Origin of the sequence: Aquimarina acroporae (assembly GCF_023195925.1) — a bacterium.
Classification (GTDB): Bacteria; Bacteroidota; Bacteroidia; order Flavobacteriales; family Flavobacteriaceae; genus Aquimarina; species Aquimarina acroporae.
Genome location: NZ_JALPRE010000013.1, coordinates 115,344 through 173,014 on the forward strand (window position 1 = coordinate 115,344; position 57,671 = coordinate 173,014).

At 35.7% G+C, this 57,671-nt stretch carries 36 protein-coding genes and 1 tRNA gene (2 of these 37 cut by a window edge); 19 read left to right on the top strand and 18 right to left on the bottom strand.

The annotated features are described in order from the left end of the window. Positions 1-363 carry the 3' portion of a hypothetical protein gene (locus tag M0D21_RS18935; RefSeq protein ID WP_248332390.1) on the top strand. Its footprint begins 114 nt before the window's first position, so 363 of the gene's 477 nt are visible here — the last part of the coding sequence; its start codon lies beyond the left edge, outside the window; it ends in the stop codon at positions 361-363. A 331-nt stretch (positions 364-694) separates the two neighbouring features. Then, the gene (locus M0D21_RS18940) at positions 695-5,308 is read left to right on the top strand and encodes a T9SS type A sorting domain-containing protein (protein WP_248332392.1); all 4,614 of its coding nucleotides are present in this window, start codon (positions 695-697) and stop codon (positions 5,306-5,308) included. A gap of 74 nt (positions 5,309-5,382) precedes the next feature. Here the strand turns inward: M0D21_RS18940 and M0D21_RS18945 are convergent, their stop codons facing one another. From M0D21_RS18945 to M0D21_RS18965, 5 genes are all read right to left on the bottom strand, one after another. Further along, positions 5,383-7,005 carry a S41 family peptidase gene (locus tag M0D21_RS18945; RefSeq protein WP_248332394.1) on the bottom strand — a complete coding sequence of 541 codons (1,623 nt, stop codon included), beginning with the start codon at positions 7,003-7,005 and terminating at the stop codon, positions 5,383-5,385. A gap of 37 nt (positions 7,006-7,042) precedes the next feature. Continuing rightward, the gene (gene rnpA / locus M0D21_RS18950; protein WP_248332396.1) at positions 7,043-7,420 is read right to left on the bottom strand and encodes a ribonuclease P protein component; all 378 of its coding nucleotides are present in this window, start codon (positions 7,418-7,420) and stop codon (positions 7,043-7,045) included. A 113-nt stretch (positions 7,421-7,533) separates the two neighbouring features. Continuing rightward, on the bottom strand, positions 7,534-9,363 hold the full coding sequence (locus M0D21_RS18955) for a M1 family metallopeptidase (RefSeq protein ID WP_248332398.1): 1,830 nt from the start codon (positions 9,361-9,363) through the stop codon (positions 7,534-7,536). Positions 9,364-9,374: 11 nt separating this feature from the next. After that, positions 9,375-11,054, bottom strand: a complete 1,680-nt coding sequence (locus tag M0D21_RS18960) for a S8 family peptidase (RefSeq protein ID WP_248332400.1) — start codon at positions 11,052-11,054, stop codon at positions 9,375-9,377. An 11-nt stretch (positions 11,055-11,065) separates the two neighbouring features. Then, complete coding sequence (locus tag M0D21_RS18965) at positions 11,066-11,926, bottom strand: MBL fold metallo-hydrolase (RefSeq protein WP_248332402.1); 861 nt, start codon at positions 11,924-11,926, stop codon at positions 11,066-11,068. 261 nt (positions 11,927-12,187) lie between these two features. On the opposite strand from M0D21_RS18965, the gene M0D21_RS18970 reads away from it, so the two are divergent. Both M0D21_RS18970 and M0D21_RS18975 read left to right on the top strand, forming a co-directional pair. Further along, on the top strand, positions 12,188-14,023 hold the full coding sequence (locus tag M0D21_RS18970; RefSeq protein ID WP_248332404.1) for a cation:proton antiporter: 1,836 nt from the start codon (positions 12,188-12,190) through the stop codon (positions 14,021-14,023). Between the two features lie 116 nt (positions 14,024-14,139). Continuing rightward, positions 14,140-14,394, top strand: coding sequence for a hypothetical protein (locus tag M0D21_RS18975; protein WP_248332406.1), 255 nt, complete (start codon positions 14,140-14,142; stop codon positions 14,392-14,394). Between the two features lie 34 nt (positions 14,395-14,428). Here the strand turns inward: M0D21_RS18975 and M0D21_RS18980 are convergent, their stop codons facing one another. Both M0D21_RS18980 and M0D21_RS18985 read right to left on the bottom strand, forming a co-directional pair. Beyond that, a complete protein-coding gene (locus tag M0D21_RS18980; protein WP_248332407.1) occupies positions 14,429-14,899 on the bottom strand; it encodes a hypothetical protein in 471 nt (156 codons plus the stop codon). Between the two features lie 97 nt (positions 14,900-14,996). Continuing rightward, positions 14,997-16,046, bottom strand: a complete 1,050-nt coding sequence (locus tag M0D21_RS18985; protein ID WP_248332408.1) for an endonuclease/exonuclease/phosphatase family protein — start codon at positions 16,044-16,046, stop codon at positions 14,997-14,999. A 142-nt stretch (positions 16,047-16,188) separates the two neighbouring features. On the opposite strand from M0D21_RS18985, the gene M0D21_RS18990 reads away from it, so the two are divergent. Together M0D21_RS18990 and M0D21_RS18995 are read left to right on the top strand one after the other, a co-directional pair. Continuing rightward, the gene (locus M0D21_RS18990; RefSeq protein WP_248332409.1) at positions 16,189-19,071 is read left to right on the top strand and encodes a TonB-dependent receptor; all 2,883 of its coding nucleotides are present in this window, start codon (positions 16,189-16,191) and stop codon (positions 19,069-19,071) included. Beyond that, entirely contained in the window at positions 19,007-20,488 is a 1,482-nt protein-coding gene (locus M0D21_RS18995; RefSeq protein ID WP_248332410.1) for a DUF5689 domain-containing protein, read from the top strand. The genes M0D21_RS18990 and M0D21_RS18995 overlap by 65 nt, the downstream gene beginning before the upstream one ends. A 58-nt stretch (positions 20,489-20,546) precedes the next feature. On the opposite strand, the gene M0D21_RS19000 is transcribed toward M0D21_RS18995, so the two are convergent. The 4 genes from M0D21_RS19000 to M0D21_RS19015 form a co-directional block, all read right to left on the bottom strand. Further along, positions 20,547-20,993 carry a GNAT family N-acetyltransferase gene (locus tag M0D21_RS19000; protein ID WP_248332412.1) on the bottom strand — a complete coding sequence of 149 codons (447 nt, stop codon included), beginning with the start codon at positions 20,991-20,993 and terminating at the stop codon, positions 20,547-20,549. Between the two features lie 24 nt (positions 20,994-21,017). Next, positions 21,018-21,449, bottom strand: coding sequence for a ribose 5-phosphate isomerase B (rpiB, locus tag M0D21_RS19005; protein ID WP_248332414.1), 432 nt, complete (start codon positions 21,447-21,449; stop codon positions 21,018-21,020). A gap of 566 nt (positions 21,450-22,015) precedes the next feature. After that, entirely contained in the window at positions 22,016-22,255 is a 240-nt protein-coding gene (locus M0D21_RS19010) for a DUF2007 domain-containing protein (RefSeq protein ID WP_248332416.1), read from the bottom strand. 80 nt (positions 22,256-22,335) lie between these two features. Further along, positions 22,336-22,515, bottom strand: a complete 180-nt coding sequence (locus M0D21_RS19015) for a hypothetical protein (RefSeq protein ID WP_248332418.1) — start codon at positions 22,513-22,515, stop codon at positions 22,336-22,338. A 237-nt stretch (positions 22,516-22,752) separates the two neighbouring features. Here M0D21_RS19015 and rnr point away from each other — a divergent pair, with 237 nt between their 5' ends. The 3 genes from rnr (at position 22,753) to M0D21_RS19030 (ending at position 26,434) form a co-directional block, all read left to right on the top strand. Next, positions 22,753-24,951 carry a ribonuclease R gene (gene rnr, locus M0D21_RS19020; protein ID WP_248332420.1) on the top strand — a complete coding sequence of 733 codons (2,199 nt, stop codon included), beginning with the start codon at positions 22,753-22,755 and terminating at the stop codon, positions 24,949-24,951. 70 nt (positions 24,952-25,021) lie between these two features. Then, the gene (locus tag M0D21_RS19025) at positions 25,022-25,696 is read left to right on the top strand and encodes a head GIN domain-containing protein (protein ID WP_248332422.1); all 675 of its coding nucleotides are present in this window, start codon (positions 25,022-25,024) and stop codon (positions 25,694-25,696) included. A 39-nt stretch (positions 25,697-25,735) separates the two neighbouring features. Beyond that, positions 25,736-26,434 (top strand): LysE family translocator, encoded by a 699-nt coding sequence (locus M0D21_RS19030; protein ID WP_248332424.1) that lies wholly within the window; start codon positions 25,736-25,738, stop codon positions 26,432-26,434. A gap of 38 nt (positions 26,435-26,472) precedes the next feature. On the opposite strand, the gene M0D21_RS19035 is transcribed toward M0D21_RS19030, so the two are convergent. Then, a tRNA-Cys gene (locus M0D21_RS19035) sits at positions 26,473-26,543 on the bottom strand. Positions 26,544-26,637: 94 nt separating this feature from the next. Continuing rightward, positions 26,638-26,994 carry a dihydroneopterin aldolase gene (folB, locus tag M0D21_RS19040; protein ID WP_248332427.1) on the bottom strand — a complete coding sequence of 119 codons (357 nt, stop codon included), beginning with the start codon at positions 26,992-26,994 and terminating at the stop codon, positions 26,638-26,640. 165 nt (positions 26,995-27,159) lie between these two features. Between folB and M0D21_RS19045 the strand changes: the two genes are divergently transcribed. Beyond that, entirely contained in the window at positions 27,160-29,202 is a 2,043-nt protein-coding gene (locus tag M0D21_RS19045) for a glutamine--tRNA ligase/YqeY domain fusion protein (protein WP_248332429.1), read from the top strand. 60 nt (positions 29,203-29,262) lie between these two features. Here M0D21_RS19045 and M0D21_RS19050 read toward each other — a convergent pair whose 3' ends face one another. From M0D21_RS19050 to M0D21_RS19070, 5 genes are all read right to left on the bottom strand, one after another. Further along, complete coding sequence (locus tag M0D21_RS19050; protein ID WP_248332431.1) at positions 29,263-29,772, bottom strand: hypothetical protein; 510 nt, start codon at positions 29,770-29,772, stop codon at positions 29,263-29,265. Between the two features lie 278 nt (positions 29,773-30,050). Further along, positions 30,051-31,001, bottom strand: a complete 951-nt coding sequence (locus tag M0D21_RS19055) for an SPFH domain-containing protein (protein WP_248332433.1) — start codon at positions 30,999-31,001, stop codon at positions 30,051-30,053. Between the two features lie 68 nt (positions 31,002-31,069). Next, entirely contained in the window at positions 31,070-31,237 is a 168-nt protein-coding gene (locus tag M0D21_RS19060) for a hypothetical protein (protein ID WP_248332435.1), read from the bottom strand. A gap of 129 nt (positions 31,238-31,366) precedes the next feature. After that, the gene (gene gltX, locus M0D21_RS19065; protein WP_248332437.1) at positions 31,367-32,878 is read right to left on the bottom strand and encodes a glutamate--tRNA ligase; all 1,512 of its coding nucleotides are present in this window, start codon (positions 32,876-32,878) and stop codon (positions 31,367-31,369) included. An 88-nt stretch (positions 32,879-32,966) separates the two neighbouring features. Then, positions 32,967-34,013: an alkane 1-monooxygenase gene (locus tag M0D21_RS19070; protein ID WP_248332439.1), complete on the bottom strand. Its 1,047-nt coding sequence runs from the start codon at positions 34,011-34,013 to the stop codon at positions 32,967-32,969. A gap of 158 nt (positions 34,014-34,171) precedes the next feature. On the opposite strand from M0D21_RS19070, the gene M0D21_RS19075 reads away from it, so the two are divergent. The 9 genes from M0D21_RS19075 to M0D21_RS19120 all read left to right on the top strand — a co-directional run. Continuing rightward, on the top strand, positions 34,172-37,489 hold the full coding sequence (locus M0D21_RS19075) for a DUF4175 family protein (RefSeq protein ID WP_248332440.1): 3,318 nt from the start codon (positions 34,172-34,174) through the stop codon (positions 37,487-37,489). After that, positions 37,482-37,907 carry an rRNA maturation RNase YbeY gene (ybeY, locus tag M0D21_RS19080; protein WP_248332441.1) on the top strand — a complete coding sequence of 142 codons (426 nt, stop codon included), beginning with the start codon at positions 37,482-37,484 and terminating at the stop codon, positions 37,905-37,907. Before M0D21_RS19075 ends, ybeY begins: the two co-directional genes overlap by 8 nt. Before the next feature lie 82 nt (positions 37,908-37,989). After that, positions 37,990-39,861, top strand: coding sequence for a tRNA uridine-5-carboxymethylaminomethyl(34) synthesis enzyme MnmG (mnmG, locus tag M0D21_RS19085; RefSeq protein WP_248332444.1), 1,872 nt, complete (start codon positions 37,990-37,992; stop codon positions 39,859-39,861). Then, the gene (locus tag M0D21_RS19090; protein WP_248332446.1) at positions 39,858-40,340 is read left to right on the top strand and encodes a hypothetical protein; all 483 of its coding nucleotides are present in this window, start codon (positions 39,858-39,860) and stop codon (positions 40,338-40,340) included. Before mnmG ends, M0D21_RS19090 begins: the two co-directional genes overlap by 4 nt. Positions 40,341-40,571: 231 nt before the next feature. After that, positions 40,572-41,420, top strand: coding sequence for a class I SAM-dependent methyltransferase (locus tag M0D21_RS19095; protein WP_248332448.1), 849 nt, complete (start codon positions 40,572-40,574; stop codon positions 41,418-41,420). A gap of 230 nt (positions 41,421-41,650) precedes the next feature. Next, positions 41,651-42,184, top strand: a complete 534-nt coding sequence (locus M0D21_RS19100; protein WP_248332450.1) for an OmpH family outer membrane protein — start codon at positions 41,651-41,653, stop codon at positions 42,182-42,184. Between the two features lie 567 nt (positions 42,185-42,751). Beyond that, on the top strand, positions 42,752-44,803 hold the full coding sequence (locus M0D21_RS19105) for a T9SS type B sorting domain-containing protein (protein WP_248332452.1): 2,052 nt from the start codon (positions 42,752-42,754) through the stop codon (positions 44,801-44,803). A gap of 4 nt (positions 44,804-44,807) precedes the next feature. Further along, a complete protein-coding gene (locus M0D21_RS19110) occupies positions 44,808-48,632 on the top strand; it encodes a PorP/SprF family type IX secretion system membrane protein (RefSeq protein WP_248332454.1) in 3,825 nt (1,274 codons plus the stop codon). A gap of 101 nt (positions 48,633-48,733) precedes the next feature. Further along, on the top strand, positions 48,734-57,671 hold the 5' portion of the coding sequence (locus tag M0D21_RS19120) for a T9SS type B sorting domain-containing protein (protein ID WP_317250690.1). It continues 6,140 nt past the right edge of the window; the window shows 8,938 of its 15,078 coding nt (coding positions 1-8,938); its start codon is at positions 48,734-48,736; the stop codon falls past the right edge of the window.

The window sequence follows — 57,671 nt, forward strand, 5'->3', positions numbered from 1 at the left end:
GAAAAAGTAGAACTTGTAGAAACACCAGATGACAAAAACTTTGTTGCAATTGGTCTGGCACCGGGTATTTATGGTAATTCTAATGTAGACGCTTGGGATAGTGAAACCTACAGTTATATCTTAACTCAGGCAGAACTCAATGCAGTTCCTAGCCATTTAAGGAGGTTTAGGGTAAAATTTGACAAGTGGGTTGGAGCCTGGGCAAACCAAGCCACTTATAACAACCAACCTAGCACAGTAACTGCAAAATTTCCTTCTGGTAACACAAGTGTATCTTTATACAGGATTGGCTTTCAGATGTACAACAAAAACACAGGGCAAAATTATGCACAAGTCTGGAAAATGGTTCAGGTGAATAATTAAAATGATTCAGTTTTAAGAGGGAGTAGCCCGATCCAAAATAATTTGGATTGGGCTATTTTAATAGCTATCAAGTAGATATACATAAAATTATTCATCTAAAAAAGAAGCAATCACCCCATATTTGGTGAGGTAATAATACCTTTTTTAAAAGGAAACCATAAAAAGTATCGTATTTTTTCTATAAACAACTAATTACCAAAACATTGATAAATAAAGGCTCACAAAGCACATTGTTAATTTGTTAATATTTTTTTAACCTAAGTAGGGTGATGGAATCGCTATAATCCCATACCTTGCGCTACGCAAAAAATCACACAAACAATTAGTTGTCATGAAATTAAAATTACTTTTAATTCCATTCTTCATATCATGTTTTATGGGGATTCAGAATGGAATATCACAATCTGTGTTTATTAATGAATTGCATTATGATAATGCAAGTAGCGATGTAGATGAAGCTATCGAAATCGCAGGAGCTGCAGGAACCAACCTAACGGGATGGAGCTTGGTATTGTACAACGGTTCGAATAGTTCTGCATACAATACAATTGCACTTACCGGAACAATTACCGATCAGCAAAATGGGTTTGGAACCGTAATCGAAGTTCTTCCTTCAAACGGATTACAAAATGGAGCTCCAGATGGTCTTGCGTTGGTAGATAATACCAATACTGTTGTTCAGTTTTTGAGTTATGAAGGAGTAATTACAGCCGCCGATGGTCCTGCTGCAGGTTTAACAAGTACCGATATAGGAGTTTCTGAATCGAGTAGCACGCCTGTAGGAGCTTCACTTCAACTTTCTGGAAACGGAACTACCGCTGCAGATTTTGTTTGGGAAGTTACCACAGCAAATACCTATGGAGCTGTAAACACTAATCAAGTATTTGGAACACCAGTAGTAATTCCTGTAATTAACGAATTTGTTTTTAATCACACCGGATCAGATACTGATGAATATACTGAGGTGCTCGCTGCACCAGGAACAGACCTAAGTGAATATTGGATATTAGAAATTGAAGGTGATAGCAATGCCGCTGGTACTATTGACGAAGTGATTCAATTAGGAACTACCGATGTAAACGGATATTTTACTACTCCTTTTGGAAGCAACACCTATGAAAACGGTACGGTCGCTTTACTTTTGGTGAAAAACTTTACAGGAACTGTAGGAGAAGATTTAGACACCAATGATGATGGTGTTTTTGACACTACTCCATGGGAAGAAATTATAGATGATATAGGTGTAAATGATGGTGGAGCCAGTGATGTTAACTATGCTTCTGTAACTCTGGCTCAATCTTTTGATGGCAGTACGTTTACTGTTGGTGGAGCGTCAAGATTTCCAAACGGTACCGATACTGATACCGATACAGATTGGACCAGAAATGATTTTGATGGTAGCGGATTACCTAGTTTTCCTGGAGTAGCAGCTGAACCAGGAGAGGCTGTGAATACGCCAAACCGCGAAAATGTAGTAATAGAAGATGGTGGTGGAGAAGATCCTGTAATTGTGATCAATGAGATCGATGCAGATACCGATGGTTCTGATGTGTTAGAATTCGTAGAACTATATGATGGCGGAGTAGGAAACACTTCTTTAGACGGTTTGATTGTGGTATTCTACAACGGATCGAACAACCAAAGTTATGCAACTTATGATCTTACTGGTTTTGCAACCAATGCCAATGGGTACTTTGTTTTGGGTAACACAGATGTTGCTAATGTAAGTATCACTTTCCCAGGAAACGGTTTACAAAACGGAGCTGATGCAGTAGCACTTTATCAAACAGACGCAGCAAGTTTTCCTAATGGAACTTTAGTTACTACAGATAATTTGATAGACGCTATTGTGTATGATACCAATGATAGTGATGACGCAGAATTATTAGTGCTCCTTAATGCTGGAGAGCCGCAGGTAAACGAAGATGATAAAGGAGATAAGAACTTTCACTCTTTACAGCGTTTCCCTAATGGCTCTGGAGGTTTAAGAAACACTACTAGCTATACACAAGCCATAGCGACTCCGGGAACTGCAAATACTAATGCTACCGAAGTTGTAAACTTAATAATTAATGAAATTGATGCCGATACCCAGGGTTCTGATGTTTTAGAATTCGTAGAGCTATACGACGGAGGAGCTGGAAACACACCTCTAGATGGATTTGTATTGGTAAATTATAACGGAAGTAATAACACTAGTTATAATGCTTTTGACCTTGATGGATTCACTACCAATGCAGAAGGATATTTTGTAATTGGTAATGCTGATGTTGCTAACGTGAACTTAGTAGTTCCAGGAAATAGTTTCCAGAACGGTGCTGATGCGGTAGTTCTTTATTTTGGAGATGCAAGCAGCTTCCCCAACGGAACAGCAGTAGTTACTGAAAATATTATTGATGCAGTAGTATATGATACCAATGATTCTGACGATGCAGAATTATTAGTACTATTAAACCCTGGTCAACCTCAACTTAACGAAGATGTTAACGGAAGTAAAGACGGAGAGTCGCTTCAACGATCACCAAATGGTCAGGGAGGAGCTCGTAATACAGATTCTTATGTAGCAAAAGCTCCAACCCCGGGTACAGATAACGACGGTGTTATTGTAACCCCTGGGGAACCAATTTCTATTGCAGAAGCAAGAGCTAGTTCAGAAGGAACTCCTGTAACTATTGCAGGTGTACTAACAGTAACCGATAGTTTCAACGGTCCTGCATTTATTCAAGATGCAACTGGTGGTATAGCTGTTTTTGATGAGCAAGTTCAAGCCAATGCAGCATTAAAAGTAGGAGACTCGATTACCGTAACCGGAGTTAGAGCAGCCTTTAATGATCAAGTACAAATAAGTGGTGTAGTAGAGGTTGTGAATAACGGGCTTCCACAAAACCCAATCATAGCCCAAGATATTACTTTGGCAGAACTAGCAAATCACCCAGGAGAATTGGTGCGTGTGGTAGACACTTCGTTCCCTAACCCAGGAGATCTACTGTTTGGAAATTCTAACTTCACTTTAACCGACGCAAGCGGAACAGGTGAGTTAAGAATCGATAATGACGTAGAAGCTATCGTGGGTAAAGTACAACCTGTTACCTGCCCTGAAATTACAGGAGTTGTAGGACGTTTTAGAGAGTTCTTCCAGTTATTACCAAGACAAGAATCAGATATCCCATGTGCGGTAGAATTTATTCCTCCTGGAGATACAGTAGGATTCCCAAAAGAAGATACTTTTGATGTTGTAGCATGGAATATAGAGTGGTTTGGAGACGAAAACAACTCTCCTGTAGGTCAAAACCCAATGTCTGATGCCATTCAAAGAGATAGTACGGCAACTGTTCTTCAAAGATTAAATGCAGATGTGTATGCAGTAGAGGAAATAGCAGACGATGCTTTATTTGCTGAGTTGGTAGCACAATTACCAGGTTATGATTATATCCTTTCAGACGCTACTTCTAACCCTGGAGGAACCCCTCCATTCCAGAAAGTTGGATTTATTTATAACACCGAAACCGTTTCTGTGGTTAATACACGACCAATGTTTACCTCTATTCACCCATTGTATAATGGTGGTGACGACTCTGGTATTGCAGATTACCCAAATGAAACATCACGTTTCTTTGCAAGTGGTAGACTTCCGTTCTTGATGACAGCCGATGTTACTATAAACGGAGTAACAGAACGTATCGATCTTATTGCTTTACATGCAAGAGCTAATAGTGGTAATGACGCTCAAGGTAGATATGACATGCGTAAGTATGATGTTGAGGTATTAAAAGACTCTCTCGATGTTAATTTTGCAAACAACAAAGTAATCTTATTAGGAGATTACAATGATGATGTAGATGAAACTGTAGCCGATATTCCTTCAACTATATCAAGTTTCCAAGAGTATGTAGATGATAATGAAAACTATACCATCGTTTCTTCTGCGTTAAGCGAAGCCGGATTGCGTTCTTTTGTATTCAGAGAAAATATGATCGATCATATTGCGATCACCAATGAGCTTGATGAGGCGTATATCGAGAACTCGGTTACGGTACACTATGAAGTTTATGATAGCGATTATGCTTTTACCACTTCAGATCACTTCCCGGTTTCGGCGAGATTTTTATTAGAGCCTGAATTTGTAGATAACGAATGTGCCGGAGCTGCTGTAGTATCTTTTGAACAAGGACGAAGAAGAGATGGTAGAAGAGTATCTAGATATAGAAGTAGACCTTCAAAAGCCCTTGGAAACCCAAGAGAAAGAAGGTTCTTTAACTTTGTAAGTTTAGGATTTGGAGGTTCGATCACTATAGAGTTGAATAATGAAATTTTTGACAATAAAGACAGCAACGAATTTGCAGTATTCGAATCTACGGGGTTCTTCGACAACGTTCCTTGTCAATATTTCCCAGAATCTGCAGAGGTATTTGCTTCTCAGGATGGAGTAGAGTTCTTTTCATTAGGAACAACTTGCCAGGATGGAGAGTTCGACTTAGCAGCTGGAAACCTTCGTTCTGCAAAATATATAAGAGTAGTAGATATTAGCGATAAAAACATCTTCCCTTGGTTTGCAGATGGCTATGATCTTGATGCTATTGTTTGTTTAGAAAACGGGAAAAGCTTAATTAACAAGCAGAACATTTTGTTGGCGGAAGCTCCAACAGCGCTTGAAAGTGAATTACTTGAAGAAGAGTTTGGTCTTGAAGAAATACAAATGTCTGTTGCACCAAACCCAGTAAAAGATCAATTATTTGTAGAGTTTAATACCTTCATAGAAAGTGATATCGATGTTGTTATCACCAATGTAACGGGACAAACGGTATTTACGCAAACGATTCGTCTTAACGCTGGACAATCTAAGCTGGCAGTGGATATGGCCCGTTATCCTAAAGGGTTCTACGTTGTAAATGTAAAAGACACCAAAGGTAGTTTTACTACGGTACAAAAGATTGTTAAACAATAACCATCAATTTTGTTTAAATGTAAAAGGCCGGATGTTGATCATCCGGCCTTTTTTTATAATTAAATACTTTGATATTACTTCAGTATCTCGTCGTATTTGTTTTTGTTATTTAAGATCTCTTTACTTTTTTCAATTTCTGGATTGTGAGTTACATAATAGTTATATAATCCTTCTCTATAGAAATAACGCTTTATAATTTCGTCGGTAAGTAAGTTAACTATCTCCTTTTTGTGGGTGTCTAATGCCTTTTCTTTTGATGCTTTGATCGAAGCTAATAAAGTATTATACCCTGACTCAATGTCTTTGTCCAGTTTTTCTCTATGTGCAATTTGAAGCGCTTTTTCGAAAGACCTTTCGGTTTCAGTCTCAAAGCTAAAATCGCTTTCTTTTACGAACTTTTTAAAGTCTTCATAGTCCTTATCGGTAAATTTAAAGTCCTGCGCCTTTTGCAATTGGTGAGAGTAATAGTATTTGGTACCGTAGCTAAAAATGGCATCAGATTTTAATAATGCTGTAGTAATCTTGCTAAACTTTGAAGTTTCTAATTCTATGTCTGGTTGTATACCTCCTCCATCATATACCGTTCTTCCATTTTTTGTTTTAAAAGCTTTAAAATCTTTTTCATCGATTCTCACCGCATTATTGTCTTTATCTCTATTCCAGTAATCTAAGGCTTGAATACATCTTCCGCTTGGCGTATAATATCTCGAAATAGTGATTTTCAATTGTGTTCCGTAGGTTAGTTTTTTAGGTCTTTGTACCAATCCTTTACCAAAACTTCTGGCACCAATAACCACTCCTCTATCCAAATCCTGAATACTACCAGCTACAATCTCACTAGCCGATGCACTTCGACCATTTACCAAAACCACCAATGGTATTTCGATATCAACCGGGTTCTTTTTGGTGGTGTATTCTTTATTATATTTTTTCACTACAGACTTTGTAGTTGTAATTAATTCACCTTTGGGAACAAAAATATTGGTTACGTTTATAGCCTCACTCAATAAGCCTCCAGGGTTTCCTCTTAGGTCTAATATAATTTTGTCGGCTCCCTTTGCTTTTAGGTCTTCTAACGCGCTAATTGTTTCGGAAGAGGCTTTGCTATTAAATTTTGACAATACAATATATCCGGTGTTGTCGTCTAACAGTGTGTAAAAAGGTACAGCATCTACTTCTATTTCTTCCCTGGTTAGTACCGTGTTCTTTGTTTGCCCCTGTCGTTTGTAAACAATATCCACAGAAGTGCCACTAGCTCCTTTTAAAAGCTCTCCTGCGTCTTCTTTAAAATCTGCTACTTTAACGTCTCCTATCTGTATAATTTCATCTCCTGCTTTAAGACCAGCTTTATCGGCAGGATAATCCTTATATGGCTCGATAATGATAATTTTATCATTTATGGTTTTTACCGAAGCACCAATTCCTGTGTATTCTCCTGCATTTCGAATTTTGGAAGCCTCTACATCTTGTTCATTCCAATATTTGGTATACGGGTCCAAATCATCGAGCATTGCCTTTATTGCCGTATCCATTAATTCTGCCGGATTGGTTTCATCAACATAATTCATGTTTAATTCTTTAAACATGGTAGTAAAAATTTCGATTTGCTTTGCAATCTCAAAAAAATCAGACTTAAAGCTTACTGTCGATAATAAAATAACAACAGCAATTGCAGGATAGATGATTCTCTTTTTCACTGGTTTTAAAATTTTAGTTTAGTATCCTTAAGATATACTATTCTGATACTAATTCTCGTTCCACAAATTTCTGTAATATCCCTTTTATTTTTGATTCAATAATCCTGTACTCTGTCATTTCTTTGCCAGAATATAAGAACATAAAAGTGAATTGATGAGTAGTGTTGCGTACAATATACTTATTTTTTCGATAACATTCACGCATCAAGCGCTTTATACGATTACGATCTACTGCGCTCTTAAAATGGCGTTTACTTACTGATACACTAACTTTTACAGGTACCTCATCATTAAAACTAGTTTTTCTATACACCAACCTAACCGGGTATTTGGCTATAGATTTCCCTTCAGAAAATAAAAGTTCTATTTCTGTCTTACTTTTTAGTCGTTCATTTTTACCTAATGTGGCCTTCATATTTCCTGTTCCTGGGGTAAAAGTAAGGATAAGATTTTATACACCGTTCATTATAAAAAAACCGGCTTTAACCAATATTAAAGCCGGAGGTACTATATTGTAAAAAATACTTCTTAATTCGAATACGTATTATTTGTAGGATTAATATCTGCCATAGTTCTGGTGATATCTATCTTAATAGATTTAATCTGAGACATTGGTTTGGTAATCTCAACATCGTATGTAGGGTGGGTCCAAGGCCAATCTAGCAATTGCGTTCTTTGTATAGAAGGAATAGGATTGTCTTTTTCACCTCTCATCATTCGAATTGGTATGTAAAAAGACTCTATATTACCATCGCTATACTCAACATATAGGTCTACAGGCATCGGTATTTGACCAATGCGCTCCAAAGTAATTTTTGTTTTATTATTCTCTTCCGTCACTTCTTTAATTCCGTAGTCTATCGTATTTGTAGTTTGCGTCCATTCATTTAGATACCAATCTAATTGAACTCCAGAAACCCTTTCGGCTACTCTTTTAAAATCATTTGGAGTAGGGTGTTTAAACTTCCAGTCTTGGTAATATTTTTTTAGTGTTTTGGCAAGGTTGTCTTCTCCTATAACATATCCTAATTGAGAGAGAAAAACGGCTCCTTTTGAATATGCAGATGCTCCATAGGCAGAGTTATGTCCAAAACGGTCGGCCTGTGTAGTTTGTGGCTGCTCTATTCCTGATAGTGCTAATTGAATATACCCTTGATACACTCCTTTTAATGAATTTGGGTTGTTTTGTTTCATAACCTCATTCATTGCTAATGTTGAAATGTAAGTAGTAAACCCTTCATCCATCCATTCGTGTTTTGCCTCATTGGTTGCTAAGATGTGCTGAAACCAGGAATGTGCCATTTCGTGTGCGGTTACCCCCACTAAACTTCCAAAACTGCGTTCTCCGGTAATAAGGGTACACATTGCATATTCCATTCCGCCATCTCCTCCTTGTAAAACCGAATATTGATCATAGGGGTACTTGCCTATATGCTTACTAAAATACTGCATCAATTCTACCGTTTTAGGCTGTAAGTCTTTCCAATTATCAATAATGTCAGGATTATTCTTATACAAGAAATGAAGGGTTGGCCCATCTGGAACTTTTACAGTATCATGAATGTATTCAGGGTCTGCAGCCCAAGCAAAATCATGTACATTAGGCGCTTTAAAATGCCAGGATAGTTTTTTTCCTTTGCTTTTTACTTTGGTTCCTTTTGTTTCATATCCATGACCTACCTCATCAGGATTTTGTAGATATCCTGAACCTCCAACTACATAATCCTTGTCGATGTTTATGGTAACATCAAAATCTCCCCACACTCCATGAAACTCTCGAGCAATGTAAGGGTCGGCATGCCATCCTTCAAAGTCATATTCTGCCATTTTTGGGAACCACTGGGTCATCGATAGTGCAACTCCTTCTTTATTATTTCTTCCGGAGCGACGAATCTGCTTCGGAACCTGCCCTTTAAATTCCATAGAAAAAGTAACCTTTTCTCCTGGAACAATAGGCTTATCCAGTTCTACTTCTAACACCGTTCCTGCCAGATCATACGTTACCGGTTTTCCATTTTGGAATAAGGAAGAAACTTTGATAAATCCAACTTCAGAAGGAGTTAGTTTACTAATTCTATCTTGTACTCTAGGATCTGGATCTGGTAGATTACGGGAACGTACGTCCATCTCACTACCCGGTTGAAATGCATTAAAATAAAGGTGATAATACACTCTGGTTAACGTATCGGGAGAATTATTGGTATAGATTAGTTCTTGTGTTCCATCATACTGGAAATTCTCCACATCCATATCCACATTCATAGTGTATTCTGCTCTTTGCTGCCAATACGAAGTATTGTTTTGTGCACATACCGCACAAGCAACAAAAGAAAAAACTAAGGCAATTTTTTTATACATGACGTAAAAAATTATTTAGACATTTTGTCTGCCATTATTAAAGCGTTGTACATGTTTACCATCTTACCAGATTTTGAAACATCGCTAAAAGGCGCAACACTAGTAGGCTCTCCACCAAGAACCACCGATGTTTTTGTGTTTATCCCACTATCCATAAGAATCTGTTTTACTTGAGATGCTTTTAGTTTTGGATAGTAAGACCTTATCATTGCAGCAACTCCTGCAACTGCCGGAGCAGCCATTGAAGTTCCTTGTAAATATTCATACTCGTTATTTGGTGTTGTAGACCAAATTTTTACTCCTGGAGCAAATACATCTACATTGCTCTTTCCGTAATTTGAAAAATCTGCGATCAAATTTGATCCATATTCATAATTTAAAGCACCAATAGTAATAAAATTATCTGCTATTTCGGCACCTGTTCCAGTTTGATCATTAGGATATGCTGTTTTTTGATCTAGGTCTAAGCCTTCGTTTCCTGCTGCGTTCACAATAAGAACATCTTTAGAAGCTGCATATTTAATAGCCTCCCATACCCATTCTGGGTGCGTACTGTAGTATTTACCAAAGCTTGTATTAATCACTTTGGCACCGTTGTCTGCAGCATAACGAATAGCCAGGGCAATATCTTTATCGTATTCATCTCCATCAGGAACCGCTCTAATTGCCATAATCTTTACATTTTGAGCAACTCCGTTCATTCCTTTACCATTGTTTCTTTCGGCAGCAATTATTCCCGCTACGTGGGTACCATGCCTAATTCCTTTTTTATCAGGATTTGGACCCATTACCTTGTTATTTCCGTAGTTTCTATCATTAAAATCATCAACATTATCTCCTACTACCGAACGGCCGTCAAAATCGGGATTTAGGTTAAAGTTTAACTGATTGGTAAAGTGCTCTACTCCCTCAGTAAGGTTTTTGATAAAATCAGGAATGGTATCCCCTGGATCTAAAAACCCAAACATCTGAGAAAGAAACGCCACATGTTGTTGCATTTCTGGAGTTTTTGCTTCTACCTGTAACAATTCCTGACCTGTATAATCTTCTTTTCCGATAGCCTCAGAAATTGCTTTGTGAGATATCTTAGATTGCTGCAATATTTGTTCATATTGCATTTTATTTTGAGCCGCTTCTTGATATTCTTTTTCAAATTCTGCTTTGGCTTCAATGTATTTTTGATATTCTTCTTTATCTCCTGCTGCTACTGAAGCTAAGTTCTTCCCTTCGTATTTTGGTTTTAATTTTTTGATAATTCTTACATATTCCAGGTTTTCGTCATTAGACTCTCCTAAAAAATTCCATCCATAGATATCATCAACATACCCATTGTTATCGTCATCTTTTCCATTTCCTTTAATCTCCTTGGTATTTACCCACACCACCCCATCAAGATCTTCGTGTTCTATATCTACCCCACTGTCGATAACACCAACGATCACTGTTTGTCCTTTTCTGGACTTAATAAGTTCACTATACGCTTTTTTTACACTCATTCCAGGAACAGTGTCTGAAACCAGATCCAAAGAATTCCAATTTTTAAGCGCTGTATCTTCTAATTGAACATTTTTAAGAGGTATATTATCAATATTCTCAATTGGAGTAGAAACTATTACTGGCGCTCCACAGCTTGCTAGAATCATTGAAGAAGCAGCAATTGAAAATATGGTTTTACTTGAGGAAAACTTCATTTTGACTTTTTTTAATTAAATATATCATTACATGTAAAAACTTCCTTCAGGCGAACACCTTTTTCGGTATGTTTTACGGTTATTATTTCATTATGTGCATCGTGTTCCAGAAAAAGATACCAACCGTTATCGGCTGCTTGTTCCAGGAACAACTTCTTTTCATCCAATGTTAACAAAGGTCTGGTATCATACCCCATTACATATGGTAATGGTAGGTGACCTACAGTTGGCAATAAATCTGCCATAAAAACAATAGTCTTTCCTTTGTATTCAATATGAGGAATCATTTGCTTTTCTGTATGACCATTTACAAATAGTACGCCAAAACCTAATTCGGTATTTTTTTGAAATGCATCTTCGGTTCTGGAAATTAGGTTTAAATGACCACTTTCCTGAATGGGTAAAATATTTTCTTTTAAAAACGATGCTTTTTCTCTTGCGTTAGGATGTACGGCCCAGTCCCAGTGCTCTTTGTTACTCCAAACCTTTGCGTTTTTAAAAGCTAGTTCATATCCTGTTCTGTCTGCGTTCCACTTAACCACTCCTCCACAATGATCAAAATGAAGGTGGGTAATAAAAATATCTGTGATATCATCTCTGTGGAAACCTTTTTCTTTTAAGGATTTGTCTAAACTATCGTCACCCCAAAGAGAGTAGTAGCTAAAAAATTTCTCAGATTGCTTATCTCCCATTCCTGCGTCTATCAGAGTAAGTCTATCACCATCTTCTACAAGCAAACATCTGGCAGCTATATCGATTAAATTATTTTGGTCTGCAGGATTGGTTTTGTTCCATAAAACTTTTGGTACGACTCCAAACATTGCGCCGCCATCTAGTTTAAAATTTCCTGCTTTTATAGGGTGTAGCTTCATATTCTATAAAAATCTTTGCAAAATAGAAAAAATTGGCTAGGATAAGGATTTAATTTTTGGACTTTTAACAATATTTCTATTATTTATCCTAAATATTGGCGAACCTTTCAGATTTGATTAACCTTATTGCTACAAAGAAGTTAAATATGAACACAAAAAAGTGAAGAATCTTGTTTTTTTACCTTTAAACTAGCAGTAGTTTATCCTATGTTTAAAAAAATTACGATCTTTCTCTTGAAATAAATTGATCAACCAACAGAAATGTTAGAACTAGCAGGAATAATAATTCTGGGAATCCTCGCACAGTGGGTAGCCTGGAAATTCAAAATCCCGGCAATTTTGCCTTTAATTCTTATCGGTCTTTTGGTAGGGCCTATAGCCACATTATATACCAACGACGGAACGAAACTTATACAACCTATATGGAATGGAACAGAAGGACTTTTTCCCGGAGAGAGCTTATTCTATTTTGTGTCTCTGGCCATAAGTATTATTCTGTTTGAAGGTGGATTAACGCTGCGTAGAAGTGAAATTTTTAATGTCGGTCCTGTTATTATTAAATTAATTACTGTTGCAGTAGTAGTCACTTTTTTCGGAGCTGGATTGGCAGCACATTTTATTTTTGATCTTAGCTGGCCAATTTCTTTTTTGTTTTCTTCGTTAATTATAGTTACCGGACCAACGGTAATCACACCCATACTCAGAAATATTCCTCTTAAAAAAGATATTTCTGCCGTTCTAAAATGGGAAGGTATTCTTATCGATCCTGTAGGAGCACTTGTTGCCGTTTTGGTTTTTGAATTTATTAGAGCCGGGGCAAGTGAAGAGTTTACAGTAACCGCATTAATCGAATTTGCTAAAATTGTAATTTTTGGGTGCACATTCGGATTTACCTTTGCACATGGGCTTGCTTTTTCTCTAAAGAGAAAAATCGTACCCCATTATTTATTAAATGTAGTTACCCTCGCAGCTGTTTTAGGGGTGTTTGTGTTGTCTGATGTTTTTGCCCACGAATCTGGCTTACTTTCTGTTGTGGTGATGGGAATGGTACTTGGAAACATAAATTTACCTAATCTTGACGAAATTTTGTATTTCAAGGAATCGCTAAGTGTTTTGCTTATTTCAATATTATTTATTCTACTTGCGGCAAACATTAATATTGAAGATCTAATCCTTATTTACAATTGGAAAGCGGTTTTACTTTTTGCCTGTGTCGTATTTATTGTACGACCACTGGGCGTATTTCTTAGTTCTTCAAAATCTGGACTTAAAACCAATGAAAAGCTGTTTATAAGCTGGGTGGGACCAAGAGGAATTGTAGCTGCAGGTATTGCTTCTTTATTTGGTTTAAAATTATATAAAGTAGGAGTGCCTGGTGCCGAATATATTACACCGTTGGTATTTATGATCGTTCTGGGTACCGTATTACTAAATGCCACAACGGCAAGATATGTAGCAAAACTAGTTGGCGTATTTCTTAAAAAATCTGAAGGAATCCTTATCATAGGAGCATCAAAAATTTCAAGACTTATCGCTGTATATATTAAAGAAAATAACCAACATGTAGTACTTGTCGATAGCAACAGAGAAAACATAAATAAGGCCAAAGATTTAGGTTTAGACGCTATTGAAGGAAACATATATGGAGAACAACTTAAAGATAATGTAGAGCTAAGCGATGTAGGATATCTAATGGCACTAACAGCCAATAGTGATATAAATAAATATGCTATAAATAAGTTTAGAGATCAGTTTGGAGAAAATGGTTCGTTCAGATTAATTACCACCGATGAAATGAATGATCCCGAAAACAACCCGCAAGAAGGTTTATTTTCTCACACCGATGACTACTACAACCTCATCGCTATGGCAGAGAAATATCCTGGAATACAGGAAATAAAAATTAAAAACAAAGATCACTACAATACTGTCATTAATATCACCAAAGCAGATAAAGAAATTATTCCTCTCTTTATTAAAAGTCCGGATAAGAGCATAAGAATAATATCGTCGCATAGTGCAGAAGTTTCAGAAATCGAAGATGATAGTTTCCTGGCTTATATCGGCAAACCTATTGATGTAGAGGAAATAAAATAAAATCGACAAAAAACACTTTTACACGACAAAACACGTGTTTTTGTCTTAATTTTTTGTTAATAACAGAATATCTTCTATATTTGGGGCTGTTGATTTTTAATTAAACCCCCCAAATCATGAAAAAACTTATGTCATTGGCATTGTTTGCCTTAGCTCTTGGATTTACTTCTTGCGGAAGTGATGACGATCTTCCAGCAAATTGTAGAGAATGTAATGTTTTCTCTATAAATGTTACAATTTGTGACAATGGAGACGGAACGGTTACAAGTACTGGAGCAGGACAAACTGAAACTACAGATATACCAGATGGTGTTACTTTTGATGAATATGTAGACACTTTATGTTCTGGCACGATAACTATCGGTTTATAATCTAACTAACTGAATCGAAACGAAAAGAGGTCCCTCAAAGGCCTCTTTTTTTGTTATGTGTTATTCCTGTTCTAAAACCACTATACGCTAAGAATAATAACAGTAGTATTTGAAAGATCAATAGCATACAAAACAACACATGCATTGCGTCTCCTACAGGATCGTTTGCTTCAGAAATATGGTTCTCTCCTTTTCCAAATAGTGAAATTATACACATTACATAAATACATACTATACTAAGTGCTATATTGGATAATATTGCTATACTATTGATAGTGATATTCTCGTATTTAAAAACAATCATTCGAATTGTATACACCAAAAAGAATAATAGAACTGCAAACAGTACAAAGAAATTAATAGATGATATCACAAAATAAGTGTCATGAATATTGATGTCTAAAGTTGCATTGGCATCTAAACTATCAAGTCCCAGGAAGTAAAAATTTATTATGGTCACCATTGCTATAGTAGTGAAAAACCAAATAATCTCTTTTGTTTTCAAACTTTATGTTTTAAATAAATTAACATGCTCAATATCCTTGGGTTAAAATACGAAAAGTGAGTTTCAAAAAATGAAACTCACTTTCTTTATAACTCTTTTAGACTCTTTTTTCTTTAATTACATAAAGATATACGGGAAAATGATCGCTATAACCTCCTGTATATACTCCTTTGCTAAAACTCCTGAATGGATATCCTTTATATTTCCCAGTCGGAGTGGTTAATAGGCTTTCATTAAAAATTCCTGCTTTATAATATCGATAACTTGAAAAATCTTTTTTAATAAGCTCCTTAGAAACAATAATCTGGTCAAAAATTGTCCACCCATCATCCCATGCATGTGAACCACCTCCTTTTTTTGCCATTTTACTCATTGGGTTATAAAGTTCTTTTAATTTTACTTTTGCCTGCTTGTCTTTGGCACCTAGAATTTTCTTTAAACTTATATTATTTGGTTCGTCATTGAAATCTCCCATATTAATGATTTTTGCATACGGGTTAATCTCAAATAAAGAATCTACGATCTTTTTATTTAGTCTGGCGGCCTTTTCCCTTTTGTAAGCACTCCTAGATACCCCTCCTCTTCTTGAAGGCCAATGGTTTACTAGGATATGAAATAAATCTCCGTCAAGGTATCCACTCACCACCAATTGATCTCTAGTATATACTCTTTTAGAAGTTTTATGATCGTAAATTATCAATTCATAGGATTTTTGATGTGTCGGAATAAATAGTGCTTTCTGATATAACAAAGCTACATCTATGCCTCTTCTGTCTGGAGAATCAAAATGAATTATCCCATAATTTTTGGACTGTAAAACTGGTTCATTTATCAAATCTTCTAAGACTTGTCGGTTTTCAATTTCAGCAAGCCCAATAATCGCAGGGGTATTTTGGCACTCTTTTACACCGATTAAAGAAATAACCTTAGCCATATTCTTCAACTTATCATTATACACATCATAGGTCCATCGATCTTTTCCGGAGGGTGTGCGATCATCATCAAATGTTAGCGGGTCATCTTCAGGGTGAAAAAGGTTTTCTACATTATAAAAAGCAATGGTGTTGATTTTGTACTCCTTTTGTTCTTGAGAACTCAGGATAACAGGAAAGAGCATAACCAATATGAGTTCTATTTTTCTATTCATTATTAAATATTTAAGACGATTGTAATTTTTACAAAGATTAATTTTTCCAGTTCCGAAAAATGAAACTCGTAGGCTTTAATATTGCAGTCTATTTACACGTACCTACCCTTATTTATGAATTAAAAATATAATAGAAGTAAGTATGGTGTATCATGCATCTATAAAACTATTCGTTCTAGCATTGTTGTTAGTTACTTTTTGGTCTACAGCTCAAGAAACTAAAATAAAGGGAAGAATAGTAGATGAGTTTACTGGTGAAAACATTTTAGAAGTGACTGTTTCTATACAGGATTCAGAGATTAGTATGCAAACCAATTCATTTGGAGTTTTTACTTTCACTGGCAAGCTTCTTCCGTTAGGCGAACAAATACTTGTATTATCTAAGCCGGGCTATATTTCTAAACGCTTTCCTATAGTTATTAATGAAGGTCAGGTCTTGGACCTTGATGTTCTTAAAATGCAATATGATTTTAGTACAGAACAAGATCAAATCGCAACAATTATAATCGCCGATCAGGATCTAGAAGAAGAAAATGATGTTTCCTTTAATAGCTCGGCCCTATTACTTGCTAACCGCGATGTTTTTCTTAACGCTGCTGCATATGATTTTGGCACTACCTTTTTTAAACCTCGAGGGCTAAACAATGAAAATGGAAAGGTTCTCATTAATGGTATTGAAATGAACAAGCTTTCTCACGGAAGACCAGTATGGAGTAATTGGGGAGGATTAAACGATGTACAACGAAATCAGGAGTTTTCATTTGGTCTGGCAGCCAATGAATATTCTTTTGGTGATCTTCTTGGTACTTCAAACCTTATTATGAGGGCTTCAAAATACCGAAAAGGCTACAGAATCTCATATGCCTCTTCAAATAGAAGTTATCAAGGTCGTGTTATGGGTACCTATCATTCTGGGCTAAGCTCAAAAGGGTGGGCATATTCAGTATCGCTTTCAAGAAGATTTGGAGAGGAAGGTTTTGTAGAAGGTACAGGTTACGAAGCTAATTCATTTTTTGTTTCTATTGAAAAGAAATTAAGTAATCAACACTCCCTCAACATAACAGGTATTTATACTCCTAACCGACGTGGAAGGTCTACTGCGATAACCCAAGAAGTTTTTGATATTAAAGGCGCTTCTTATAATCCTAATTGGGGATATCAAAATGGAAAAATACGAAATGCCAGAGAACGTAGGGTTGATGAACCAATAATCATGTTAAATCACTATTGGAACATTTCAAAAGAAACCTATTTGAGTACCAATCTCGCTTTTCAAAAAGGTATTGTTGGAAACAGTAGAATAGATACTGGAGGCGGGGATTTGGTTACTACCGCAAACGGACAAACTTTTTACACTGGTGGTGGTCGATCATCGGATACTAATCCCGTGCATCCAGACAATTTACCAAGTTCTTATCTAAAAGATACTAATCCCACTGCTTTTGACTACCAAAACGCATTTTTGGCACAACAAAATCTAACAAACAATGGTCAAATCGAATGGGAGCAACTCATACAAACAAATCAACAAAACAACATTTTAGGCAAAAACGCGACCTATATCTTACTAGAAGACCGAACCGATGATACACAAGTAACAGGTAGTATCATTTTAAACTCTAAAATAAGTAAAAAAATTAGACTAAATAGTTCAATATCTTACAAAAGCCTTAGCAGTCAGAATTTCGCAGAAGTGAAAGATTTGCTGGGTGGAACAGGGTTTTTAGATGTAGACTTATTCGCACAATCGTCAAATAATTTAAATAACACAGAACGACAAAATAGATCACAAAGTGATCTACAAAACCCAAATCGCATCGTAAAAACAGGTGATCGATATGACTATAATTATAACATAAACGCATCGGTATTAGGTGGGTATATACAATCACAATTCGATTTTAACACAGTCAATTTTTTTGTTGCAGGAAATTTTTCCCAAACCTCTTACCAACGTGAGGGTTTTTATGAAAATGGTTACTACCCAGGAAATCAATCTTTGGGAAAAAGTACTTCGTTAAATTTTCAAAATTATGGTGTTAAAACCGGAGCTACTATCAGGGTTTATGGTCTGCATACGATACATCTAAACGCAGGGTATTTTAACAAGGCTCCTACTTTTCAAAATACATTTGTTAATGCTAGGCAAAACAACCTTACGGTAGGAGAACTGCTTGAAAATGAACAAGAAAGTGAAACCATAGAAACAGTTGATGCTAGCTATATTTACCGAACAGAACGAATAAAAGCACGATTAACTGGATATTACACCAATGTTAAAGACGCTACCAATATTTCTTTTTTCTATACCCAAGCTATTTCTGGTTCTCAATCAGGATTTGTTCAAGAAATATTAACCGATATTGACAAGCTACATTTTGGAGGTGAATTGGGAATATCCTACCGTATTACCCCTTCGCTAAAATTAAAAAGCGCTGTCGCTGTTGGAAATTTCAGATATCAAAACAATCCTGAATTAGCTTTAACTAGTACAAGTGATGTTTTTTCAGATGTACAAGGTGTAAAGCTCTTAGGAAAATCATTTCTAAAGAACTATTACATTTCTGGCGGACCTCAAAACGCTGCTCAACTTGGTTTTGAATATCGCGATCCTAATTTTTGGTGGTTTGGAGCGACTGTAAATCACTTCTCAAACATTTTTATTAATGTAAGTCCCTTCGCTAGAACTACAAATTTTTATCAAGACTCAGATGGTCTACCCTTTACCGACTATGATGAAAACATTGCTCGTAAACTTCTTGAACAAGAGCGTTTTGACGACTATTTTTTGGTTAATGCTATTGGTGGAAAATCATGGAGAATTAAGAAATATACTATTGGTTTTTTTGCTTCTGTCAATAATATTTTAAACCAAACCTATAAAACAGGTGGTTTTGAACAAAGTAGAAATGCTAATTATAGACTAGCTCTTGAAGAATCTCAACGACAAACACCAGTTTTTGGACCCAAATATTTTTTCGGTTATGGTGCCTCCTACTATGCCAATATCTATTTACGATTTTAAAAAACAATACCATATGTATACCTCGACGATCAAAAAAATACTCTATTTATCATTTTTTATGCTATTTCTTAGCTATTGTACTCCGGAAAAAGATTTCGAAACTCCTGATTTAATTATCTCAGAACCCCAGATAAATGGAACACTGGTGGACATCGAATCTATTTTAGGTTTATTGGCTCAAAAAATAGAAGAAGAAGGTGAAAATGCAAAGCTTATTTTTGAGAATAATGACAATATTATTAGTGGTTTTGTGGTATCTACCGATAGAACAAGCAACTTTTTTAAAGAACTAATTTTACAAAATAAAGCTGAAAATCCAACTGCTGGTATACGCATACTCATAAATGACAACCCTTTGTTTACTACCTATGAATTTGGAAGAAAAATACATGTCAATCTTAATAATCTATCGATAGGTATCGAAAATGGAGTACCAACACTTGGTATTCTAGACGGAAATCGCATAGCCCAGATTCCATCTTTTAATATCAATAAAATTATAACCAGATCAGCTGAAATTAGTTCTATTACCCCATTAAATATTGAAATAGATAACTTTTCTGACCAATTTTTGAACATTCTGGTAAGACTAAATAATGTTCAGTTTAATAAAAACCTTGTTCTTGACAATAATACATTTTCATTCGCGGCAGAACCCAATGATGTGTTCGATGGAGAACGTATTATAGAAAGCTGTGAAACCGGCAGAACTTCTATTTTAAGTACAAGCACATTTTCTGATTTTAAAGGTTTAAAACTCCCTTCAGGAATAGGAACTGTTGAAGGTATTTTAACCAAAAACTTTAATGGTGATGCGTATAATATAGTGCTTAATGATCCTAATGGTTTAGTTTTTAATACTGAAGATCGATGTGATGCCACGGTCTTAGAATGTACAAACATTCAACAAGCAGAAAATATCTTGTTTGAACAAGATTTTACTTCTTTTAAATCCTCAGATCTAGAAAAATTGGGTTGGGTTAATATGAATATATACCAAGGAAAACTAAAGTATAAAATAGGCGAGTTTAATGAAAATACTTATGCGCAAATAACTGGATTCAGGTCTAAAGAAAGTTTATACGAAGTGTGGTTAATAACACCCGAAATAGAAATGAATACCTCAATAGATGAGGTACTTAATTTTGACCTTCAAGCAGGATATGATAACGGTAATATTTTAGAAGTTTTTGTCTCTTCTGATTTTGTTGATGACCCAACAACTGCTACCTGGATCAAATTAGATGCAACCATTCCCAAAGGGCCTATAAATTCTTTTGGAGACTTTGTCCCATCGGGACCCATAAGCTTATCATGTGTAGAAGGGAACATAAGAATTGGTTTTAGATATATAGGTGGTGACCCAAGAGCAACTACACGTTACCATATAGATAATATTATTGTTTCTGGTAACTAAAACAAACAATCCTATAGAACTGTTCTATGGGATTGTTTATATTATGTTTAGGTGTTCACTAAGCGCGAATCATGGCAATATGTGGGATGCCGTCTTCAAGATACTCTTCTCCTACCTGATTAAAACCATGTGATGTATAAAATTTTTTCAAGTAGGTCTGGGCAGAGATTTTAATTGTTTCTGTTTTAAAGTGATCTGCTACAGCGCTTATACTTTCTTTAATTAGATCATGTCCATACCCAAACTGTCGTTCTTTTTCTGCGACCACTACTCTACCAATACTAGCATTTTCAAAATAGTCGCCAACATCAAAAATTCGGGTGTACGCAACAACCTCATCGTTTTTATATCCAATAACATGTAATGCTCTTTGATCTTTATTGTCTATATCTTGATAAACGCAATCTTGCTCAACCACAAAAACCTCTGCGCGTAAGCGCAAAATTTTATATAATTCAACAGTAGAAAGTTCATCAAAACGCTTTACTGAAAATAATACGCTCATAATTAAATAGAGGACTATGTTATATTAACACATTGGTATTTTATTCACTCTATTTAAGTGTCTACCTCCTTCAAATTCTGTGTTTAAAAATGTTTTTACCATTTCTATTGCTTGAGGAGAAGATGTAAATCGGGCAGGAATACAAATGATATTAGCATTATTATGTTGTCTTGTTAATTCTGTAATTTCTTTAGTCCAACATAAACCTGCACGAACATTTTTATACTTATTGGCAGTCATAGCCACTCCATTTCCACTTCCGCAGATCAATATACCAAAATCAACAGCTTTAGCATCTACATCTTTGGCTACAGGATGAACAAAATCTGGGTAATCAACACTAGAATCTTCATTGGTACCATAGTTAGTTACTTCAATTCCTTCGTTTTTAAGATATTCAAGAACCGCGAATTTATATTCGGTTCCTGCGTGGTCGTTTCCAATAGCTATTTTCATTGTGTTGATACTGTTTTAAGTTTAAAAAACAAAGATAAATCAATCCTAAAAAAGTAAACTTCAAAAAATCAATTATTTAGCCAATATTACCTTAATGTTAATAACTTGTTATCTGGTGTTAACATACAATGTGAATAAATGGTTCTTAAAATTGATAAAGTTTTTTTGGTGTTTTTAATTTTTATTAGAATACAAGGGTTTTATCGACATATCAAAATTTATAATTTACTTTTTTTGGATGAGTTTTTAAACATTAAATTAATGTTATCAACTACGGTTTTACCGTAAAAATATCAAACTTTTTATGTGTGTATAATATATTAACAACTGTTAATTATTTTCTATTCAAATAACATTTTCAAGTATTTACCATTTTCATATCCTGTTCATATGTTTCTGAAAATAAAGTTTAACGTAAAAACCAAAAAATATTTACGAAAGTTATACCGCTATTCACACTACATAATACTAATCATTTTTAGTTTTTAAATTTTAAAAAAGAAAAGATATATATTTAATATATGTTGAAAACTAAAATAGAAAATGAAATAGACTTTTGTAGTTACCTAAACTATTCTGAGATGAGAATTCGTACTTAGGTCTTCTATGATTTGTAATACTCTTTTTTTGTCTTTTTGGTGAACCTTTAGATTGATTCCGCCAAGGGCGTTGGAGTAGAATGGAAATACTCCTACCATAGTTTCGTTTTCAAAGAAATATGAGATTCCCTCTCGTTCCAGAAGAAGTTTTAAAACAGCATATTCGTAAGGATATGTGTATGTTTTTATGATTACAAATTTTTCCATCTATTTAAAGATACAAAATATGTTAAAACTCTAGTGAAGAACAATATTGAATTACTTGATGAGTAGATAGATAGTACTTCTTAATTGATTTGAATAGCCTCTTTTTTTAATTCTGGAGAACCTTGAATTTCAGGTTGATTTAATGTTTCTGTATTCTGATCGATAGTATGATTTATGTAGAGGGAAAAGGAATAAATTCCTAATATAAAGATTAGAATAAAGAACAGTATAATTTTATGTATTTTCTTGATTTTGATCATTTTGGTAAAATATGTAACGAAAAAATCGAAGTACCAGTGTTTTAAAATTAAGTAAATTTTAAGAAAAAACACACAGTTTGTTTAAAATTTTGAAATGTAATAAACTGATTTACAGATATGATAATTTTTTATAGTCAAACAATTATACTATTTAAGGATTAATAAAAGTTTAAACTTAAAATTACGGATGTTAAAAGATAAGCCGTACTTTTATCGTAGAATACATAATTGATATTAATGAAAAGAAAGAGTAGAAGAAGAAAAAAGTCCCCAAAAATACCGAATATTACCCAAGGAATACTGAAAATATTAAAGGCAGAACCCAATAAGACTTTCAATTATAAACAAATAGCTTCAAAATTTGGTGTAAATGATGCAAGCAGCAGAAACCAAATCGTCAAAAAGCTTTCTCAATTAGCCGCCAAAAAACAAATAGAAGAAGTTGATAGAGGTAAATTTAAGATTATTCCAAATGCAAATACATTTACAGGGATACTCGAAGTCACCTCAAAAGGAACAGGTTATGTTATCGTTGAAGATTTAGGCGATGATATTTTTATTCCTTCCAATAATTTAAATAAGGCATTAGATGGAGATGAGGTAGAAGTGTATGTGTATCGAAGAAAGAGAAGAGGAAAAAGTGAAGGAGAAATTTCAAGAATTTTATCTCGAAAGAAGAGTGAATTTGTAGGCGTTATAGAAATACAAAAGAACTACGCTTTTGTAAATATGCAGGACACTAAAATGTATACAGATGTTTTTGTTCCTAAGAATAAAATTGGAGAAGCCGAGCATGGTGATAAAGTGTTGGTAAAACTAGAAGATTGGCCAGATAATGCAGAATCTCCTTTTGGTAAAATCACAAAGGTTCTAGGTAAACCAGGCGAGCACAATACAGAAATACATGCGATATTGGCACAATATGGTTTACCTTATGAATTTCCGCATGAAGTAGAAGAATTTGCAAATCAAATAAACACGAGTATTCAAGAATCTGAAATCCAGAATCGTAGGGATATGAGAAATACACTCACCTTTACGATTGACCCAAAGGATGCTAAGGATTTTGATGATGCTTTATCTTTTGTTGAACTCGAAAACGGAAACTATGAGATAGGTATTCATATTGCAGATGTTTCACACTACGTAAAACCAGGTACCATACTTGATGATGAAGCTTATGAAAGAGCTACTTCGGTATATCTGGTAGACAGAGTTGTTCCTATGCTTCCCGAAATTTTATCTAATAATGCTTGTTCTCTTAGACCTCATGAAGAAAAATATACGTTTTCTGCGGTTTTTGAATTAAATGATAAAGCCGAAATCAAGAATCAATGGTTTGGTAGAACGGTAACATATTCTGATGCACGATTTGCTTATGAAGAGGCTCAACAAATTATAGAGACCAAAGAAGCAGTTATTCCAGCAGATATTTCACTTACAGGAGAAATGTATAAGGCTGATGAAGAAATAGTTAAGGCTGTTCTTAAGTTAGATGAATTAGCAAAAATCATGCGTGCAAAACGTATGAGACAAGGTGCTATTTCTTTTGACAAAGTTGAGGTACGCTTTTCTTTAGACGAAAAGAATGACCCCACAGGAGTCTTTTTTAAGACGTCTAAGGATGCAAATAAGCTTATTGAAGAGTTCATGTTGCTTGCTAATAAAAAAGTGGCTGAATTCATCGGAAAACAGAATCCTAAAAAGACATTTGTCTACAGAGTACACGATGAACCTAATGATGAAAAATTAGCAGCATTACAAAACATCATTGGTAGGTTTGGTTATAAGTTAGACCTAAAAGATAGAAAAACAACTACAAAATCTTTAAACGGATTACTTAAAGATGTTCAAGGTAAAAAGGAACAGAACCTTGTAGATACTTTAGCAATTCGTAGTATGAGTAAAGCTGAGTACACAACGCATAATATAGGCCATTATGGGTTAGCTTTTGATTATTATTCTCATTTTACATCACCAATAAGAAGATATCCAGATGTTATGGCACACCGTTTGCTGCAACATTATTTGGATAATGGAAAATCTGCAGCCGAAGAAGAGTTTGAAGAAAAGTGTAACCATAGTAGTAGTATGGAAAACCTTGCGGCCAATGCCGAAAGAGACTCTATAAAATACATGCAGATCAAATTCATGAAAGATCATGAAAATGAGCAATTTTTAGGCGTAATTTCTGGAGTAACAGAATGGGGTATTTATGTAGAAATACTAAGCAATAAGTGTGAAGGAATGGTTCGTCTTAAAGATATCGATGATGATCATTATGTTTTTGATCAAGATGAATATGCTGTTATTGGTCAAACTTCAAAGAAGGTGTATCAATTGGGTGATGAAGTATATGTAAAGGTTAAAAATGCAGATTTGGTGAAAAGACATCTTGACTTTACTTTGTTAGGAAGTAGAGAAGAATTGTCATAATCAGAAATTAAAACCGTTTATAGTAATACGGAAACACACAAATCTTAGGTCTAATTTTAAATTCGAGGTGATGAAAAAAATAGCATTTGTTCTTATGTTTTTGGTGGTTGCAACAATGCAAAGTCAAGACGTGATCACAAAAAATGTAGGTGATTTTAATGAATTGAAGGTATTTGATAAAATTCAGGTTACACTGGTAAAATCAAATGAAAATAAAGTTGAAATAACAGGTATTAAAAGAAGAAAAGTAGATATTGTTCATAGCGGTAATCTGCTTAAAATTAGAATGTTTATAGATAATATTTGGGACAACAACAATACCAAGGTTACGGTGTATTACACTCAAATAAATAAGATAGACGTCAATGAAGGAGCCAAGGTTAAAGTAGAAGATGTTTTAACCGCTGAAACTTTAGATCTTAGAGCTCAAGAAGGAGCTGGTATTAAGGCAGAACTAGATGCTGGATTTGTATATGTAAAATCTATTAGTGGAGGTCAAATTGAATTAGATGGTGTTGCCAAGGAACAAGAAGTTGTAGTTACTTCTGGAGGGCAATACTACGGAAGGGATCTTAGAACCAAAGAATCACAAGTAAAGGTAAATGCAGGTGGTACTGCTGAGGTAAATGCCAAGAATTATATTAAAGCAAATACCAATGCTGGTGGTACTATTCGAATTTATGGAAACCCAAGAGAAATCGATAAACAAAAATTTATTGCAGGGAAAATTGTTGAGGTAAACTAAGTAGTTTTTTTAACTTTGTAAGAAACATCTATAGAAACGATGCTTCAAGATGCTCAAGCTGCTATACCAATAGGATTTTTTCTAGCTTTTTTAATAGGCCCTGTATTTTTTGTGTTGCTGGAAACAGCTGCTATCAAAGGATTTAGAGCGGCTTTGGTAGTAGATTTAGGAGTAATCTTCGCAGATATAGTTTTTATATTAATTGCCTATTATAGTACCGACAAAATAATTGATAAGATTAAAGATGATCCTGCATTATTAATACTAGGAGGATCATTAATAACTACTTATGGGGTAATTTCTTTTATTCAGGAAAAGAAAAATTATAAACGATTACGAGATACATCAGTAGAAATAATTAATAAACGCAATTACTTCGTGTTGTTTATTAAAGGCTTTCTATTAAACTTTATTAATATTGGTGTATTGGCATTCTGGATTTTTATTTTAGTTGGTTTTAGAACTCAGGATAATGTTACTCCAAGAAGAATTATACTTTTTTTCTCATTTATTTTGGCAACATATCTATTTATAGATTTATTTAAAATATTATTAGCTAAGAGATTAAAGAAAAATTTAACTCCTAAACGAACGTATCTTATAAAAAGGGGGATAAGTGTTATCTTAGTAGTTTGTGGGATTTTTGTGATCCTAAAAGGAGTGGTACCAGACACTGTAGAACAACAAATTCAAGACAGGATAGATAAAATAAAGCCAGAGTCGATAAGTATAAACTAATAAAAAAATCCTGTACCAATCTGTACAGGATTTTTTTGAGGTGTCGAGCGGATTCGAACCGCTGTAGATGGTGTTGCAGACCACTGCCTAGCCACTCGGCCACGACACCAGTTTTTGGTTGGAAGGCAAAAGTAAAAAAATTTATTATTTCTTAGTATACTTTTTACATTAAAACTTCAATGTTTAATGTTAACCTAGATATTTTAACGAATTTTTGTTCTGGTTATCGTAACCATTTCTACGTTTCCTCCAATGGGAGGATTAATTTTAGATACATCTACAGTAGCTTTTTCAACAAGCGGCAATTCATCTAAAATCCTTACTAAAATACGTTCTGCAGCATGTTCGAGCAGCTTAGATCGAATTGCCATTTCTTCTTTTACTATGAGATTGAGATGAACATAATCTACAGTATCGCTCAGACGATCAGAAATAGCAGATGTATTGAGATTTGCCTTTATTTTAAGGTCTACTCTATAATCTGAACCTATTTTTTTCTCTTCTACAAGGCAACCATGATATGCATATACCTTGATGTTTTTGAGTTTAATTAATCCCACAAAATTTTTTAGCAAAGGTATAAAGAATCTTTTTGAATAGGAGTAGGGAAAACCACCCCTTTTTTAATTGTGTTTGTTTTTTATCAAATAATTCTAGTAAAGACTTTTATAACTGTAGCTAAGCATTGTTAGAATTTGTAGTTTTGTGCTTTATTTAGATTAATAATGACTGACGAAAAGAAATCACTCAATTTTATTGAGCATATTATAGAGGAAGATTTAAAAAACGGAATGAATAGTAATGATTTACGTTTTCGTTTTCCACCAGAACCTAATGGCTATTTGCATATTGGCCATACCAAGGCTATTGGTATTAGCTTTGGTTTAGGAATAAAATACGATGCTCCGGTAAACCTTCGTTTTGATGATACGAATCCAGCAAAAGAAGAACAAGAATATGTAGATGCAATAAAAGAAGATATTGCTTGGTTAGGGTATACATGGGATCAGGAATGCTATTCTTCAGATTATTTTCAACAACTCTACGATTGGACCGTGCAATTAATAAAAGAAGGTAAGGCATATGTAGATTCTCAAACGGCTGAGGAGATTGCAGAACAAAAAGGAACTACCACAGAACCTGGAATCAATAGCCCTTATAGAGATAGATCTGTTGATGAAAATCTTGATCTTTTCGAAAGAATGAAAAACAGGGAATTTGATGAAGGAGCCCATGTAGTACGTGCTAAAATTGACATGGCAGATCCTAATATGTTAATGCGTGATCCCTTGATGTATCGTATTCTTAAAAAGTCACATCATAGAACAGGAGATGAGTGGTGCATTTACCCTATGTATGACTGGACACATGGTGAAAGTGATTATATAGAAAGTATTTCACACTCATTATGTTCACTTGAGTTTAAACCACACAGAAAACTTTATGATTGGTTTTTGGATCAGGTTTACACTAGCAAAATAAGACCTAAACAGAGAGAATTTGCACGTCTTAATCTTAGTTACACGATTATGAGTAAGCGTAAGCTACTTACATTGGTAGAAGAAGGTGTTGTGTCTGGTTGGGATGATCCTAGAATGCCTACTATTTCAGGTTTAAGAAGACGTGGATATACTCCGGCATCTATACGTAAGTTTGTAGAAACCGTAGGAGTGGCAAAACGGGAAAACGTGATAGATGTATCATTGTTAGAGTTTTGTGTAAGAGAAGATTTAAACAAAACAGCTCCTAGAGTTATGGCTGTTTTGGACCCTGTGAAAATGGTAATCACAAATTATCCTGAGGGACAAGAAGAGTGGGTAGATGCAGAAAACAACCCAGAAGATCCGTCTTCTGGATCAAGAAAAGTTCCTTTTTCTAAAGAACTATATATTGAAAGAGAGGATTTTAAAGAAGAAGCTGGTAGAAAGTTTTTTAGACTTACTCTTGGTAAAGAAGTGCGACTTAAAAATGCCTACATAATAAAGGGAGAAGGTGTAGTAAAGGACAATGAAGGAAATATTATTGAAATATACTGTACTTATGATCCCAAAAGTAAGTCGGGTAGTGGTACCGAAGAATCAAAACGTAATGTAAAGGGAACTTTGCATTGGGTTTCGGTTTCACATGCTCTTTCTACCGAAGTTAGAGTATATGATCGTTTATTTAATGATGAAGCACCAGGAGGGCATAAGGATAAGGATTTTATGGAATTCATCAATCCAAATTCATTGAATGTATTAACAGGATATATAGAGCCTAGTTTAGCCGATGTAGAGGCTTTGGATCAGTTTCAGTTTCAACGTTTAGGATATTTTAATGTAGATCCAGATAGTAAAAAAGGGGCTTTAGTGTTTAATAAAACCGTTGGTTTAAGAGATACTTGGGCAAAGGTTAAACCTTCTATTCCTCAAAATTCTGGTCATAAACCACAACAAAATAACCAAAAACAAGTACCTGCAATTGAAGAAATAAAAAGAGCAGGGAAGAAGTATACCAACCTACCAGAAGAAAAGAGAGAGGTACTTAAAAACAAGATTAAGGAAGCGGCAAAAAATGTTGATATCGATGAGTTAGTTCCATTATACGGAACAGCGGTTAAAAAGGCTGGAACCCGTATTGCTACTATGATAGCATTGGGTGTGGTTCTTGAAACTAAATGTAGTACACCAGATCAAGAGGCTAAAGATTTTATAACAAAAGCTTTAGAAGATAAGAATGAATTATTGGTGAGTGAAGCTAGAGAAATAGCAAATAAGTATAGTCTATAAAAAAAAGAAAACCCTCTGAGTAATAAAATCAGAGGGTTTTTATATACTTTGAAATTACTTTTAGTTATCTGCGATATGTTCATCTAAAGGAATTTCAATATCTGTTTTAAAATTTGGAAAAAGATCTTTGGTTTGAGGATCATCGAGTAACTTATTAGACTCAACAAAATACCATTGTGATTTTTTCTTATCATAAAATCCAAATAACGAGCTTTTAAGGGTTACAGTTCTTCCACTGAAATCCATAATCACAGTATTTTTTACCAAACAACGATATTCTTTGCCTTCTTTTTTTACTTCGGTAACTTCGTTTACGGTGGAACTCTTTATTTTAATATTTTGAGCATCCATCGTTCTAAAAATCTCATCCATCGTTTCCATTAATTTTTCTTCACCATAAGCATTAAAGATGTTAGGATGTGTGTATTTAAGAATAGTACTTAAATTTCTATCGATAGATGCTTTTGATGTAGCTTCTGCATCTCGTAGCGCTTCTTTTTCTAAAGTTTTTAGATTTTGGGAAAAGACCGTTCCCGAAACCAAGAGTAGAATTAAAAAGTAATTTTTCATGGGACCAAATTTTTGTAAAGGTAACTAATTTTATAACTATAATATTTTCTTATTGTTCTGTATTTTTTATAATTTTTAACTATTAAAAATGAGTCGTTTTAAAGCTTTTTAAGAACAGAAAAAAACAAAACAATATACTTTTATTGGTTATATAGCAAAAACTATGCAAAACGTTTTAAAATGATTTTTGAGTAAAATTTTATGGTTTTTTAGTGTTTGCAAAAATAAAACCCGATTATAAAGTATAATCGGGTTTAAATACTGGTAAAAGTTAAAAATTATTCTTCGGTTCCTGGTTTTTTCTTACCAAGACCTTTTTTAAGATTTTGTCGTTTCATTTCTTCTCCAATTTGATTGGAAGCCGTAAAAGAAGCAATCATATTATTTAACATATCGCTACCTGCTTGTGGTGAATTTGGCAACAGTATAAGATTACTATTGGTTTCTTCACCTATAGATTGCAAAGTATCATAATGTTGGGTCACTACAATTAGGGCAGATGCTTCTTGAGAATTTATACCTACGTTGTTTAATACATCAACACTTTCTTCTAGACCTCTTGCAATTTCACGACGTTGGTCGGCAATACCTTGACCTTGTAATCGCTTACTTTCGGCTTCGGCGCGTGCTTTGGCTACGATTTTTATTCGTTCTGCTTCAGCTTCATACTCTGCAGCAATTTTTTCTCTTTCTGCAGCGTTAATACGGTTCATAGCTTCTTTTACTTGTAAGTCCGGATCGATATCGGTTACAAGAGTTTTTATGATGTCATATCCATAATTGATCATCGCTTCATTAAGTTCTGATTTTACAGCTATAGCAATGTCATCTTTTCTTTCAAATACATCATCTAATTTCATTTTTGGAACCTCGGCACGAACTACATCAAATACATATGAAGTGATTTGATCGTGGGGGTTTTCAAGTTTATAGAATGCATCGTATACCTTGTCTTTAATAACTTGAAACTGTACAGATATTTTTAATCGTACGAAAACATCATCCTTAGTTTTGGTTTCGACAATTACATCTAACTGCTGAATTTTTAGGTTAATTCGTCCTGCAATACTGTCTATAATGGGAATTTTCATTTGTAGACCCGAATTTCGTACACTAGAAAATTTACCAAAACGTTCTATAACGGCCGAAGTTTGTTGTTTGACAACAAAGAAAAACTTGTATAGAATAATAAAAGCTATTATTACTACTGGAATATAAAAAGGATTCATGATTGTTATGTTATGTGTTAATTGTTTATAAGAATGAATTTACTAATTAATTGCTTATGATAGAGCTGTTATTTCGAAAGAGTTATCATCGCAATATAAGTGTTGGCGAGGTATGAAATGTCAACGAGATCCCATCCTTCCTTTGAAGCGTTATTAAGAGTTTCTTCAACGCGTGTTCTTAGTTTCTGGGTAGACCAATTTTCTACTACCCGAAGTACTTTGTATTGTTTTCCCATAGTCGTTGTTTTAATAAGTAGTTACTATATAAGTGTATGAATTACTTAAAACGTTACAACTAATAGAAATGACAAAAGCCATTGTTCCACGTGAACAATGGCTTTTGTCAAACTGTATGGATATGTTTTTTAGTTTACTTCTATTGCGTTTTCAATGCGTTGAATCGTTTCTTCTTTTCCAACTAGGCTCGCGATATCAAAAAGATCAGGACCTTGTAAAGAACCAACAAGAGCAATACGTAAAGGCATCATAATTTTACCAAAGCCAATTTCTTTACCCTTAATCCAGCTCTTAACAATAGTAGAAACATTGTCTGAAGAAAAATCGGAAATGTCATCCAAAATTCTTGTTAACTCATGCATAAGAGTAGGGGTATCATCTTTCCATGCTTTTTTTACGGCTTTAGCATCATATTCACTAGGTGATATGAAAATAAAATGAGTTAAATCCCAAAGATCATCTATAAAGACAGCTCTTTCTTTTACCATAGAAACTACCGTATTAAGATCAACTGTGGTTTGAATGTTTTTATCATTAAGAATTTTTTCAAACGCTGAGGTAATTATAGAAGTATCTAGATTTTGTAAATGTTGTTGTTGAAACCACTTTGTTTTCTCAGGGTCAAATTTGGCTCCAGCTTTATTCACTCTTGATAAACTAAACTCATTGATAAGTTCAGAAAGAGAGAATAGTTCTTGTTCGGTACCTGGATTCCAACCAAGAAATGCCAGCATATTAATTACCGCTTCAGGTAAATATCCATCTTCTCTATATCCAGAGGAGATATCGTTGGTTTTAGGGTCATTCCATTGTAAAGGGAACACAGGGAATCCCATTTTATCACCGTCTCTTTTGCTTAGTTTTCCTTTACCAACAGGTTTAAGTATGAGTGGGAGATGAGCAAAACTTGGTGCTTCCCAGTCTAAAGAACGATACAACAGCACATGTAAAGCCAATGATGGAAGCCATTCTTCTCCACGAATGACATGAGTAATTTCCATTAAATGGTCATCAACAATATTGGCGAGATGATAGGTAGGCATGCCATCGCTCTTGAACAATATTTTGTCATCAAGAATATTGGTATCAATCTTTATTTCTCCTCTAATTTCATCATTTAGAATCAAAGTTTCATTTTGAGGAGATTTAAATCTAATTACATAAGGGTTTCCAGATTGTAATCGTTGGTTTACATCTTTTTCAGAAAGTGATAAAGAATTATTTAACTCTTCTCTGTTATTCCAATTGTAAATAAACGTTTTACCATTGGCTTCGTGAATTTTCCTGTGTTCATCAAGAGATTCAGAAGTATCAAATGCGTAATATGCATTACCGTTTTCTATAAGTTGATCGGCATATTGCTTATAAAGATGTTTGCGTTCACTTTGTCTGTATGGTCCAAAACCACCATCTTTTTCTGGTCCTTCATCATAAGGAATATTACACCATTCTAGAGCATCTGTAATATATTTCTCTGCACCAGGAACGTATCTTTTTTGATCGGTATCTTCAATTCTAAGAACAAAAGTTCCTTTGTTCTTTTTTGCAAAGAGATAGTTAAAAAGAGCTGTTCTAACTCCTCCAATATGTAAAGGCCCTGTTGGACTGGGAGCAAAGCGCACCCTAATATCTTTTGTCATGAGTTTTTGTTTTAGTCTTTTGTATGGACTATTTCAGTTCTAAAATCAGAGACAAAGATACAATCTTCGATAGGCTAATAAAACGTTTTTATGTATTAGATTTTTTCATAGTATCTGGTACTCTTTTATTCATAATCATAAACCAGAGTGGTGGAAAAAGAGAAAGTACCATTGATGTAGGATACCCAAAAGGAAGTTGGGGACTTTCATCATGATGATCTAGTAATTGGTATTTTTTTGATGCCCGATGATGATGGTCACTATGTCGAGTAAGTTCGTATAACATAATTCTACCAAGCGCATGATTGGAATTCCAGGAATGGATTTCTCTAACGCGCTCATATCGGCCAGAATTTGTTTTGTTTCTTCGTAGACCATAATGCTCGATATAGTTAATAGTTTCAAGCAACAGAAAACCGACAATACCACTAAAAAAGGCAATGTAGAATCCTAACAAACCAAAAATGTAAAAGGTGAAAAGTAAGTATATTCCAATAAAAAGATGGTACCACAACATGTCGTTTTTTATAGAAAAGAATGAACTGTTGTTTTTCTTTAGAAGGTTGCGTTGGATTTTCCAAGAACTTAAGTATTGGCCTATGGTTGAAGTAACCCAAAATAAGTAAACGGGTTGATTGTATTTTGCAGTCGCAGGATCTTCTTTTGTAGCGACTTTTAAATGATGTCCAAAGTTATGTTCTATGTAGAAATGCATGTATAGTGATGGTAAGAGTAAGGCTTTACCAAGAAAACGCTCATAAGTGTTTCTATGTCCTAGTTCATGACCAACATTAATGCCATTTGTACCCAGTACAATACCTGTTGAAATAATGATACCTACTAGTTCATAAGTTTGTAGAGATACAGTAGTAGCTCGGTACAGGGTGATAGCTAGTAAACCGTATATAATAGGAAGATTGACATAAAGCATCCAATCAAATATTCTTTTTTTAGTTAAGCTATCTTTTTCTGTGTCACCAGTATTGGATGTAGAGGCACTTGTAAATAATTCTAATAAAGGAATAAATCCAAAGGCATATATAGGTGTTAAATAGGTATAAATACCTTCTAACCAAAGACCAATAAGTGCTGCAATGGGGATGGTATATGCACAGAAATATTTTAAATCTTTCATAACTAGTTAGCAGAGAATAGGTTGAATTATCATAAATATAACAATTCTATTAAAAATAATGTTGTAGTTTTAAAGGTTAATGGAAAAGGAAGATTTTAGTTATGGATAATTTTGGGTTCATTAAGAGCAAGTTAGAAGGTTTTATAAGGAAGTTTTATATGAACGAACTTATAAAAGGAGTGATTCTTTTTGTTGCTATCGGTTTGATTTATTTTTTACTTACAGTAGTTGTAGAATATTTTTTGTGGTTAAACACGATAGGTAGAACTATTTTATTTTGGTTATTCATAGTGGTAGAGTTGGGTCTATTCATAAGGCTAATTTTGGTTCCTATGGCTAAGCTTTTCAAATTAACTAAAGGAATAAATTTTGAGGAAGCATCCAAAATTATCGGTAATCATTTCCCTGAGGTAGATGACAAGTTATTGAATTTATTACAACTTAATAATAGTAGTAATGAATCTGATTTATTGCTAGCTAGTATAGAACAAAAGTCTTCACAATTAAAACCTGTTCCGTTTAGGTTGGCAATTAATTTTAAGAGTAATCTTAAGTATTTGAAATATGCCGCAGTTCCATTAACTATATTTTTAGTTCTATTGATAATTAATAGATTAAATTGGATTTCTGATAGTTATAAAAGGGTAGTAAATTATGAGGTAGCTTATGAACCACCAGCTCCTTTTCAATTTCTTATTGAGAATGATAAGTTAGAGAGTTTTGAGAATAAGGATTATATACTTAAGGTAAAAACAACGGGAGATGTTATTCCTGAGACTGTAACAATAGAATATGAAGATGAAATATATTTTCTGAAAAGTACATCTATAGGTGAATTTGAATATACGTTCGTACAACCTAAGGAGTCTGTTGAATTTGTGCTCACTGCTAATAATATTAGCACAAATTCTTTTACCCTGAATATAGTTCCAGTGCCTGCGTTATTGAATTTTGAAATGAAACTGGACTATCCAGGCTATACGGGTAAAAAGGATGAAGTATTAAAAAGTTCTGGGAACGCTACAATTCCTGAGGGAACAAAAGTGGAGTGGTTGGTGAATACACGTAACACACAACGTGTAGACATACGAACAAAAGACAGTGTTATTAATTTTCAAGATGACGAAGGTGTATTTAAGTATGGCATGAATGTTTACAACAATCTGGATTATGAAATCACAACATCAAACAACGAAGTAAAGAACTACGATAATTTGTCCTTCAATCTTAACGTGATAAAAGATCAATATCCTGAGTTAAATTTGAAATCTGAAAAAGATACAATAGATAATAATACGATGTATTTTTTCGGAAGAATAAGTGACGATTATGGATTGAGTAAACTTCGTTTGGTGTATTATGATATGGAAACAGAGGACAGAAAGTTTGAAAATATTTCGATAAATACTTCTGTTTTTGATGAGTTTATATATGCTTTTCCTAGTGGTTTAAATTTGGTAGATGGTAAGGATTATGAATTCTATTTTGAGGTGTTTGATAATGATGTAATACACAATTATAAAAGCACAAAAAGTCAAGTCTTCAATTTTAGAAAACTTACAGAAGAGGAGAGAGAGAATGAATTATTAAAAAAACAGAATGAGGCTATTTCTGGCTTAAATAAATCTCTTGATAAGTTTAAAAATCAAGAGAAAGAATTACAGTCACTGAGTAAACTTCAGAAGGAGAAAAAAAGATTGGACTTTAATGATAAAAAGAAGCTCAATGACTTTTTGAAAAGACAAAAAAGGCAGGAAGATATGATGCGGGATTTTTCAAAAAAGCTCAAAGACAACCTTGATCAATTTGAAAAGAAGAACGAAGAAGAACCATTCAAAGATGCTCTAAAAGAAAGGTTAGAAAGAAACGAAGAAAGATTAAAAAAGAATGAAAAGCTTCTAGAGGAAATAGAAAGGTTAGCAGACAAAATTCAGAAGGAGGAATTAACGAAAAAGCTGGAGGAGTTAGGAAAGGAAAATAAGAATGCAAAGAAAAACTTGGAACAGCTGTTAGAGCTCACCAAAAGATATTATGTCGCTGAGAAGCATGAAAAATTAGCTCAAAAATTAGATGATTTAAGCAAGAAGCAGGAGGAACTTTCAGAAAAGAATGATAGTGAGAACACCAAAGAAAAACAAGAAGAGCTGAACAAAGAGTTTGAGGAATTTCAAAAAGAGATGGAGGAGTTACGAAAGGCGAATGAGGATCTGAAAAAACCAATGAATTTGGATCAGAAAAAAGATGATGAAAAAAAGATACAAGACGAACAAAAGAAGGCTAGTGAAAACTTAGAAAAGGAAGATAAATCTGACGCAAAGAAGAATCAGAAAAGTGCTGCACAAAAAATGAAAGAGATGAGTAACTCTATGCAAATGCAAATGCAAATGGCAAGTGGAGAACAGCAACAGGAGGATATGGAAATGCTAAGACAAGTGCTTGATAATTTGGTAGATTTTTCTATTGAGCAAGAAGCGTTAATGAAAGATTTTAAAGGAATAGATATAGATGATCCGTCATACTCGAATAAGCTAAAAAGACAGAGTGTACTTCGGGAGAACTTTATTCATGTAGATGATAGTCTGTATGCGCTTGCTATGCGAACACCACAGATCACAGAAATGGTTACAAAGAAGTTAACAGATATCGAATTTAATATTGATAAGTCATTAGAAAGGTTGGCAGAAAACCAAGTTGTTCAGGGAACTGCAAATCAACAGTACACAGTAACAGGATCAAATGATTTGGCATACTTGCTAAGCCGAACATTAGACCAAATGCAAAATAGTATGTCGGCATCGGGTAAAGGAAAAAAAGGAAACAATGAATTTCAATTACCAGACATAATTAAGAAGCAGGAAGAGTTGAATGAAGAAATGAAGAAAGGAATGGAGAAAGGTCAAAAGCAGGGTCAAAAAAATGGTCAGCAGAATCAAGATGGTGAAGGTGAAAACAAAGAAGGTAAGCAAGGTGAAAAAGGGGACAAGAAGGGAGATAAAAAAGGAAAGAATCAAGACGGAGGAAGCAAAGTAGGAGATGGTGAATTTGAACAACAGCAAGAATATTTGAATGGGGAGTTGTATGAAATATACAAACAGCAGCAGGAGCTAAGAAATGCATTACAGGATAAGATTAAAAAGGAGGGCTTGGATAAAGGTTTGGGTAGTGGTTTACTAAAACGAATGGAGCAGGTAGAACAGGAATTATTGGAGAAGGGTTTTAATAGTAATACACTATCAAAGATGTTAGATTTAAAACATCAATTATTGAAGTTGGAGGACGCTACTTTTGAACAAGGCGAGGAAGAAAGAAGAGAAAGTAAAACCAACCAGACTCAGTTTGATAATGAGAACACGAAGCTTTTAGAGAACGCTAAACAATATTTCAATACTACTGAAATATTAAACAGACAAGTATTACCTTTGCGGCAAAATTATAAGCAAAAAGTACAGAAGTATTTCAATAAGGATAATGATTAATTTTTTCAAAGAAACTAAAGAAAGGAATGTCTCTATAGATGAAAATAGGATAGTAACTTGGTTAAATGCTGTTATAAAATCTGAAGAGAAAAAACTTGGGGAGATTAATTTCATTTTTTGTGACGATGACTATTTGTTGGAAATAAATCAAAAATTTTTAAACCATGATACCTATACCGATATTATTAGTTTTGATAATACGTTGGGCAATTTATTAGGTGGAGACATTTTTATCTCCCACGAAAGGGTGGTAGAAAATGCATCAACGTTTGGGGTGTTAGAAGACGAAGAGATGAGAAGAGTCATAGTTCATGGTGTTTTGCATTTGTGCGGATATAAGGATAAAACGGATAATGAAGCAGAACTAATGAGGCAAAAAGAAGATGAAAAATTAGCGATGTTCCACGTGGAACATTGATGGGTTTTAAATTTTGTTCCACGTGGAACAAAATTTTTTAACAAGAAAGTTTAATGTTCCACGTGGAACAATAGGATAAATTATGTTTGAAAAGGAGTATGATGTAATCGTGGTTGGTGCAGGGCACGCCGGAAGTGAAGCTGCGGCGTCAGCCGCAAATTTGGGATGTAGCACGTTGTTGATAACAATGAACTTGCAGAATATTGCACAAATGAGTTGTAATCCCGCTATGGGAGGAATTGCAAAAGGACAAATCGTAAGAGAGATTGATGCCTTGGGAGGTTATAGTGGTATTGTGAGTGATCGTACCGCGATTCAATTTAAAATGTTGAATAAGTCCAAAGGCCCTGCAATGTGGAGCCCAAGGGTGCAGAGCGACAGAATGCGTTTTGCAGAGGAATGGAGGTTGCTCTTGGAGCAAACACCTAATCTTGATTTTTATCAGGAAATGGTGAGTGGTTTGATTGTAGAAAATGAAAAGATTGTTGGTGTAAAAACATCTCTCGGAATTGAGATAAAAGCAAAGAGTGTGGTCTTGACCAATGGTACTTTTTTGAATGGATTAATTCATATTGGTGAGAAACAATTTGGAGGCGGAAGAGCAGGAGAAAGAGCAGCGACCGGAATCACTGAGGAGCTCATTGGTTTTGGTTTTGATTCTGGAAGAATGAAAACAGGAACGCCACCAAGGGTAGATGGAAGATCCTTAGATTATTCAAAAATGATTGAGCAACCTGGTGATGATTCTCCAGAGAAGTTTAGTTATTCTGATGTTACTCGTCCGTTAACCAAACAACGATCTTGTCACATGACATATACGTCTACTTTGGTTCATGATTTACTTCGTGAGGGTTTTGATCGTTCTCCAATGTTTAATGGAAGAATTAAAAGTATTGGTCCAAGATATTGTCCTTCTATAGAAGATAAAATAAACAGGTTTGCAGATAAAGAAAGACATCAATTGTTTGTAGAGCCTGAGGGCTGGAATACGGTTGAGGTTTATGTAAACGGATTTTCTACATCGCTACCAGAAGATGTTCAATTTAAAGCATTGAGGTCTGTAGTTGGATTTGAAAACGTTAAATTCTTTAGACCAGGATACGCTATCGAATATGATTATTTTCCTCCAACACAATTAACACACACGTTGGAAACGAAGTTGATATCTGGTTTGTTTTTTGCTGGTCAAATTAATGGAACCACAGGATATGAAGAGGCAGCTTCTCAAGGTTTAATCGCTGGAATAAACGCAGCGTTAAAAGTTAAAGAACAAGATCCATTTATACTAAAAAGAAATGAGGCCTATATAGGTGTTCTTATAGATGATTTAATTACCAAAGGAACAGAAGAGCCTTATAGAATGTTTACCTCAAGAGCAGAATATAGAACACTGCTTAGACAAGATAATGCAGATTTTCGATTAACACCTAAATCTTTTGAAATAGGATTAGCTTCAAAAGAGAGAATGGATAGAATGGAAGAGAAGCAAAAAAAGGCGGTTGATTTTGTTCAGTTTTTTAAAGATACTAGTGTTGCTCCAGAAGAAGCAAATCCTGTTTTAGAATCAAAAAATTCTACTCCTGTAAAACAGAGCGGTAAAATGTTTAAACTTTTTGCAAGACCGCAAATAGCATTAGAAGATGTTAGGAAATTTAAGAAAGTTGAAGCCTATATAGAAGAACATAATCTTGATAAAGAAATTTTAGAACAAACCGAAATTCAGGTCAAATATTCTGGGTATATAGAAAAAGAGAAAAACAATGCAGATAAACTAAACCGCTTAGAAGATATTAAGATTCCGAAAAACTTTGATTATACAAAGTTGAAATCTCTTTCTTTTGAAGCTTGTGAAAAAATGTCTAAGATTAGACCTGCTACAATTTCTCAAGCCTCAAGAATTAGTGGAGTGTCTCCAAGTGATATTTCTGTTCTTTTAGTGTATATGGGTCGATGACAAAAAATATACTTTTTAAACAAGAAAAACCGCTTAAAGGAAAAATACTTTCTGGGATCATTTTATGTGTTGCCGCAGCGTTTTTACTTTTTGGAACTGAACCGTTGCAAACAAGAATTATTTTCTTTGTATGTATGGTGCTAATCAATGGCTTTTCTGTTTCGTATAGAATTAAGGAGAATTTTGAAAACAAAAAAGTCTTTGCCATTTTTGGACTTCCTTTTTTTAAAACAAAATTAAGTGTAGCGTTTCCAGATTATATATCTGTGTTTTCGGCATCTTTTAGTTTAGATAACGAGTGGGGAACAATTGCGGCTATCGGAACACAAGAAAGACAAGAGAGCGTTGTGATTCGTTTTTTTACAGGAAATAAACATTTTACACTATATAAAACCGAAAATTATGAGAGGGCTTTACAAATGGCAAATGAGTTGGGTGAGATGCTAGATGTCGAAGTTCATGATGCTACAAAGGAATAGTTCCACGTGGAACATCATATAACCGCAATAAGCCTTGATTAAAATTTAAAGATAAAACAAAATTTATTTTTCTTTTTTATGTACAATTGCCAAAGGTTTTAGAACCACTCTAAGAAAAAGAATGATAATCTCATATTACCGGGCAAGTGGGTCATAAATTTATATATTAAAGAACGAAGTAGTGGAATAGGTTCTTTGGATTAAAATTAGTTTACTATTAAAATTACAAGAGTGAAAGAAGAAGTAATCGAAGATGTTTTCGTAAAATGTATAGATCACACCGTTAGTGGTGAAACTTTTCATTTGGTTTACGACAAGCCGTATGATATGTTGGTCACTTCTCCCACACCAAAAATTGAAGACCTAGGTAAATATTATGAGAGTGAAGATTACATTTCTCATACCGATGGTAAACGATCTCTTTTTGAAAAAATGTACCAATGGGTAAAATCATATGCTTTAGGTCAAAAAGTAAAATTAATCACAAAATTGAATAGAGGTACTGGAACGCTATTAGATGTTGGTTCTGGTACTGGTGATTTTTTGGCTACTGCAAAAAAAGAAAATTGGTTGGTAGAAGGAACAGAACCAAATAAGCATGCCAAAGAATTAGCTCGTAAAAAGGGAATACTTTTAAAAGATAACTCCAAAGAGTTTGGTGATTCTACTTTCGATGTTATTACGATGTGGCATGTTTTAGAACACATACCCAACTTAAAAGATCAGATACAGGAATTAAAACGACTTTTGAAACCTAATGGCCATATTATAATTGCTGTTCCTAATTATAAGTCCTATGATGCAAAATATTATAAATCATTTTGGGCAGCTTATGATGTGCCAAGGCATTTATGGCATTTTTCAAGAACATCTATCGAAACACTTTTTGCTGAAGAAAATATTATTTTAGTAAAAACGCTTCCAATGAAGTTTGATTCATTTTATGTCTCTCTACTTTCCGAAAAGTATAAAACAAAAAAAATGAACTTTTTTAAAGCTTTTACTATTGGTTTTTGGTCAAATATGAAAGCGAGGCAATCAAAAGAGTTTTCTTCACATATATATGTGCTTAAAAAGTAATATTTTCCATTTTAGGGATTTCTACTGTTTTTTAATAGTCTTTTCGCTATATCTATATCAGTTTTTTACAAAAAGCGCTTAAAACGGCTTATTTTAAGTGTGTTTTAATAAGTTTTTTATATGACAACTAAAAAAACTATTGTTTTTTATTATATAATGTATTTTTAAACATATATAGCAAAGACATCAACTGAAGTTTGATATTTTTGCCCAGAACTAAATTTTGAAACATGAAAAAAATTTTATGGATTGCAAGTGCAGTTTTGATTTTAACATCGTGCAATCAACAAATAGAAAAAACAGGTTATGTAAATAACACCAAAGTTGTTTCCGATTTTAAAGAAATGAAAGCAGCTCAAGAAAAGTGGACGAAAAAGAACAATGAAGTTAGAGCTGAGCTTGAGGAAAAGGCAAAACAGTTTCAAATCGAGGTACAGGGATATCAGAATGTTAAAAATTCTATGTCACAATCAGGTAGAGAGAAAAAAGAACAGGATTTAATGACGAAACAGCAGCTTTTACAAAGAGAGCAGCAAACAAAAATGCAGGAAATTCAAAAAGGAAGTCAAGAAGAAATTGATTCTATAATCAATAAAGTAAAGGACTTTATCCACGATTACGGAAAGAACAACGGATATACCTATATATATGGTGATACTGAGGTAAGTAACATTTTATATGGTAAAGAAGAACTAGATCTTACAGACGAAATTCTTAAGCAATTAAATGGTGAAGAAGCGGCTTCAACCAGTGAAGAAAAGTAGTAGAATCTAAAGATTTTTTAAGCTCCATTTTAACGTTTTAAAATGGAGTTTTTTTTGTGCTGTAAATTACTAAGCTGATGCAGATTATCACATCGATTTTTAAGGTATTAATGAAGTCTTTTTAACAAATATTTCTATTAAAATTTTTACACTTTATCGAAAAAAAATGCCTTTTTCTGAATGCTATGAGTGCCAGAATTATCCGAGAAATTGCACTATTTTTATTAATTTTTCTGTTTTTTAGTTCCTTTTAGAGCAAAAAAATGGGGAAATTTTAGTGTTTTTACATAGGATTAGAAGGGGTATTACAGTACTACAACATGTTGATTAGCAAAAAATTATGTATATTATAGAGAATTTCAAGAACTATTTATAATTATAACGAATGGGGTAAACCATAACGAGTCAGAAAATTATTACAAAAAAAATTAAAATTTTCGTTTGATATAAATATTTAATTTATAATTTTATGACTTGGTAAAAAATATATTAACAATATTATTAACAAGCGCCCCAAATCGCTGAGTTGATATGCGTATATCCACCCAATAAATAAAGTGTGATATCATGAGAAATAAACTTAACCTAATATTGCTTATCTGCACGCTATCGTTCATTCATTGCAGTGAACTATTGGCGCAAAGAACTATAGGGGCTCCTGAACTTCAGGATTTTGCTGCTTGTGCCGATTTATCTTTTAACTCCTTTACTGTCATTGCACCACTCTCTCCAGGGGATGCGCTTCCTTCTGACAATGAATTTGTCCTTGAGCTTTCTGATCCCGATGGTAATTTTGACAACCCACAAGAATTGGCTAGAGTAACAGGTCCTAATAACGGGACAGCTTCAGAGCAAGAAATTAGGTTCGAAGATTTTGCCATACCCCAAGACGCCAACAGCGATACTTATAGATTTAGAATAGTAAGTACAACTGCAGATCCTACGATTACAAGTGCATTGTCAGACGACACCGCACTACATTTCTTTAGAAACGATTTAGACCTATTTTTAAATGAACGTCAAGACGTTGTTTTATGTAACGTAAGTTCATTTACCAAAACACTAACCATTAGATTAGAAGATCTCGATGACAACCCTGTTCCTGCCGATACTTTTGAGTGGGAATGGTTTAAAGACGGAGCCCTCATTGTGGGAGAATCATCTCCGAGCTTGGTCGTTACCGAGGTCGGTACGTATTTTGCCAGGATACCACTGGGCAATTGTCAAAACTTTTTCACCTTCGAAGAAACCAACAGAGTAGACGTATCTTTAATAGATGTGTCTACGGCGTTTATAGAGAATGCAGACCCGATGGGTGATTTTGCGTTTTGTCCAAACGAGACAAAGGTGCTGCAATCTAGCCTAATAGACCCAAGATATACTTATCAGTGGTTTAAAGATGACGAACCTATCGAAGGAGAAGTAGGGCCAACGATTACCTTACCAGACAATGAGTTTGCTGGCGTATATGGGCTGAATATCAATGTAAGTGAAGACTGCTCTCTAGATCAAAATAACATTGCATCTGTTACGGTAATAAACGAGGGGTCTTCGATTACTCAGCCGTTACCAGAAAATCTAATCCTTTTACCAACACAAACAATCGATCTGGAGATTATGACCGATGCTCCAGATGGTAGTACATTTAGGTGGTTTGTAGAAACTAGTCCGCAAACTCAAGGAGTTTTAACAGGAGGAACAACTTCTTTTGAAGCAGCGTTTGTAGGTAGATATAGGGTAGAAATTGATGCTCTTGACCCGTGTAATAGCTTTTTATTTTCTGAAACAGAATTGTTTGCTCCAACAGGTTTTGAAATTGTTATAGGACCTCAGGAAGATATTTCGTGTGATGCAGAAACGTTTACCATAGAACTTAAAGAAATGTTAGGTTTAACTACCACAGTAGGGCTTAGCGTACCACTTACCGAAGAACAACTTGACTTCTTTACTTTCGAGTGGCGTAGAAATGGTATACCCACTGGTGATACAGAAACTTCTATTACCGTATCAAGCTCAGAGATTGGAGACATATATAGATTATTTGCAACTTTAAGAACAGGAGAATTTCAAAATATTCCTTCAAATGAACTAGTGTCGGCTCCAATACCACCAGGAACCGAAATTGTAGCCGATCCTCTGGTACTTACCGAAGGAGAAACTGTAACACTTTCTGTACCTAGTGACCCTGGATATACCTACCAATGGCTAAGAGAAGTAGATGGAGAGCAAGTTGAAATCGAAGGAGAAACAAACAACACTTTGATTGTAAGTGAAGAAGGGACGTATTTTGTAAGAATATCTTCAGCAATATGCGAAGATATATTTGGTCCAATAAGCGTTAGTTCTCAAGGGTTAACAGAGATTATTCCAAATATAATAACACCAAATGGTGATAACATTAATGATAATTGGTTTTTACCCGATTCTTTGGTAAATCAACAGGATGTAGAGGTTACTATTTATAGTAGATCTGGTACGGTTGATTTTAGTGGGGTCGCGTATCAAAACAACTGGCCCTTTGAAAACTCAAAGTCGGCAGGACAAGAACCAATATATTATTATATAATAACGAAAAACAACTCCGTAATCAGAAAAGGTTCGATAACGGTAATGAGATAATTTTATGGTCAGAAAATTACTTCTAGTAACGCTATGTTGTTTATCCCTTAATCTTGTTAAGGGACAGGAAGAGAGTACCGCGGTTTATGGGGTGCTTCCTACAGACATTCCTACACACAACTTAGTGAAATATAATCGATTTTACTTTAACCCAACCTTTTCTTTAGTACGTGAAAACAAAAGATCGATTAACGCATATAATAAAACACAATGGGCAGGATTTAATGATAATCCTCAAACCTATTTGATTAATTATACTGCAAATTTTGATGAGAAAACAGGGGTTGGTATTGGTTTACACCAGCAAAACGAAGGTATCTATAGATATTTCGGAGGTATTGCCAACTTTGCATACAATATTGAGCTTGATAGAGATATGAATTTTACCTTCGGGTTAAATTTGGCTTTTTCACAAAGCGGACTTAAATCTAATATAGATTCTGCAACGAGTATTGTCTTAAACAATGGAGTACAAGTAAATGACCCAACTGTACTTAACTTCGAAAACAGTTCTGTTTTTGTATTAACGCCCGGTGTAAACTTTAACTATGCAGAGTTTGATGTGGGTGTATCTGTTGCCAATTTAGCCGCATACAATCTAAGTGCAAGTGAATTATTAACAGACAACATGGCTTTTACAGGGCATGTGATGTATACTACAAGTTTGCAAAGAAGGTCAGACAAGACTATTCGAGGTATGGCCTATGCCAACATGCTCACCAGTGCAGATGAAGCAGAATCTGATTCTAGTTTACGATATGGTGGAAATGTGATTGTTGAGTTTCCAGAATTAGGATGGGCACAAGCCGGATATAATAGTTTTTATGGAGCTTCTTTAGGTCTTGGAGGAAACATTACTTCCAATGTTTCTGTGGGTTATACCTATGAAATGGGACTAGGAGATACTAGTGATTTTGGATCTACTCATGAAATAGGTTTAGCGTATAATTTCGAAAGAGAAAAACCACGTAGAAGAGGGGGCAGAAAAACCACCTCTCAGAAAGCATATGAAGAACGCGATTCTGAAATTAGAAGACTTAAGAAAGAGATTCTTGAGCAAAATAAGATCATAAGAGAACTTCAAGACGAAAGAGGAACGGCTCAGAGTAATGAAGAAAGAGCAATGAGTGAGCTCGAAAGATCTATTGCCGAAGCCAAAGAAAAAGAGGCGCAAGCGGCAAGAGAATTAGAATTACAGCGTGAAGAAGAAGTAAAGCTTCTTAACAAACAACAGGAAGAGTTAGCCGCGCAAAGAGACCTTGAGCGTCAACTTGCAGAGCAGAAAGAAGAAGAGGAACGTTTGGCAGCTCAAAAACGTCTAGAGATTGAGGTAGCAGAACAAAAAGCAGAAGAGGAGCGTTTAGCGGCTCAGAAAGAAATAGAGCGCGAAGTAACCGAACAAGAGACAGAAGAGGCCAGAATAGCTGCTGAAGAAGCAGAAAGAGAAGCTGAGGCTGCAAAACAGCAAGAAGAAGAAGAGGCCAGAATTGCAGAGGAACAGAAAAAAGCCGAAGAAGAAGCTGCAGTGCGTTTGGCAGAAGAAGAAAGAATACGTCAGGAGGAAGAAACTGCACGTTTAGCTGCTGAAGAAAGACAAAGACAAGAAGCCGAAATACAAGCAGCTCAGTTGGCTGAACAAGAAAGACAGAGACAGGAAGCAGAGGCAGAAGCGGCAAGAGTTGCTGAAGCCGAAGCCGAAGCTGCAAGAGTGGCAGAAGAAGAACGTAAAGCTGAAGAAGCTAGAAGATTACAAGAATTAGTAAGAACTACAAGAGAAGTTATTACCGATGGTGATGAAGATTCTCTTAGAAGTCAGGCAGACCTTGTGAGATCTAGTCAGTTTATTCCAAACGATGAAAAGCAAAGCCTGTTAGCAGAACTTGACAGAAAGATCGAAGAACGTCAGATTCAGGATCTAATTGCTGCAACAAGAGAAGTTATTGCAAATGGAGATTTACCAGCCTTGCAAAATCAATTAGATATTGTACAAGGAAGTACGATTCTACCTCAAGCAGACATAACAGGGCTTTCAGCAGAATTAAATGCTAAGATTGCAGAATTTGAAGCAGAGGCTACTCGCCTTGCAGAAGAAGAAAGATTACGTCAAGAGGCTGAAGAAGCTGCGCGTGTGGCAGAAGAGCAGCGTCAGGCAGAAGAAACGCGTCAGGTTGAGGAGTTAATTAGCACTACCCGAGATATTATTGCAAATGGAGATTTACCAGCGTTACGAAATCAATTAGATATTGTACAAGCTAGTACAATTCTTCCACAAGCTGATATAACTGGATTATCTGCAGAATTGAATACTAAAATTGCTGAGCAAGAAGCTGAAGCAGATCGTCAGGCCGAAGAAGCAAGAAGAATCCAGGAGTTGATTAGAACTACTAGAGAAATCATTGCGAGTGGAGATTTACCAGCGTTAAGAAATCAATTAGATATTATTCAGTCTAGTGATATTCTTCCACAAGCCGATGTAAGTGGTTTAACAGGTGAACTTAATGCTAAGATTGCAGAAGCAGAGGCTGAAGCAGCACGATTGGCTGAAGAAGAAAGATTACGTCAAGAAGCTGCAGAGGCTGCAAGAGTTGCAGAAGAACAACGTTTAGCAGAAGAAGCACGTAGAGTTCAGGAGTTAATATCTACTACTAGAGAAATTATTGCAAACGGTGATGTGCCAGCATTACAAAATCAACTAGGTATTGTACAATCAAGTGATATTTTACCACAGGCAGATGTAACAAGTTTGTCTGACGAGTTGAATGCTAAGATCGCAGAACTTGAAGCTGAGGCGGCACGATTAGCTGAGGAAGAGAGATTACGTCAAGAAGCTGAAGCGGCTCGTCTAGCAGAAGAAGAAAGACAAAGGCAAGAGGCAGAGGCTGAAGCAGCCCGTCTAGCCGAAGAGGAAAGACAAAGACAAGCGGCAGCGGCAGCAGCGGCAGCGGCACAAGATCAAAACGAAGAAGGTTTAGATGAAATCAAGAAAGAACTAGATAATAATACAAGGGTTTCTAGTAAGATATTTGCGCGTAGAGATTCATTATTAACTACAAGTTTAAATGTCGACAAGCGTGGATTTAGCAAATTATTAGAGTCACTTGTAAATATGGATGACGATGCAGATGAAGCTAAAAAATCTGATCCTATTAGTTCTAAAAAGCTTTCAGCAAATAATAGGTTTGTGAAGTTCGCAGATGCAACAAGACCAGAGGCTCAATTTGCTACTAAATATATTCCTGGATATCCAGAAGGATATTACCTAATCGGAAATGTATTTAAAGGAGGAACATATGCCGATAAGTTTACCGGAACGTTGAAAGACCTTGGATTTAACGATGCTCAAATAATCGTGAACCCAGAAAACCAGTTCCAATATGTAGCTATCGAAAGTTATACCAATAAGGATGAAGCAGCCGAAAAGTATTTGAACAATATCGACAACAGATACTATGGAGACATGTGGATCCTTCATATTGCGAAGAGTAGAGTAGAATCGTTTAAACGATTACTACAAGAAACTCGCCTAATTACCGATACAGTGAAAGATGATACGGTATTGACCGAAAACTTATCTTATATCGGAGGCCACAACATTGAAAATGGATATTACTTAATTACAAATATTTTTAAAAGGGAAAATTATTTCGAAAGAGGAATGCAACGATTGAAAGACAGAGGACTTGAACCTCAACACTTCAGAAACCCAAAAGATAATTATATCTACGTGTATCTGAAGAGGTTTGATAATCTTGATGACGCGAAACAGAGTTTGTTCTCAAATGTGAACAATTCATATGATGGAGACCTGTATATTTTAAAAGTACAGTAATTACGAACCCCAAATGGAATGAAAAGACCATAATGACCCAAAATAAAACACTAAATACTCAGCTTATGAAACCCCACGTATCTCTCAAAATTATTTTGGTGATGATATTCATAATCGTCAGCAACATAAGCAGCACTTTTGCACAAGAAATTATACCATTGGCCCCAAGGGAAACCCAAAACAGGGTAAATGGTAACTTAACCATGAATGGTAATACCATTGTAGGATTAGTTGATAGCTTCGAAGATAATGTAAGTTATGATCCTAATGCAGCCTACAACGGAAACCTGAATAACGGTAATAGTATCACAGCGTATATAGATATCGACGGTGATCCTAGCACGTTTAGTTCGAGTAGCGCCGATATCATTACACCAAGACCCGAATGTACAGAAATCACATATGCAGGATTATATTGGACAGCTACCTATTATCTTGAGAGATTACCAGTAACAAATACAACGTTAACGGTAAATAATACAGGTTTGGCTGGGGATTATCCAGCGGCAGATAATAATTTTAACCCTGGAAACGTAGCAATACCACCAGGTGGACTTACAGGAAATTTAGTGTTAGCTATTGACGCAAACGGGTTTACAGATGGTTGTGATGCACCATTATCTAATGCTGCGGCAGTTAACGGTAATATTGCAGTAATACGAAGAGGATTTTGTGGGTTTACACAAAAAGTTATTAATGCGCAAAACGCGGGTGCGATAGGGGTTATTATTGTAAATACCAACGATGGGTTATTTAATATGCCTGGGGCTGATGCAGGTATTACTATACCCGCAATAATGGTGAATTTTACCAATGGTGAAAATATAATCACTCAAATGGCAAGTAGCACCGTGAATGCTACTATAGGGCAAACAGTAGATACAACAACAGGTAACGAACAGTTAGTTGGTTTACCCCTTGTCGATGCCAGAAAGCAAGGAGATGCCGACTTTAGAAATATCAAGTTTAGAGTACCAGGGGGGTCTTATGTAGATGTAACGGCTCAAAATATAATTTATGATGGATACAGAGGTACTCCAACAAATCTTTTAGCAGATGGCACACCAAATCCAAATGCTACTGATGATGTACCTTATGTGTGTTATGCCAATGTAACTAGTTTGATAGATCAAGCCAACACCAACGGTACCTATACCGTGGCAAACATGAATGCTACCATAGGTCAAACCTCTGGGGTGTCTGGAGCTTCTGGTGGTTGGGTGCTTGTGGTAATTTATGAAGATCCATTAGAAAGTAGTAAGTTCATTAGTACTAACGACGGTTTTGTTCAAATTCAAAATAGTGAACCCGACGTAGATTTTACATATACTGGCTTTACTACACTTCCTGCGCCTTTACCCGTGGAGATTCGTTACGGAGTGGCAGGTCTAGAAGGAGATAAGAGTTTAACAAGAGACCGCCTTCAGGTAGAAAACACTTCTGGAGCTTTTGTAAGTTTAGGTAATGGTTTCAATAATTTAACCGATGTTAACCCGGTAAACAACTTCTTTAACAGCTCAATTACGTTCAATGATGCTTATGTAACGGGTCGTAATCCGGCCTCTGAGAATACCTTAGGTTTCGATGTCGATTTATTTGACTTAGATAATAGTGGAAATAATCTGATCGGAAATGATCAAACCGATGCCACCTTTAGACTACAAACAGATCAAGATACGTATAGAGTATTTTTGAACACCTTCTCAGTAGAGATTATAGAACCAGAACTAAGGATCATCAAACGAGTTTTTGATACCGATGGTACTACCGAAATTACTAACGCCAATGTTGAACTTGGTGATGAATTGTTCTATGATTTGGAAATTGAAAACGTAGGAAATGAAGATTTAGTAGATGGTACTGTTTCTATTAGAGACGTTTTACCAGCTAATGTAAATCTGATCAGTGTACAGACAGCTACACTTCCTCCAGGTGTTACTTTTGACGATTCAGTACCAGGAATACTAGACTTCGATATTCCAGCCGGATTGGTTGAAGAGACCGATGGGCCTATTTTTATTCGATTTAGGGTGCAACTGGTAAATAGTTGTGAAGAATTAAGAGATGCATGTTCTGATGTGATTCAGAACTCGGCTTTAGCAACATTTACAGGAGCTATTTCCGGAGTTACCGCAACCAACAACAGTAGTAGTGTTATTGGTGCCTGTGGTAATACAGACGGAGAAGCAACTAACTTCTTGGTAAACGTGCCAGCCTGTGATTTTGATGTAACATTCTGTAACAACAACCTACAATTAGTAGCGGGTACTGGATATGATAGATATACTTGGTCTGGACCGGGAATTTCTCCCCCTGTAGTACAAACAGGGCCAAATGCAAATATTTTTTCGCCAACTAACCCTCAGGATGGTGTATATACAGTTATAAAAGAAGATACCGATCCTTCAGATGGGACATGTATTACCCTTACTGAAGAATTTGATGTAGAAGACTTTAGAGATATTGACAATCCGGTTTTAGATTATGTAAACGGAACCAGTGTAATTACTCAAGATTGTAGTGGTTTAGATCTTCCGCAGATTTTATTATGTGGTGATCAAACGTTCTTGATTGAGACAAACTTCGACCCAACATTAAACCTACAATCGATATCATGGCAACGATTAACACCAAGTGGATCTTGTATTTCAGATCCAAATGACGCTTGTTCGTTATTGTCTGGAGCTTGTACAGATGCAAACTGGGTAGAAGAGCCAGGAGGAAACACTCCTAGTTTTACAGTTTCAGAAGCTGGAGATTATAGAATATTAGCTGAGTTTGAAGGTGGATGTTTTGTGCCATTCTTCTTTAGCGTATTCAAAAATGATTACCAGCCTACATTGGCAATGCAGCCAATAGAATGTGGTAATCCAGGAAGTGTAACCGTTACCAATGCGCCTACAAACTTTGAATTTAGTTTAACTTCAGGGGGACCATATAGCGCAACTACAGTATTCCCAATTGCTCCAGGATCAGGAGGTGATATCACAGTTTATGGTATCGATACAACATTCCCTGGATGTGAATATACTGCAACAATTAATGTTCCAGAAATTAACCCAACATTTACAGTAACACCAACTGACCCAACCTGTACCAACAACGATAATGGAACAGGAACAGGAAGTATACAGATATTGGTTACTGGTGGTTTACCCGAATACCAATACACAATTTCTGGAGGAGGACTTACCTCACCAATTATTGTACCTAATAGTAGTGCCAACAATGGTAACTATACTCAAAACAATTTAAACCCTGGAACGTATACGGTTGAGGTTATTGCCAACCGACCAGACCCAGAGTGTATCGATACACAAATAGTTACAATTAATCCTGCACCAGATTTTACGGCCAATGTGGTCTTGGTTGCACCAGAAACGTGTGACACTGGAGCTATTGTAGAGGTAAATGTAACCGCTGGATCAGGAAGTTATTCTTTTGATGATGGTTCGGGAACGTTTGGAGCTAGTAATAGATTTGAAATTCCTATTCCAGCAGATCCTACAGCGACATATACATTCTTTGTGAGTGATACCAGCTTACCAGCAGGAACACCCGCATGTATTATAGAAGCTAGTATAACAGGAATTACACCACATGAGCCTATTGTAATAGACAATGTTACAGTTACGCAACCTCCTTGTCCTGGAGATGGAGGACAGGTACGTGTTGAGGTTTCTCCTGAAGTAGCAGGAAGAGAATACACTTACCAGCTATTAAACACTACAGACATGGACCCTGTGAGTCCAGTATATACTGTAGTACAGGAAATAGTAGCGACATCTAGAGATATTACATTTGTAAATGTTCCAGACTTAACATCGTATAGAGTAAGAGTATTCCATAACAATACTACAGACCCAACTGGGGCACCAATTTGCCCGGTAGACGGAAGCGATTTTGCAATTACAAGCCCAGTAGATATTACAGCTACTGTTGCTGTAACCAGAGAATTAAGCTGTAACCCAGCACCTAATGATACAGCAATCATTACTATTTCAGGATTAGCAGGAGGAGGTTCTACCTATGAGTGGAGTTTTGACCCTACATCTGGGTTTGCAAATATTACTGCAGATCCGTTTACTATTCCGGTAAGTGTTGCAGGAAATTACACGGTTTATATACGAAACCAAGGTACAGGAACCTGTGCGGTAAGTTTCCCAGTTACGGTAGCGCCATTAGAGCCCGTAACAGATATTGACTTTACCCTTGGAGCGTCAGACTGTAGTGCACAAACCATTGTGGTAACACCTACTGCAGTTCCGGCAGGACCAACATATACGTTTAATGTTACCCCAGCTCCAGTTTCTGGAGATGCTACGGCAGGATTTGTATTAAATAGAGGAACAACCTATACCTTCACGGCAACCAGAGGAGATAATGCCTGTGATTATAGTGAAGACTTTAGAGAAGATTTATTACCAGAAGTTCAAGTATCTGCAGTAGAAACCGACCCTGTGAGTTGCGTTGGTTTTGCTGATGGAGAATTCTCTTTTACAGTTACCAATAGCACATCATTTGACTATACAATTACTGGACCTACTGCCATTGCTCCAGGAAGCGGAACAACAGCTACACCAATATTAAGTGGGCCAGTGTTGGCAGGAACGTATACTATTAATGTAACCGACACTTCTATTCCTGCGGGATGTACGGCATCAACAACAGTTGATGTAACAGAGCCGGCCAATGCTTTAACGTTGTCAACAGTATCAACACCTTCAGATTGTGGTGCAGATACAGGAACTATAACAGCAACTGCCAATGGAGGAACAGGAACCTATCAGTTCCAACTTATTGATGATGGAACAGGGTTACCTGTAACGGGATACGCATACCCAAATACGAGTAATGTATTTACAGGACTACCTTCTGGAAACTATACTGTATTTGTAAGAGATGGTAACTCTACGGATGCTTGTGAGATATCAGAGGCAAGACCCGTGGAGCAATTTGTTCCACCAACAGTAACCGCTGTGGCAGGTGGAGACCCATGTGTAGATACAGATCCTGCTACGCAGTGGATCACAATTACACCTGATGGCACTGTAACACCACCAGCTGTAGGGCCATTTGAGTACTCATTAGTAGGTCCGGTAACCGCAACGAATGTATCTGTGACATTCTTACCAGCTCCAAATGATGATACTTTTGAGATACCAAACTTATTACCAGGAAATTATACAGTAACCGTTACCAATACTGCTACAAGTTGTGTGCAAACGGAAACCTTTACTATAAATCCTGAGTTGACCGTAACAACAACCTTAACACAAGATATAGACTGTAATAATCCAGAGGCCACAATAGAATTTACTGCTGCTGGAGGAAGTGGTACATATACTAGGTTTGATTTATACAACCCAGGTACTCCGCCAACATTAGTTGCAGGAGGAGGTAACATCACTTCTCCGTTTACAGATGCGATTTTAGTACCAGGTGATTATTTGGTTGGAGTTGTTGATGATGCTGGTTGTACTGCGTTTTCAAACACAATTACCGTTACACCATTTGATGCGGTTATCGCAACACTTACCCCGACTAACCCTTCTTGTCCGGGAGAAACAGATGGCTCAATAGCTGTTACTGTTACAGCAGGTCAAGGACCATTTACCTATATTCTCGATGGTGACCCAACTACACAGATAGGACCTACTGGAGATACAACAGTAACATTTAATAACGTAGATAATACACCTGACCCACACACGGTAACTATTACCGATGGTTCTGGAGGTACTCCTGCGTGTACATTTGATTTTACAGAAACTTTAACCGATCCTCAACCAATTAATCCCACAATTGCTATAGCAAGAGATCTTAGTTGTGTTGCACCTATGGATGCGATCATTAGAATCTCTGCAGTGGTGGGTGGATCTGGAAGTTGGGCATATACTTTAGACCCTTCTACTGGATATACCAATATAGCAGGATTCCCCGTTGATATTCCTGTAAGCACAGACGGAACATATACTGTTTATGTAGCAAATCAAGGTTCGCCAGAAACTTGTGCTGTGACCACAGATATTACCATAGAACCTGTAACCGAAGTAACAGACCTAGACTTTGCTGCAACCGCAGTTCAATGTCCAGCACTTACTTCTAATGTGACCATAACACCAACAATTTCAGGATCAGGTAGCGTTACAGAATATGAAATTACCGCACCTGCACCTGCAGTTACAGGTCCACAAGCATCAAACGTATTTAATGGTCTTGCTCCAGGAACATATACTTTCTTAGCAAGAACAGACGATGGATGTGAGTATAGCGAAAACTTTGTTATCGAAGATATCGATCAGATCGTGGTTAACGCTACTCCGGTTAATGAACCAACATGTAATGGCGATAGTGACGGAGAGCTTTCGTTTACAGTTTCAGGAATCGATATTCCTGCTACCGCAACGTATGAATATGAAATCACGGGAGGTACCCCTGCAATTGTACCAATAACAGCTACTGGGCAAACAGCAGCTACAATAACTACGGGAGATGTATTGCCTGCCGGTAATTATGTAATTACTGTTACAGATGAAGCAACGCTTTGTGAAGCGACGGCAAACGTGACAATCAACCAACCAGATGTTGTAAACTTCGATATTGATCCGGTTGTTCAAGATTGTGCTACGAATACCAATACGGTGACCATTAGCAACTCAAGAGGAGGAAGTGACACAGGATTTACCTATGTACTTAACGATTCTGGAGGAACACCTGTTGGACCTAGTAGACCAGTTGCAGATCCTTATTTGAATGTGCCGAATGGTACAGGTTATGAAATTATTGTAACCGATAGTAATGGATGTAACTCTCTTCCACAAACTTTAGATATCAATCAATTGCCTCAACTTGGAGCAGCATTGGATGCAGGAAGTTCTGATTTCTGTCTTGATGATGGAGCAATAAGTTTTACAGTAGATATCGATGCGGTAAATACAGGTACTGCACCTTACACCTATAATGTAACCTTAGGAGGTGTGGTAGTAATTCCGGACACCAATGTTCCTGGACCTTCATTTACAACGACACCTAACTTAACAGCTCCTGGTGATTATACTATAAATATCACAGATGCAAATGGATGTCCAGTTGCCATAGTGGTGCCAACAGTAGAGGAACCTGTTCAATTGGAGGTTACTCCTGTGTCAGATATTACATGTGATGCTTTAGGTAATCCGGTAGATGCGCAGTTTTCATTAGCGATTCCTGCTGCAAATCCTGGATATACTCCTTATACCATTGATGTTTCATTTAATGGAGGTGCTTTTGCAAACCACCTAACGGCTGTAGCACCGCCATTTACAAATTATACAGCTACTTCTGGAGCGGGAACCTATACCTTTAGGGTAACCGATGCAAGAGGTTGTACGTTTACTACGAACCCATTCACAGTAACAGATCCTGTTGCACCAACTATTACAGATCCAGATGTAAGTCTTGATTGTGCCGGTGATACAGGTACAGTAGTGATTACGGTTACAGGTACAGAAACACCATATCAAATCGATTTCAACGGAGCTGGATTTGTAACTATTACAGGAACACAAATTTCATTCCCGAACTTAACAGGTGATGCAGGTGATGCAGACCCAACTACAAATACTTCTACCTACAACTATACGGTTAGAAGCAGCAGAGGATGTTTGTACCCAGGAAGTGTAGACGTAACTCAACCACCGTTAATCACAGAAGTAAGCAGACTTGAAACACCTGTAACTTGTGGTGGTTCAGGAACGATTACTGACTTAGGTGCCATTGATTTGGAAATTGCAGGTGGAACAGCTAATTACACATATACTTTAGTTACAGCAGCGAACTTTGCAGTTAGACCTTTAGTGCCAGCTGCAACAGATGTAACTACACCCAACCCAACAACAACAGGAACTACAGTTCGTTTTGCTGGTTTAGATTTCGGACAGTATTTTATTTTCGTTACTGATGCAAATGGATGTACAGATAACGCTCCTTTTGGGCCGTTTGATATTTTCTCTCCTCCAAACGATTTAGTTCAGAACATTACCGTTTCTGCAACATGTCCAGGTGGAGTTACTTTTGAAATCGATGTTCAGGGAGGGTCTGGTATTACTCCGCCTTTAGATCCACCACCAGGATTTGATATTCGTATCGTTGGAGAGCCTTCTCCTGGTCTTGGAGATTTTGTTCCGCTTGATGACAGTGTAGGAGGACCAACAGCTGTTGACGCTAATACACCTATTAGAGACCACACATATTCAGGTTTAGATTTCAATAGAACCTATATTTTAGAAGTACGAGATAATGCAACAGGGTGTTTATACCAAGAGATAGTGCCTGCAGAACTTCCACCATCTTCTCCTAGTATTGTGAATGATGTGGTTACAAATGTAAGTTGTAATGAAACACCAGCTTTAGATGATGGAAGTGTTTCATTTGATGTTGCAGCGTACGATCCTTCAGTTACAGATATATCTTGGGAAGTATTCAATGCATTCACTAATGTAAGTCTTGGCGCTGCATATACTGGGAATGATAATACTACACCAAGCCCTGCTGTACCAAACGTGCCAGTTACCATTAACAATATACCACCAGGTGAATATTATGTAACGATACGAGAAGTAGATGGTACACAATGTCCTGCGAGATATGACTTTACCATAGATCTTCCGGATCCATTGACTTCAGTAGCAACAAATCAAACACCAGCTAATAGTTGTGGAACTAATGCTCAAGTGATTATGGCCTCTTCTGGAGGTACACCATTTGCAATACCTGCAACAGCTGATGGATATCAATATGCGCTAATTGAGGATGTTGCTGGATCTCCAGCTTCTACACCAACGGTATTAGCAGATTTCCCATTAACGAGTAATGTGATTGATTTAGGAAATACAGCTAGAAGAGTATATATTTTCCTTATCGATGATAACGGATGTACATTCGGACCAGTTCCTGTTGATGTGGTTGTAAATCCACTTCCAGTAATAGTTTCGGCTGCCTTTGTCGATGATTGTGCCTATGATAATACCAATATTATTCGTATTGAGGCTACAGGAA

What these genes read in the sequence shown, in the direction of transcription:
- M0D21_RS18940 (WP_248332392.1), top strand. Translation starts at nt 695, where the DNA reads ATGAAATTAAAATTACTTTTAATTCCATTCTTCATATCATGTTTTATG.
- M0D21_RS19030 (WP_248332424.1), top strand. Translation starts at nt 25,736, where the DNA reads ATGCTTCAAGATGCTCAAGCTGCTATACCAATAGGATTTTTTCTAGCT.
- rnr (WP_248332420.1), top strand. Translation starts at nt 22,753, where the DNA reads ATGAAAAGAAAGAGTAGAAGAAGAAAAAAGTCCCCAAAAATACCGAAT.
- M0D21_RS18965 (WP_248332402.1), bottom strand. Translation starts at nt 11,926, where the DNA reads ATGAAGCTACACCCTATAAAAGCAGGAAATTTTAAACTAGATGGCGGC.
- M0D21_RS18975 (WP_248332406.1), top strand. Translation starts at nt 14,140, where the DNA reads ATGAAAAAACTTATGTCATTGGCATTGTTTGCCTTAGCTCTTGGATTT.
- M0D21_RS18990 (WP_248332409.1), top strand. Translation starts at nt 16,189, where the DNA reads ATGGTGTATCATGCATCTATAAAACTATTCGTTCTAGCATTGTTGTTA.
- M0D21_RS19060 (WP_248332435.1), bottom strand. Translation starts at nt 31,237, where the DNA reads ATGGGAAAACAATACAAAGTACTTCGGGTAGTAGAAAATTGGTCTACC.
- M0D21_RS19055 (WP_248332433.1), bottom strand. Translation starts at nt 31,001, where the DNA reads ATGAATCCTTTTTATATTCCAGTAGTAATAATAGCTTTTATTATTCTA.
- M0D21_RS19110 (WP_248332454.1), top strand. Translation starts at nt 44,808, where the DNA reads ATGGTCAGAAAATTACTTCTAGTAACGCTATGTTGTTTATCCCTTAAT.
- M0D21_RS19000 (WP_248332412.1), bottom strand. Translation starts at nt 20,993, where the DNA reads ATGAGCGTATTATTTTCAGTAAAGCGTTTTGATGAACTTTCTACTGTT.
- M0D21_RS19075 (WP_248332440.1), top strand. Translation starts at nt 34,172, where the DNA reads ATGAACGAACTTATAAAAGGAGTGATTCTTTTTGTTGCTATCGGTTTG.
- rnpA (WP_248332396.1), bottom strand. Translation starts at nt 7,420, where the DNA reads ATGAAGGCCACATTAGGTAAAAATGAACGACTAAAAAGTAAGACAGAA.
- M0D21_RS18960 (WP_248332400.1), bottom strand. Translation starts at nt 11,054, where the DNA reads ATGAAGTTTTCCTCAAGTAAAACCATATTTTCAATTGCTGCTTCTTCA.
- M0D21_RS18985 (WP_248332408.1), bottom strand. Translation starts at nt 16,046, where the DNA reads ATGAATAGAAAAATAGAACTCATATTGGTTATGCTCTTTCCTGTTATC.
- M0D21_RS19050 (WP_248332431.1), bottom strand. Translation starts at nt 29,772, where the DNA reads ATGAAAAATTACTTTTTAATTCTACTCTTGGTTTCGGGAACGGTCTTT.
- M0D21_RS19045 (WP_248332429.1), top strand. Translation starts at nt 27,160, where the DNA reads ATGACTGACGAAAAGAAATCACTCAATTTTATTGAGCATATTATAGAG.
- M0D21_RS19090 (WP_248332446.1), top strand. Translation starts at nt 39,858, where the DNA reads ATGACAAAAAATATACTTTTTAAACAAGAAAAACCGCTTAAAGGAAAA.
- ybeY (WP_248332441.1), top strand. Translation starts at nt 37,482, where the DNA reads ATGATTAATTTTTTCAAAGAAACTAAAGAAAGGAATGTCTCTATAGAT.
- M0D21_RS19100 (WP_248332450.1), top strand. Translation starts at nt 41,651, where the DNA reads ATGAAAAAAATTTTATGGATTGCAAGTGCAGTTTTGATTTTAACATCG.
- rpiB (WP_248332414.1), bottom strand. Translation starts at nt 21,449, where the DNA reads ATGAAAATAGCTATTGGAAACGACCACGCAGGAACCGAATATAAATTC.
- gltX (WP_248332437.1), bottom strand. Translation starts at nt 32,878, where the DNA reads ATGACAAAAGATATTAGGGTGCGCTTTGCTCCCAGTCCAACAGGGCCT.
- M0D21_RS19105 (WP_248332452.1), top strand. Translation starts at nt 42,752, where the DNA reads ATGAGAAATAAACTTAACCTAATATTGCTTATCTGCACGCTATCGTTC.
- M0D21_RS18970 (WP_248332404.1), top strand. Translation starts at nt 12,188, where the DNA reads ATGTTAGAACTAGCAGGAATAATAATTCTGGGAATCCTCGCACAGTGG.
- mnmG (WP_248332444.1), top strand. Translation starts at nt 37,990, where the DNA reads ATGTTTGAAAAGGAGTATGATGTAATCGTGGTTGGTGCAGGGCACGCC.
- M0D21_RS18955 (WP_248332398.1), bottom strand. Translation starts at nt 9,363, where the DNA reads ATGTATAAAAAAATTGCCTTAGTTTTTTCTTTTGTTGCTTGTGCGGTA.
- M0D21_RS19025 (WP_248332422.1), top strand. Translation starts at nt 25,022, where the DNA reads ATGAAAAAAATAGCATTTGTTCTTATGTTTTTGGTGGTTGCAACAATG.
- M0D21_RS19070 (WP_248332439.1), bottom strand. Translation starts at nt 34,013, where the DNA reads ATGAAAGATTTAAAATATTTCTGTGCATATACCATCCCCATTGCAGCA.
- M0D21_RS19015 (WP_248332418.1), bottom strand. Translation starts at nt 22,515, where the DNA reads ATGATCAAAATCAAGAAAATACATAAAATTATACTGTTCTTTATTCTA.
- M0D21_RS19010 (WP_248332416.1), bottom strand. Translation starts at nt 22,255, where the DNA reads ATGGAAAAATTTGTAATCATAAAAACATACACATATCCTTACGAATAT.